This window comes from Streptomyces sp. NPDC090077 (genome assembly GCF_044747545.1).
Classification (GTDB): domain Bacteria; phylum Actinomycetota; class Actinomycetes; order Streptomycetales; family Streptomycetaceae; genus Streptomyces.
Genome location: NZ_JBIVEG010000034.1, coordinates 1 through 57,332, shown reverse-complemented (window position 1 = coordinate 57,332; position 57,332 = coordinate 1). Strand labels below are relative to the sequence as shown.

Annotated in this window: 45 protein-coding genes and 1 riboswitch (1 of these 46 running past the window's edge); of the genes, 14 read left to right on the top strand and 31 right to left on the bottom strand. The window is 72.7% G+C overall.

Annotated elements, in window-relative coordinates:
• The 4 genes in view from argC to ACIPW5_RS34570 are tightly spaced (at most 47 nt apart) and all read left to right on the top strand, a layout consistent with a single transcriptional unit that may run on beyond the window.
• A protein-coding gene (argC, locus tag ACIPW5_RS34585) for an N-acetyl-gamma-glutamyl-phosphate reductase (RefSeq protein WP_401253739.1) crosses the window boundary here: on the top strand, positions 1-303 show its 3' end. 732 nt of this gene lie to the left of the window's left edge; only the last 303 of its 1,035 coding nucleotides appear in the window; its start codon lies off the left edge, out of view; it ends in the stop codon at positions 301-303.
• On the top strand, positions 300-1,451 hold the full coding sequence (gene argJ / locus ACIPW5_RS34580) for a bifunctional glutamate N-acetyltransferase/amino-acid acetyltransferase ArgJ (RefSeq protein WP_401253736.1): 1,152 nt from the start codon (positions 300-302) through the stop codon (positions 1,449-1,451). Before argC ends, argJ begins: the two co-directional genes overlap by 4 nt.
• Positions 1,448-2,380: an acetylglutamate kinase gene (gene argB / locus ACIPW5_RS34575; protein WP_401253733.1), complete on the top strand. Its 933-nt coding sequence runs from the start codon at positions 1,448-1,450 to the stop codon at positions 2,378-2,380. Before argJ ends, argB begins: the two co-directional genes overlap by 4 nt.
• A gap of 47 nt (positions 2,381-2,427) precedes the next feature.
• A complete protein-coding gene (locus tag ACIPW5_RS34570) occupies positions 2,428-3,573 on the top strand; it encodes an acetylornithine transaminase (protein ID WP_401253774.1) in 1,146 nt (381 codons plus the stop codon).
• 97 nt (positions 3,574-3,670) lie between these two features.
• Here the strand turns inward: ACIPW5_RS34570 and ACIPW5_RS34565 are convergent, their stop codons facing one another.
• The 4 genes from ACIPW5_RS34565 to ACIPW5_RS34550 form a co-directional block, all read right to left on the bottom strand.
• The gene (locus tag ACIPW5_RS34565) at positions 3,671-4,195 is read right to left on the bottom strand and encodes a GNAT family N-acetyltransferase (RefSeq protein WP_401253730.1); all 525 of its coding nucleotides are present in this window, start codon (positions 4,193-4,195) and stop codon (positions 3,671-3,673) included.
• Positions 4,196-4,473: 278 nt separating this feature from the next.
• A complete protein-coding gene (locus ACIPW5_RS34560) occupies positions 4,474-4,704 on the bottom strand; it encodes a hypothetical protein (RefSeq protein ID WP_401253727.1) in 231 nt (76 codons plus the stop codon).
• On the bottom strand, positions 4,701-6,281 hold the full coding sequence (locus ACIPW5_RS34555) for an amidohydrolase (protein WP_401253724.1): 1,581 nt from the start codon (positions 6,279-6,281) through the stop codon (positions 4,701-4,703). The genes ACIPW5_RS34560 and ACIPW5_RS34555 overlap by 4 nt, the downstream gene beginning before the upstream one ends.
• Before the next feature lie 42 nt (positions 6,282-6,323).
• Positions 6,324-6,536 (bottom strand): MbtH family protein, encoded by a 213-nt coding sequence (locus tag ACIPW5_RS34550; RefSeq protein WP_401253721.1) that lies wholly within the window; start codon positions 6,534-6,536, stop codon positions 6,324-6,326.
• Positions 6,537-6,640: 104 nt separating this feature from the next.
• On the opposite strand from ACIPW5_RS34550, the gene ACIPW5_RS34545 reads away from it, so the two are divergent.
• A complete protein-coding gene (locus ACIPW5_RS34545; RefSeq protein WP_401253718.1) occupies positions 6,641-7,750 on the top strand; it encodes an alpha/beta hydrolase-fold protein in 1,110 nt (369 codons plus the stop codon).
• 106 nt (positions 7,751-7,856) lie between these two features.
• Here the strand turns inward: ACIPW5_RS34545 and ACIPW5_RS34540 are convergent, their stop codons facing one another.
• The 8 genes from ACIPW5_RS34540 to ACIPW5_RS34505 form a co-directional block, all read right to left on the bottom strand.
• A complete protein-coding gene (locus tag ACIPW5_RS34540) occupies positions 7,857-9,560 on the bottom strand; it encodes an ABC transporter ATP-binding protein (protein WP_401253715.1) in 1,704 nt (567 codons plus the stop codon).
• The gene (locus ACIPW5_RS34535; protein WP_401253712.1) at positions 9,547-20,460 is read right to left on the bottom strand and encodes an amino acid adenylation domain-containing protein; all 10,914 of its coding nucleotides are present in this window, start codon (positions 20,458-20,460) and stop codon (positions 9,547-9,549) included. Before ACIPW5_RS34535 ends, ACIPW5_RS34540 begins: the two co-directional genes overlap by 14 nt.
• 57 nt (positions 20,461-20,517) lie before the next feature.
• On the bottom strand, positions 20,518-22,308 hold the full coding sequence (locus ACIPW5_RS34530; RefSeq protein ID WP_401253709.1) for an ABC transporter ATP-binding protein: 1,791 nt from the start codon (positions 22,306-22,308) through the stop codon (positions 20,518-20,520).
• Between the two features lie 2 nt (positions 22,309-22,310).
• Positions 22,311-23,366 carry an iron-siderophore ABC transporter substrate-binding protein gene (locus tag ACIPW5_RS34525; RefSeq protein ID WP_401253707.1) on the bottom strand — a complete coding sequence of 352 codons (1,056 nt, stop codon included), beginning with the start codon at positions 23,364-23,366 and terminating at the stop codon, positions 22,311-22,313.
• Between the two features lie 101 nt (positions 23,367-23,467).
• Positions 23,468-24,334 (bottom strand): ABC transporter ATP-binding protein, encoded by an 867-nt coding sequence (locus ACIPW5_RS34520; protein WP_401253704.1) that lies wholly within the window; start codon positions 24,332-24,334, stop codon positions 23,468-23,470.
• Positions 24,335-24,375: 41 nt separating this feature from the next.
• Positions 24,376-25,437, bottom strand: a complete 1,062-nt coding sequence (locus ACIPW5_RS34515; RefSeq protein ID WP_401253701.1) for a FecCD family ABC transporter permease — start codon at positions 25,435-25,437, stop codon at positions 24,376-24,378.
• The gene (locus tag ACIPW5_RS34510; RefSeq protein ID WP_401253698.1) at positions 25,434-26,498 is read right to left on the bottom strand and encodes a FecCD family ABC transporter permease; all 1,065 of its coding nucleotides are present in this window, start codon (positions 26,496-26,498) and stop codon (positions 25,434-25,436) included. The genes ACIPW5_RS34515 and ACIPW5_RS34510 overlap by 4 nt, the downstream gene beginning before the upstream one ends.
• A gap of 184 nt (positions 26,499-26,682) precedes the next feature.
• Positions 26,683-28,032, bottom strand: coding sequence for a lysine N(6)-hydroxylase/L-ornithine N(5)-oxygenase family protein (locus ACIPW5_RS34505; RefSeq protein ID WP_401253695.1), 1,350 nt, complete (start codon positions 28,030-28,032; stop codon positions 26,683-26,685).
• Positions 28,033-28,293: 261 nt separating this feature from the next.
• Here ACIPW5_RS34505 and ACIPW5_RS34500 point away from each other — a divergent pair, with 261 nt between their 5' ends.
• A complete protein-coding gene (locus ACIPW5_RS34500; protein WP_401253692.1) occupies positions 28,294-29,241 on the top strand; it encodes a methionyl-tRNA formyltransferase in 948 nt (315 codons plus the stop codon).
• A gap of 219 nt (positions 29,242-29,460) precedes the next feature.
• Here ACIPW5_RS34500 and ACIPW5_RS34495 read toward each other — a convergent pair whose 3' ends face one another.
• Complete coding sequence (locus ACIPW5_RS34495) at positions 29,461-30,075, bottom strand: cysteine hydrolase (RefSeq protein WP_401253690.1); 615 nt, start codon at positions 30,073-30,075, stop codon at positions 29,461-29,463.
• Positions 30,076-30,151: 76 nt separating this feature from the next.
• Between ACIPW5_RS34495 and ACIPW5_RS34490 the strand changes: the two genes are divergently transcribed.
• Positions 30,152-30,625 (top strand): pyridoxamine 5'-phosphate oxidase family protein, encoded by a 474-nt coding sequence (locus ACIPW5_RS34490; RefSeq protein ID WP_401253687.1) that lies wholly within the window; start codon positions 30,152-30,154, stop codon positions 30,623-30,625.
• 39 nt (positions 30,626-30,664) lie between these two features.
• On the opposite strand, the gene ACIPW5_RS34485 is transcribed toward ACIPW5_RS34490, so the two are convergent.
• Positions 30,665-31,564, bottom strand: a complete 900-nt coding sequence (locus ACIPW5_RS34485; protein WP_401253684.1) for a LysR family transcriptional regulator — start codon at positions 31,562-31,564, stop codon at positions 30,665-30,667.
• A gap of 74 nt (positions 31,565-31,638) precedes the next feature.
• Here ACIPW5_RS34485 and ACIPW5_RS34480 point away from each other — a divergent pair, with 74 nt between their 5' ends.
• Positions 31,639-32,604, top strand: coding sequence for a DMT family transporter (locus ACIPW5_RS34480; RefSeq protein WP_401253681.1), 966 nt, complete (start codon positions 31,639-31,641; stop codon positions 32,602-32,604).
• A gap of 73 nt (positions 32,605-32,677) precedes the next feature.
• Here ACIPW5_RS34480 and ACIPW5_RS34475 read toward each other — a convergent pair whose 3' ends face one another.
• Positions 32,678-34,009, bottom strand: a complete 1,332-nt coding sequence (locus ACIPW5_RS34475; protein ID WP_401253678.1) for an aminotransferase class I/II-fold pyridoxal phosphate-dependent enzyme — start codon at positions 34,007-34,009, stop codon at positions 32,678-32,680.
• Between the two features lie 37 nt (positions 34,010-34,046).
• Between ACIPW5_RS34475 and ACIPW5_RS34470 the strand changes: the two genes are divergently transcribed.
• Positions 34,047-34,715: a pyridoxamine 5'-phosphate oxidase family protein gene (locus ACIPW5_RS34470; RefSeq protein WP_401253675.1), complete on the top strand. Its 669-nt coding sequence runs from the start codon at positions 34,047-34,049 to the stop codon at positions 34,713-34,715.
• Here the strand turns inward: ACIPW5_RS34470 and ACIPW5_RS34465 are convergent.
• Positions 34,697-35,686 (bottom strand): DMT family transporter, encoded by a 990-nt coding sequence (locus ACIPW5_RS34465; protein WP_401253673.1) that lies wholly within the window; start codon positions 35,684-35,686, stop codon positions 34,697-34,699. The genes ACIPW5_RS34470 and ACIPW5_RS34465 overlap by 19 nt on opposite strands.
• 225 nt (positions 35,687-35,911) lie before the next feature.
• Positions 35,912-36,874, bottom strand: a complete 963-nt coding sequence (locus tag ACIPW5_RS34460) for an EamA family transporter (protein ID WP_401253670.1) — start codon at positions 36,872-36,874, stop codon at positions 35,912-35,914.
• Between the two features lie 170 nt (positions 36,875-37,044).
• Between ACIPW5_RS34460 and ACIPW5_RS34455 the strand changes: the two genes are divergently transcribed.
• Entirely contained in the window at positions 37,045-37,473 is a 429-nt protein-coding gene (locus tag ACIPW5_RS34455) for an SRPBCC family protein (protein ID WP_401253668.1), read from the top strand.
• 102 nt (positions 37,474-37,575) lie between these two features.
• Here the strand turns inward: ACIPW5_RS34455 and ACIPW5_RS34450 are convergent, their stop codons facing one another.
• Entirely contained in the window at positions 37,576-38,190 is a 615-nt protein-coding gene (locus tag ACIPW5_RS34450) for a PadR family transcriptional regulator (RefSeq protein ID WP_125819218.1), read from the bottom strand.
• A gap of 201 nt (positions 38,191-38,391) precedes the next feature.
• Here ACIPW5_RS34450 and ACIPW5_RS34445 point away from each other — a divergent pair, with 201 nt between their 5' ends.
• Entirely contained in the window at positions 38,392-39,210 is an 819-nt protein-coding gene (locus ACIPW5_RS34445) for a PhzF family phenazine biosynthesis protein (protein WP_401253664.1), read from the top strand.
• 3 nt (positions 39,211-39,213) lie between these two features.
• Here ACIPW5_RS34445 and ACIPW5_RS34440 read toward each other — a convergent pair whose 3' ends face one another.
• Complete coding sequence (locus tag ACIPW5_RS34440; protein ID WP_401253662.1) at positions 39,214-40,011, bottom strand: CPBP family intramembrane glutamic endopeptidase; 798 nt, start codon at positions 40,009-40,011, stop codon at positions 39,214-39,216.
• Positions 40,012-40,134: 123 nt separating this feature from the next.
• On the bottom strand, positions 40,135-41,670 hold the full coding sequence (locus tag ACIPW5_RS34435) for a glutamate-cysteine ligase family protein (RefSeq protein WP_401253659.1): 1,536 nt from the start codon (positions 41,668-41,670) through the stop codon (positions 40,135-40,137).
• A gap of 494 nt (positions 41,671-42,164) precedes the next feature.
• On the opposite strand from ACIPW5_RS34435, the gene ACIPW5_RS34430 reads away from it, so the two are divergent.
• Both ACIPW5_RS34430 and ACIPW5_RS34425 read left to right on the top strand, forming a co-directional pair.
• Positions 42,165-42,785, top strand: coding sequence for a hypothetical protein (locus ACIPW5_RS34430; protein WP_401253656.1), 621 nt, complete (start codon positions 42,165-42,167; stop codon positions 42,783-42,785).
• 260 nt (positions 42,786-43,045) lie between these two features.
• Positions 43,046-43,234, top strand: a complete 189-nt coding sequence (locus tag ACIPW5_RS34425; protein ID WP_007262885.1) for a DUF5999 family protein — start codon at positions 43,046-43,048, stop codon at positions 43,232-43,234.
• A 128-nt stretch (positions 43,235-43,362) separates the two neighbouring features.
• Here the strand turns inward: ACIPW5_RS34425 and gcvP are convergent, their stop codons facing one another.
• Positions 43,363-46,248, bottom strand: coding sequence for an aminomethyl-transferring glycine dehydrogenase (gene gcvP, locus ACIPW5_RS34420; protein WP_401253653.1), 2,886 nt, complete (start codon positions 46,246-46,248; stop codon positions 43,363-43,365).
• 195 nt (positions 46,249-46,443) lie between these two features.
• Positions 46,444-46,542: riboswitch (glycine riboswitch) on the bottom strand.
• An 87-nt stretch (positions 46,543-46,629) separates the two neighbouring features.
• On the opposite strand from gcvP, the gene ACIPW5_RS34415 reads away from it, so the two are divergent.
• A complete protein-coding gene (locus tag ACIPW5_RS34415; RefSeq protein WP_401253650.1) occupies positions 46,630-47,019 on the top strand; it encodes a PRC-barrel domain-containing protein in 390 nt (129 codons plus the stop codon).
• Here ACIPW5_RS34415 and ACIPW5_RS34410 read toward each other — a convergent pair.
• From ACIPW5_RS34410 to ACIPW5_RS34365, 10 genes are all read right to left on the bottom strand, one after another.
• Positions 47,016-48,419, bottom strand: a complete 1,404-nt coding sequence (locus ACIPW5_RS34410) for a DNA polymerase IV (protein WP_401253647.1) — start codon at positions 48,417-48,419, stop codon at positions 47,016-47,018. The genes ACIPW5_RS34415 and ACIPW5_RS34410 overlap by 4 nt on opposite strands.
• Positions 48,420-48,486: 67 nt before the next feature.
• Positions 48,487-49,125: a MerR family transcriptional regulator gene (locus tag ACIPW5_RS34405; protein ID WP_401253644.1), complete on the bottom strand. Its 639-nt coding sequence runs from the start codon at positions 49,123-49,125 to the stop codon at positions 48,487-48,489.
• Positions 49,126-49,308: 183 nt separating this feature from the next.
• On the bottom strand, positions 49,309-49,782 hold the full coding sequence (locus ACIPW5_RS34400) for a bifunctional nuclease family protein (protein WP_007262890.1): 474 nt from the start codon (positions 49,780-49,782) through the stop codon (positions 49,309-49,311).
• A gap of 63 nt (positions 49,783-49,845) precedes the next feature.
• Positions 49,846-50,610, bottom strand: coding sequence for a MerR family transcriptional regulator (locus tag ACIPW5_RS34395; protein WP_401253641.1), 765 nt, complete (start codon positions 50,608-50,610; stop codon positions 49,846-49,848).
• 70 nt (positions 50,611-50,680) lie between these two features.
• Entirely contained in the window at positions 50,681-51,574 is an 894-nt protein-coding gene (locus ACIPW5_RS34390; RefSeq protein ID WP_401253638.1) for an FHA domain-containing protein, read from the bottom strand.
• Positions 51,575-51,704: 130 nt separating this feature from the next.
• A complete protein-coding gene (locus ACIPW5_RS34385) occupies positions 51,705-52,604 on the bottom strand; it encodes a DUF881 domain-containing protein (RefSeq protein WP_401253635.1) in 900 nt (299 codons plus the stop codon).
• A gap of 5 nt (positions 52,605-52,609) precedes the next feature.
• On the bottom strand, positions 52,610-52,942 hold the full coding sequence (locus ACIPW5_RS34380) for a small basic family protein (RefSeq protein WP_007262894.1): 333 nt from the start codon (positions 52,940-52,942) through the stop codon (positions 52,610-52,612).
• The gene (locus ACIPW5_RS34375; RefSeq protein ID WP_401253632.1) at positions 52,939-53,844 is read right to left on the bottom strand and encodes a DUF881 domain-containing protein; all 906 of its coding nucleotides are present in this window, start codon (positions 53,842-53,844) and stop codon (positions 52,939-52,941) included. The genes ACIPW5_RS34380 and ACIPW5_RS34375 overlap by 4 nt, the downstream gene beginning before the upstream one ends.
• Positions 53,845-53,954: 110 nt before the next feature.
• Positions 53,955-56,453, bottom strand: coding sequence for a sugar phosphate nucleotidyltransferase (locus tag ACIPW5_RS34370; protein ID WP_401253629.1), 2,499 nt, complete (start codon positions 56,451-56,453; stop codon positions 53,955-53,957).
• 101 nt (positions 56,454-56,554) lie between these two features.
• On the bottom strand, positions 56,555-57,142 hold the full coding sequence (locus tag ACIPW5_RS34365) for a CDP-alcohol phosphatidyltransferase family protein (protein WP_401253627.1): 588 nt from the start codon (positions 57,140-57,142) through the stop codon (positions 56,555-56,557).
• Positions 57,143-57,332 lie beyond the last annotated feature (190 nt).

Below are 57,332 nucleotides of genomic sequence, written 5' to 3'. Positions count from 1 at the left end.
CGGCTCCGCGCGGACACGTCCGCCGGGGAGGCCGAGGTGCGGGCCGTCTACCGGGCCGTGTACGCCGACGAGCCGTTCGTCCGGCTGCTGCCCCCCGGCCAGTGGCCCTCGACCGGCGCGGTCCTCGGCTCCAACACGGTCCAGGTGCAGATCGCCGTGGACCCGGACGCCCGCAGGATCGTCTGCGTGAGCGCCATCGACAACCTCACCAAGGGCACCGCGGGTGGCGCGGTGCAGAGCATGAACATCGCCCTCGGCCTGCCGGAACGGCAGGGCCTGCCCACGAATGGAGTGGCCCCGTGAGTGTGACCGCCGCCCTCGGATTCCTCGCCGCCGGAGTGACCGCCGGCATCAAGGAGTCCGGCACCCCGGACCTGGCCCTGGTCGTGAACCGGGGGCCCTCGCACGCCGCCGCCGGCGTGTTCACCTCGAACCGCGTGCAGGCCGCCCCGGTGCGCTGGTCCCGCGACGTCCTCGCCGACGGACGGGTCTCCGCCGTCGTCCTCAACTCCGGTGGCGCCAACGCCTGCACCGGCCCCGGCGGCGCCGAGGACACGCGGGTGACGGCCGAGCGCACGGCGCTGGCCCTGGACCTCGCGGCCGAGGAGGTCGCGGTGTGCTCCACGGGTCTGATCGGTGTCCGCCTGCCGATGGACCGGCTGTTGCCGGGCATCGAGGTGGCTGCCGCCGCGCTCTCCGCCGACGGGGGTGAGGACGCGGCCGTGGCGATCAAGACCACGGACACCGTGCACAAGACCGCCACCGTCTCCCAGGACGGCTGGACGGTGGGCGGGATGGCGAAGGGCGCGGGCATGCTCGCCCCGGGCCTGGCGACCATGCTCGTGGTGCTGACCACGGACGCCGACGTGGACTCCGCGACCCTGGACAAGGCGCTGCGGGACGCGACCCGCACCACCTTCGACCGGGTCGACTCCGACGGCTGCATGTCCACCAACGACACCGTGCTGCTCCTGGCCTCCGGCGCCTCCGGGCAGGTCCCCTCCTACGAGGCCTTCGGCGAAGCCGTCCGCACGGTCTGCGACGACCTGGCCCGCCAGCTGATCGGCGACGCCGAGGGCGCCAGCAAGGACATCCGCATCGAGGTGATCGGCGCGGCCAGCGAGCAGGACGCCGTCGAGGTCGGCCGGTCCATCGCCCGCAACAACCTCCTCAAGTGCGCCATCCACGGCGAGGACCCCAACTGGGGCCGTGTCCTGTCCGCGATCGGCACCACGAAGGCGGCCTTCGACCCGGACCGGCTCAACGTCGCCATCAACGGCGTCTGGGTCTGCAAGAACGGCTCCGTCGGCGAGGACCGCGACCTGGTCGGCATGAAGGACCGCGAGGTCCGCATCACCGCCGACCTCTCCACCGGCACCGAAACCGCCGTCATCTGGGCCAACGACCTCACCGCCGAGTACGTCCACGAGAACAGCGCGTACAGCTCATGAGCGGGACGGGCACCACGCAGACGAAGGCCGCCGCCGGGATACCGGCCGCGCAGGACCTGCCGTGGCTGGAGGAGCTCCAGGGCCGTACGGTCGTCGTCAAGTTCGGCGGCAACGCCATGGTCGACCCGTCGCTGCACCGGACCTTCGCCCAGGACGTGGTGGAGCTCTGGCACGCGGGCCTGCGGCCCGTCGTCGTGCACGGCGGCGGCCCCCAGATCAGCTCGCTGCTCGACCGGCTGGGCCTGGAGGTGCGCTTCGAGGCCGGGCTGCGGGTCACCACCCCGGAGACCATGGACGTCGTCCGCATGGTGCTCACCGGGCAGGTGCAGCGGGAGCTCGTGGGGGCCATCAACGCCCACGGACCCTTCGCCGTCGGCCTGTCGGGCGAGGACGCGCACACCATGACCGCCGTCCGGCGGCCGGCCTGGGTGGACGGCCGCCCGGTGGACATCGGCCTGGTCGGCAACGTCACGGACGTGGACACGGGCACCCTCGGCGCGCTGCTGGAGCAGGGCCGCATCCCCGTGGTCTCGCCCATCGCGCGCGGCGAGGACGGCCAGGTGTACAACGTCAACGCCGATCTGGCGGCTTCGGCCCTGGCCGTGGCCCTCGGGGCGGACCGGCTGGTGGTCATGACCGACGTCGAAGGACTGTACGCGGACTGGCCGCACAGCACCGAGGTGATCGAGCGCCTCACGGCCGCCGAGCTGGACGTGCTGCTGCCGGAGCTGGCGAGCGGCATGCTCCCCAAGATGGAGGGCTGCCTGCGGGCCGTCCGCGCCGGCGTCGGCCGGGCCCAGGTCATCGACGGCCGGGTCCCGCACGCGCTGCTGCGCGGCCTGTTCACCGAGGACGGACACGGCACCACGGTGGTGCCGGACGCGAAGGCCGGGTCCGAAGGCCCCGGCGCAAGGGAGGACGGCGCGTGACCGCCGACAGCACGACCCCGCTCGCCGACCGCTGGCGCGCGGTGGTGATGGACACGTACGGCACTCCCCCGCTGGCCCTCGTCAGGGGCGAGGGCAGCACCGTGTGGGACGAGGACGGCCGCGCCTACGCGGACTTCACCGGCGGCATCGCCGTGAACACCCTCGGGCACGCCCACCCGGCCCTGGTCGAGGCGGTACGCGAGCAGGCCTCCCGGCTCGGCCACGTGTCGAACCTGTTCGTGGCGGAGCCGCCCGTGGCGCTCGCGGAACGCCTGCTGGAACTCCTCGGCAGGCGGGGGCGGGTGTTCTTCGCGAACTCCGGCGCCGAGGCCGTCGAGGCCGCCTTCAAGATCGCCCGCCGGACCGGGCGGCCGCACCTCGTCGCCACCCGGGGCGGCTTCCACGGCCGCACCATGGGCGCCCTCGCCCTCACCGGCCAGCCGGCCAAGCAGGACCCCTTCCTGCCGCTCCCCGGCGACGTGACGCACGTCCCCTACGGCGACGTGGAGGCCCTGCGGGCCGCCGTCACCGAGCGCACGGCGGCGGTGTTCCTGGAACCGGTCCAGGGAGAGGCGGGCGTCGTCCCCGCGCCCGCCGGTTACCTGCGCGCCGCCCGCGACATCACCCGGGCCGCGGGGAGCCTGCTGGTCCTGGACGAGGTCCAGACCGGGATCGGCCGCACCGGCCACTGGTTCGCGCACCAGGCGGAACCGGACCTTGACCCCGACGTGATCACCCTGGCCAAGGGGCTGGGCGGCGGCCTGCCGATCGGCGCCGCGGTCGCCTTCGGCGATGCCGCCCGGCTGCTGACGCCCGGTCAGCACGGCTCCACCTTCGGCGGCAACCCGATCTCGTGCGCGGCCGGGCTGGCCGTGCTGGAGACCGTCGAGAAGGAGGGACTGCTCGCGCACGTGACCCGGATGGGCGAGCTGCTGCGCGGCGGCGTCGAGGCGCTGCGCCACCCCCTGGTCGGCGAGGTCCGGGGCGCGGGGCTGCTCGTGGGCGTGGCCCTGCGCGAGCCGGTGGCCGCGCGGGTCCAGCGGGCGGCGCAGGAGGCCGGCTTCCTGGTGAACGCGGCGGGGCCGGACGTCGTCCGGCTCGCTCCCGCGCTCAACGTGCCGCAGGAGCGGGTGGAGGCCCTCGTGGCGGCGCTGCCCGCGGTGCTCGACGCGGCGGCCGCGGACGCCTCGTGACCCGGGGCGCGTGACGGACCCCGGGGCGACCGGGTGACGGCGAAGGGGCGGTTCCCGTGGGGGGAACCGCCCCTTCCTGTTCTGCGGGCCGCGTGCCCTACAGGCTGCGGGCCAGGACGCGGGCGTTGCGGGCGGGGTCGAGGGAGCGTGCCCAGTCGCGCGGGGCCAGCTCCGGGTCGGCCGGGACGAAGCCGTGCCGGAGGAAGAGCCGGCCGCTCCCCGTCGTCGCGGTGAACAGGGTCGTCAGCGAGCGGCTGCGGGCCCTGGCGAACGCCGCGTACAGCAGCCGGCCGCCCATGCCCGAACCCTGCCGGTGGCCCGCCACGCAGAAGTTGAAGAGGACGCCCGCGTCGGGGTGCTCGCGCAGCCCGACGCACCCTTCGACGGTGCCGTCGGGGGCCTGGGCGACGAGGAAGTCGCGGGCCTCCGCGAGGTACTGGGAGACCGGGCGTTCGCGGAGCGCACCCGTGCGGACGAACGGCCGGGAGAGCGTGGCGAGCGCGGGGCCGTCGTCCTCGCGCGCCGGCCGCACCGAGAACTCGGCGGCGCGGTGCCACCGGGTGGCGGGCGCTCGGGGCGGCAGCGGGGCGAGGGCGACAGGGGGCAGCGTGGCCGTGGTCAAGGCGTTCCTTCCTCGGATGGCACCGTTCGCGGGCGCAGGGGATCTCCCGGACGGGGTCCGGAGGAAGGCGGGTTGCCGCGACGCCCCACAGGAACGGTCGAAGTAAGGTTAGCCTTACCTGCCCGATTCGGCCAAGCCGACGCGCGGAGGGCCGGGCACACCCAACACCGAGGGGCCGTCACGCCGGTGACGGCCCCTACGGAAGAGGGCCCCGGGAACGGCTCCCGGGGCCCTCGTACGGCCTGTGGGGCCCCGCGGGGCCCGTACCTCGGTCCTGCCTAGCCGCAGGGGCGGCCCGGGTAGTCGTCGCCCTCGGGGATCCCCGCCGCGCGCATCCGGCGCATGACCTCTCCGGCGACCTGATCGTCCACCTCGAACGGCATGTTGAACTCCCGGTCGAAGACGAGCGACTCGCCGTCACCCGTGTGCCAGATCACCCAGCGCGGCGGGGTGTCGGACGCCTCCCACAGCGGGGAGAACCGTTCGAGGACGTTCGTCTGAGTGGTCACAGCTTCCCTGCTCCTGTCGATTCGTGTCCGTCGACGACCGTCGCCACGACCTCGATGCCGCCGATCCGGGAAGGGTCGACCCGCCGCGGGTCGTCCCCCAGGACGACCAGGTCGGCGCGCTTCCCCGGGGAGAGGCTGCCGGCGCTGTCGTCCCAGTGGCAGGCGTACGCCCCCGCCACCGTGTAGGCCCGCAGGGCCTCTTCGACCGTGACCGCCTCGCCGGGGCCGACCGCCCGGCCGGACGCGGAGGCGCGCTCGACCATGAACTGGACGGCCCGCAGCGGCGCCCCGTCCGTCACGGGCCGGTCCGAGCTGCCCACGAGCGTCACCCCGTGGTCCAGGAATCCCCGGCCGCGGTACATCCACGGCGTCCGCTCCTCGCCCATCACCGCGGAGTAGTCGTCGCCGAAGGAGTGGAGGAACGTCGGCTGGACGACCGCACTGACACCGAGCCGCGCGAGGCGCGGGAGCTGGTCGGGCCGGATCAGTCCGGCGTGCTCGATCCGGTGCCGGGCGTCCGGCCGCGGGCGCAGCGCCTGCGCCCGCTCCAGGGCGTCGAGCGCCAGGTCGGCGGCACGGTCGCCGATGGCGTGGACGGCGAGCTGCCAGCCGGCGAGGTGGCCGTCCACGATGAGCCGGGTCAGGTTCTCCGGATCGTCCTGGAGTTCGCCGGTGTGGTCCATGCCCTCGTACGGGGCGGTGAGCGCGGCGGTGCGGGCCATCATCCCGCCGTCGGTGTAGATCTTGAGGGCGCCCAGCGAGAGCCAGTCGTCGCCGAATCCGGTGCGCATGCCCAGGTCCAGGGCGCGGGGCACCCCGTCCTCCCGGTGCGCCCCGCGCGGGCCGATCGTGTCGCCGGCCGCCATGAGCTGGACCCGCAGGGGCAGCCGCCCCTGGTCCCGCAGCAGTTGGTAGGCGCCCAGCTCGACCGGGCTGTGGCCGAGCAGGCCGCCCCCGATGCCCGCCTCGGCGACGGCGGTCACGCCCTCGGCGAGGCAGGTCCGGGCGGCCCGCTCGACCGCGTCGGCGATGTCGGCCTGCGCGTAGGGCAGCCGGAGCCTGCGCACCGCGGTCATGGCGCTCTCGGCCAGGAAGCCGTCCCGGTGCGGCACGCCGGCCGGGAGCAGGTCCAGGACGGCGCTGTTGACGACGCAGCCGTGGCCCGAGTCGTGCATCAGGAACACCTTGCGCCCGTGGCTGACGGTGTCCAGTTCGGCGGCCGTCAGGTGGCGCCCCAGGGCCCGCTGGTCGTAGCCCATGACGTCCACCCAGTCACCGGGGGCGCCGGTACGGGAGGCCGCCCGCGCGACGGCCGCCAGTACGTCCTCGGCCCGTTCGCAGGGGGCGACGCTCGGGGCGCTCTGCTTGAGCCCGGTCCAGGCGAGGTGGACGTGGCTGTCGATGAACCCGGGCAGCACGGTGGCGCCCTGGAGGTCGATGACCTCGCGGGCCGGGAGGGAGGCGACGGCCTCGTCCACGCCCACGATCCGGCCCCGCCAGATGCCCAGTTCGCGGGCGACCGGGCGGTCCGGGTCCATGGTGAGGATGTTCGCGTTCGTCAGCCTCGTGCAGAGCATGCGCGGTCCGTCCGTCGGAGGGGGTCTCGGGCCGTGGGCGCCTCAGGCGTCGACGGCCGCCGCGAGGGAGCGGGGGCGCAGGTCGGTCCAGTGGCTCTCGATGAAGTCCAGGCACGCGTCGCGGGTGTTCTCCGCGAAGGCCTCCGTCCACCCTCCGGGCACCTCGGCGAAGGACGGCCACAGGGAGTGCTGGCCCTCGTCGTTCACCAGGACCAGGAAACGGCCGTCTGCGTCGTCGAACGGGTTGGTGCTCATAATGCGGGGTTCCTCCTGGTGGCGGTTCACGAGCCTGATACTTAGGTTAGGCTCGCCTAATCGTAACCCTAACTCTTCCTCATCTCCCTCACAAGGAGGCCCAGATGCCCGCACCCCGACCCGCCTCCCCGGACGGACCGGAGAACCCCTTCGCCGCCTTCGGCCTGACCGCGGGGCCCGGCACCGACGACTTCTGGGCGGCGGCGGCACCCGTCTCCGTCCCCGCGGACGACGGCGGTTGGGTCACCCTGTTCGTACGGCGCGGCGGCCCTGCGGTCATCGAGTTCGAAAGCTGGTCGGAACCGGTGCCGCTGGCCCGCTGGGGCGACACCGACTGCTGGTACGCCGAGGTGCGCATGCCCGCCCGGCTCCGCGTGACCTACCGGTTCCTCACGGACGACGGCTCGTACGCCGACCCGCTCAACCCGGTCGGGGCCGGCGGTGACCGGTCCATCGCCGCCACGCCCGACGCGCCCCCGCAGCCCCACTGGCCGGCGGTCGGCGCCGACGACGTGCTGCCCCTGCCGCGCACCCGCATCCGCTGGGCCAGTGAGCGGCTCGGCGGGCGGCGCACCGTGCGCGTCCACCCCGCGGGCGGCGGCGGTCCGGTGGTCCTGCTGCTCGACGGGGACGACTGGCTGCACCTGCACCCCGCCATGACCGCCTTCGACAGCGCCGTCGCCGCCGGTGACGTGCCCCCGGTGACGCTGGTGTTCCTGCCGGCCAAGGACCGGCAGGCCGAGTTCGGCTGCCGGCCCGAGCTGTGGGAGGCGGTGCGGGACGAACTGCTGCCCCTGGTCGCGGAGAGCGGGGTGCCCGCGGACCTGGACCGCCTGGTGGTGGCCGGACAGAGCCTCGGCGGGCTGAGCGCGGTGTACGCGGCGCTGGAGTTCCCGGACCTGGTGTCCCGGGTGGCCTGCCAGTCGGGGTCGTTCTGGTGGACGCCGCAGGCCTCGTCCCTGCCCGACCCGCTCGGCGGTGCGGTGGGCGGCACCATCGCCGCACGGCTGCGGGAGCGCCCCGCCCCGGCCGGGCTGCGGATCGCGTTCGACCTCGGCGAGCACGAGACGCGGATGCGCCCCCACTGCGAACTGGTCGAGACCCTGGCCGAGAAGGCCGGGGCCACCGTACGCACGTCCAGGTCGGCGGCGGACCACGACCGGGCCGGCTGGCGCCAGGCCCTCCTCCGGGACGTCGCCTGGGCGCTCGGCTGACGGACGGGGTGAAGCAGGACGGGGCCCGGGGGCCCGGCGCATCGCCGGGCCCCCGGGCCCCTCTGCCGTCACCGGCCCGCCGGCCGGCGGGCCGCCCTCCGGAGGGTCAGCGGGTCACCGCGAGGCAGTACGCCTCGTCGGTGGCCAGCAGTTCGCGGTGGGTGCCCTCCGCCGCCACGACGCCCTCGTCCAGGACGAGGACCCGGTCGGCGGCGTCCAGCAGGGCCGGGCTGCTGGTGATCACGACGGTGGTGCGGCCGCGGCGCAGCTCCGCGATGTTGCGCGCGACGAGCTGCTCGGTGACCGCGTCGACGGCCGTCGTCGGATCGTGCAGGACGAGCACCTCGGTGTCGGCGGCGAGCGCCCGCGCCAGGGAGAGGCGCTGGCGCTGGCCGCCGGACAGGTTCGCACCGCGGTCGCGCACCTCGTAGTCGAGTCCCTCCCGGTGCAGGGCGACGACGTCGGTGAGCATGGACGCCTCCACCGCCTCGGGCACCATCCGGCTGCTCCCCGACGGGTCGATGTTCGAGCGCAGCGTGCCCGCGAAGATCTCCCCGTCGTAGGGGTTCACCAGCACGTGCTCGCGGACCGCTTCGACCGACAGCTCCGCGAGCTCCTGCCCGCCGAGCCGGACCGCCCCCTCGTAGCCGTCCGAGGGGACGTTCACCGCCAGGATCGACGCCAGGTCGGCCGCCGAACGCGGCTGGTAGGCCGCGATCGCCGTGAACTCACCGGCCGGCACCTGGAACTTGACCCCCTGCAGGGATCCGTACCGGACGCAGTCGACCTCGAGGTCCGTGCCCGGCTCCGGACGGGCCGTGCCCGGGGCCGCCACCGGCGGGGCGGACAGTACCAGGGCCATCCGCTCCGCCGAGGCCCGCGCCATCATCACGTACTTCGGCATGTCCGAGAACAGCCGGAGCGGCTCCATGATGAACTGCGCCAGGCCGACCGCCATGACCAGCTCGCCGATGCCGATCTGCCCGTCGAAGGCCAGCCAGCCGGCGGTCAGGGTCACCGAGGCGGCGAGCACCGCGTTCAGGGCCAGGGCGGTGCCCGCGTAGGCACCGTTGACCTTGGCCACCGTGACCGCCTGCTGCCGCGCCTCCGTGCTGACCTTCCGGTACGAGAGGAAGGCCGCGTGGTTGCCGCCGAAGCCGTGCAGCGGGCGCAGGCCGGTGATCAGGTCGGCGACCTTCGCACCCGCCCGCGCCACCCGGGCCTGCTGCTCCTTGGTGCTGGAGCCGATCTTCTTGGACAGCACGCTGAGGACGGAGAGGATCGCCACGGTGCCGGCGATGACGAGCAGGCCCAGCCGCAGGTCCGCCAGCCCCAGCGCCACCGCCGCGATCAGCACCGCGACCATGGAGCTGATCAGCATCGGCACCACTTCGACGATGTCGGCGGTCGAATCGGCGTCCTCGGTGGCGATGGTGAGCACCTCGCCGGACTTGAGGTCGACGTCCCGGGCCACCGGCTGGAGGCCGCAGGCCGCGACCTTCACCCTCCAGCGGTGGGCCTCGGTCGTGTTGGCCTTCTGCAGGATGCGCATCCCGAACCGCCACGACAGCGACACCGTCGTGATGATCACGGCGAGGGAGCCGATCGCCAGGGCCAGGGACCCCGCGCTGCGCTCCCGCAGCGTGTGCTCGACGATCAGGCCGAGCGCGATCGGGAAGGCGGTCTCGCCCGCCTGGTACAGGCCCATGAGGACGGTGCCCCAGGCCATGGCACCGCGGTTGCGGCGTATGGCGGTCCGCAGGATGTCGGATCCCGGGCGGCGGGATCCCTGGGCGTCAGGAGTTGTCATCGATGTGGCTGGCAATCGCTTCCGGGGTCAACAGGGTGAACAGATCGCGGATGGTGATCACGGGGCCGAATTCACGGCGCAGCAGTCCCACCAGACGTACGGCCAGCATGGAGTGTCCCCCGAGGGAAACGAAGTCACTCACGGCGCTCACCTCGTCGTCGTCCAGGTCCAGGGCCTCGGCGAAGTACTCGCACACCAAGGTCTCGGTCTCGGTCTCCGGGCGGCGCTCACCCGAAGTGGTGAGCGCACCGAGCGGCTTGGGCTCCGGCAGCGCCTTGGTGTCGGCCTTCCCGTTCACCGTGAGCGGGATGCCGTCGACCTGCGCGTAGTGCGTCGGGCGCAGGAAGTCCGGGAGGCCGGCGCCCACCTGGGCGGCGACGTCCGCGAGGTCGGCTCCGTCCAGGACCAGGTACGCGGCCAGCCGGTAGGCGCCGTCGACCTGCGGGTCGGGCTGCGCGACCGCGGCGGTGAACCGCACGGCAGGGTGGGCGGCGAACGCCGCCTCCACCTCGCCCAGTTCGACCCGGTGTCCGCGGATCTTGACCTGCTGGTCGGTGCGTCCGAGGTACATCAGGTTGCCGTCGGGCCGCCGGACCACCAGGTCGCCGGTGCGGTACATCCGCTCGCCGGGCTCGCCGAACGGGGAGGCGACGAAGCGGTGCGCGGTCTGGGCCGGCTGGCCCAGGTAGCCGCGGGCGATGCCGACGCCGGAGACGTAGAGCTCACCGGCGACGCCGTCCGGCAGCGGCCGCAGCCACGGGTCCAGGACGAACACGTCCGTGTTGTCGATCGGCACGCCCACCACCGGGTCCTGGCAGTCGAAGGTGCCGACGCCCAGGGTGTTGATGGTGTACTCGGTCGGGCCGTACAGGTTGTAGCCGACGGTCCCCTCGGTGTCGGTGAGCCGCTGCCACAGGGTCGGGGTGACCGCCTCGCCGCCCAGCAGCACCAGCGCGGGGCGCCGGGCCGGGTCGTCGAGCAGCCCCTCGGCCACCAGCTGCTGGGCGTAGGTCGGCGTCACGTTGACGACGTCGATCCCCTGCTCGGCGCAGTACTCCGTCAGGGCGGGCGCGTCGCGGCGCAGCTCCTCGTCGCAGATGTGCACCTCGTGGCCGTCGGCGAGCCAGAGCAGCTCCTCCCACGACATGTCGAACGCGAAGGACACGGTGTGCGCGATCCTGAACACACGGTTGCCGTGCTCCGCCAGCACCGGCTCGAAGATCCGCCGCTGGTGGTTGATCAGCATGTTGGTGAGGCCGGCGTACTCGGTGACGACGCCCTTGGGCTTCCCCGTCGAACCGGAGGTGTAGATCGTGTACGCGGGGTGGCGCAGGCGGTCCGGGTCGCCCGGTGCGAACGTCACGAACGGCTCGGCCTGCGGAAGCGGACGGTCCAGCTCGATCAGGTCGCCGGTCAGCCTCGGCGAGACGGCGCTGACGGTGAGGATCACCTCCGGGCGGGCGTCGTCCACGATCGTGGCGATCCGCTCGTCCGGGTGGTCCAGCTCCAGGGGCACGTACGCGGCTCCGGTGCGCAGCACCGCGAACAGCGCCACGATCCAGTCGAGGGAGCGCGGGATCGCGAGACCCACGGTCCGCTCGGGGCCGATGCCGCGCGCGGCGAGCACGCCCGCCAGTTCACGGCTGCGGTCGCGCAGTTCGGCGAAGGTCATGCTCCGGCCGTGCGAGACCAGTGCGGTCCGCTCCGGGGCGCGGTCGGCCGCCAGGTCGAACCGGTCGACCACGGTGTCCGTGCCGATCTCGGTGCGGACGCCCGGCTCGGGGACCGTGCCGAGGCCCGGCAGCGCGCCGACGGGTCCGGTGGCACCCGCGAGGTCGCCCAGCACCCGCACGTAGCCGTCGAGCAGGCGGCGGGCGTCGTCGCCGGAGCCGTGGCGGTGCTCCAGCTTCACGGTGAGCCGGTCGCCGGGGGTGACGACCCAGGTGAAGGGGTAGTGGGTGGAGTCGTCGGACTTCACCTCGGTGATCCCGTGGCGGGCGTTCATCTCGGCGAAGGCGTCCATGTCCAGGAAGTTCTGGAGCACGAACAGGTTGTCGAACAGGGCGTCGTGGCCGCTGGCCCGCTGGATCTCGCCGAGCCCCAGGTGCTCGTGCTCCATGGCCTCGACCCGGTCCGTCTGCACGGCCGTCAGGTACTCCCGGACCGTGTCCTGCGGACGGGCCTTCGTCCACATCGGCACGGTGTTGAGCAGCACGCCGACGACCTCGGACAGGCCCTCGCCCTCACGGCCGGAGACGGTCACGCCGAACACGGCGTCGCTGCGGCCGGTGTGGGCGCCGAGGAGGAGGCCGAACGCGCCGGTGAGGACGGAGTTCAGCGTGACGCCGTGCTCCTTCGCCGCGTTGCGCAGCGCGTCGGACTGCTCGACGGAGAGGGTGTGGAGCAGGGCGGGCGGCAGGTCGGCCGAGAGGACCGGTGCCGGTCCGGCCAGCAGGGTCGGGCCCGGGAGCCCGTCCAGGTGCCGCGCCCAGAAGCCCTCGGACTCCGCCTGGTCCTTCGCGGCGATGGCGCGGGCGTAGTCCTCGAAGCGGGGCTCCGCCGGGACGACGGCGGCCTGCTGCTCGCCGGCGAGCACGGACCGGTAGGCCTCGAACAGGTCCCGGAGCACGATCGCGCGGGACCAGCCGTCCCACAGCAGGAGGTGGTAGCTGAGGAGGAGGCCGTCCCGGCCGCCGGGCAGGCGGACGACGGTCAGCCGGACCAGCGGCGGCTCGGCCGGGTCGAAGCCGGTGTTGCGGTCCCGTACGCGCAGGGCCTCGACCTCGGCCTCGTCGGCCAGCTCGACGGTGTGGACGTCGACCGTGCGACCGCTCTTGAGGACCTGCACGGGGTGGCCGTCGTCGTCGGTGGTGAAGCCGGCGCCGACGACGGGGTGGCGGGCGATCACGCGGGCCATGGCCTCGGCCAGGGCGTCGGTGTCCAGGCGCCGGTCGAAGGCGAACCAGCTCTGCGCGACGTAGTGCCCCGCGGTGCCGGCCATCTGGGCCTGGAAGTACAGGCCCCGCTGGAGCGGGGTGACCGGTGCGGTGCGCTCCGCCGTGACGGAGGCGTCCGCGATGGCCTCCAGGGCGTTCAGCCAGTGCCCGGTGAGCTCGTCGGGGACCTCCTCCGCGAGGGTGAAGGCCGCGTGCAGGCTGCCGGTGGACGCGTCGGTCCAGGCGTTGACCTCCACGGCGTACGGGCTGCCCTGGTCGCCGCCGGTGATGTGCAGCGCCTCGGACTCGCTCCCCCGGCCCAGGTAGTTGAAGAGCACCTGCGGGCGGGCGGTGAGCAGCGGGGCGGTCTGCGGGTTGAGGTAGCGCAGCCGGCCGTAGGCCAGGTGTCCGGCCTCGTCGGGCTGCCGCTCGGCGAGCTCGCGGGCCGCCGCGACCGGGTCGGTGTGCGGGGTGAGCCGGACGGGCGCGATGGCGGTGAACCAGCCGACGGTACGGGTGTAGTCGTGGTGGTCCGGTGCCCCGGCCCGGCCGTGGCGCTCCAGCTCGATCGCGAGGTCCGCGGGCGAGGGCTGGACCCGGGTCAGCGCGGCGCGCAGGGCTCCGCACAGCAGTTCCGTGAGTGCGACGCCGAGGGCGGCGGGCGCGGTACGGGTCACCAGGTCGCTGACGGCGGGGTCGAGGACCACGGTGGTTTCCCGCAGCCGGCCCGGTGCGGCCACCAGCGGGGGCGCCTGGAGGGTCTCGATCCAGTGGCCGAGGCCGGCGGTGCCGGCGGCGGCGGCCAGGGTGAGCGCCTCGGCGTACTCGGCGTACGAGGTGGTCGGCGGCGCGAGGGTCTCCCCGCGCAGCGCGGCCGCCATGTCGTCCAGCAGGATCAGCCAGGACACCGCGTCCACGGCGAGGTGGTGCACGGTGACGACCACGGTGCGGGTGTCCGCGAGCCAGGTGAAGCCGATGACCTCCCCGGCTTCGGGGTCGAGCCGTCCGGCCGCCTCGTTGGCGGCGGCTTCGGCGTCGGCCGTGTCCGCGCGGACGACGGACGCCGCCCGGGCGGGCTCGGTGCGCAGGCTCCACACCCCGTGCCCGGTGTCCAGCCGCAGCCGCAGGACCGGGTGGGCGGCCAGCAGGGCGGCGGCGGCGCGCTCCACGTCGGCGATGCCGGTGCCCTCAGGCACCTCGAAGGCCCTGGCCTGGGCGAACCGGGCGAGGGAGCCGCCCAGTTCCCGCTGGCGCAGGATGATCGGCGTCGGGGCCACCGGGCCGTCCTCGCGGCGCGCCGGGACCGGGGCGGTCTGCGGGGTCCGGGGTGCCTGCGCGCCGAGGAGCTCGGCGAGGGCCCGGGGGGTCTTGCGCAGGAACACGTCGCGCGGGCTCACGGACAGGCCGAGGGCGCGGGCCCGGTTGACCACGGTGATGGCGACGATGCTGTCGCCGCCGGCCGCGAAGAAGTCCGTGTCGGCGTCGGCCGCCGGCTGGGAGAGCGTGTCGGCGAAGATGCCGACGAGGGAGTCGAGCACGGAGTCGGTGACGACCGCGGGCGCCTCTTCCCGGGCGGCCCGCGCGATCAGCGCCTTGCGGTCCAGCTTGCCGTTGACGGTCAGCGGCAGGGCGTCCACCGTCAGGACCCGTCCGGGCACCATGTGCACGGGCAGCTTCGCGGCGAGCAGGACGGACAGGTCGCCCGGCACCCGGCCGACGACGTGCGCGACCAGGTGGTCGCCGGTGTCGGCGACGGTGACGGCCACGTCGACCACTCCGTCGAGGTCGCGGACGGCGGACTCGACCTCGCCGAGCTCGATGCGGAAGCCCTTGAGCTGCACCTGGTCGTCGGCGCGGCCGGTGAACTCCAGCTCGCCGTCGAGGGTGCGGACCGCGAGGTCGCCCGTGTGGTACATGCGGGAGCCGTCGCCGGCGAAGGGGTCGGCCACGAACCGGCCCGCGGTGAGGCCCGGGCGGCCCAGGTAGCCGAGGGACACCTGGTCGCCGGCCACGTAGATGGCGCCCACCCGGCCCGGCGGGACCGGGCGCAGGTCGTCGTCGAGGAGGTAGGTCACCAGGCCGGGGATGGGTCCGCCGATCGGGCTGACGTCCTCGCCGGCGCCGAAGTCCTCGGCGGTCAGCACCCGGTGGGTGACGTGGACCGTGGTCTCGGTGATGCCGTACATGTTGACGAGCTCGGGCGTCGCGGCGCCGTACCGCTCCACCCAGCCGCGCATCCGGCCGAGGTCGAGGGCCTCGCCGCCGAAGATGACGCGGCGCAGGGCCGTGAGCGGCGCACCGGCGAGCCGGTCGGCCTCGATGAACTGGTAGAAGGCCGAGGGCGTCTGGTTCAGCACCGTGACCCCCCGCTCGCGGACCAGCCGGTGGAAGTCGACCGGGGACCGGGTGAGTCCGTAGTCGGGGACGAGCAGCTCGCCGCCGTGCACCAGGGCGCCCCACAGCTCCCAGACCGCGAAGTCGAAGGAGTAGGAGTGGAACTGGACCCAGACGTCGGCCGGGCCGAAGTCCATGTCGGGCTGGGTGTTGGCGAGGAGCGCCACCACGCTGGAGTGCGGGACGACGACGCCCTTGGGGCGGCCGGTGGAGCCGGACGTGTAGATCACGTAGGCCGGGTCGTGCCAGGTGACCTCGTCCGCCGGGGCCTGCGCGGCCTCCTCTGGGAGTTCGTCGCCCTGGACGAGGACGCGGGCGGCGACGCCGGCCCGCTCCAGCAGGGCCGTGAAGCGCTCCCGCTGGTCGGGGGAGACGAGGACGGCCTGCGGCGCGGCGTCCGCGAGGATGTACTCCAGGCGCTCGTCCGGGTAGGCCATGTCCAGCGGTACGTACGCGCCGCCCGCGGAGACGATCGCCACCAGGGCGACGACCTGCTCCAGGGAGCGGGGGACGGCCACGGCCACGCGCTGGCCCGGCCGGACGCCGGAGGCGCGGAGCGCGGCGGCCAGCTCGCCCTTGGCCGCGGCCAGTTCGCCGTAGGTCAGCGAACGGGTGGTGCCGTCGAGGGCGCACTGGGTGACGGCGGTGGCGGCGGGGTACCGGTCGGCGGCGGCGTCGAACAGGCCGCCGAGCGTGGTCGGGGCGATCCGCGCCGGGCTCCGGGTGCCCTGCGGCACGAGGTCGGCGACCGGGGCCTCCGGGCGGGTGAGGAGGCCGCCGAGGACGGCCGTGAACCTGCCCAGGATGTCGCGGGCGCTGCCCTCGCGGAGCAGGTCGCCGTCGTAGATCAGGTTGAAGCGCGGACGCCCGTCGAGGGACCGCTCCACGACCAGGGTCAGCGGGTAGTGCGGTGCTCCCTCGTTGACGAGCTCGCTGACGGACAGCGTGTCGCCGGGGCGGCGCAGGGCGGCCACGTCGGTCGCCACGTCGAAGACCACGAGGGTGTCGAAGAGGGAGCCGACGCCGGCCTGGCGGCCGATGCGGGCCAGGGAGACGTGCTGGTGGGGCAGGACGGCGCCCTGGTGTTCGCGCACCGAGGAGAGCAGCTCGCCGGCGGTGGTGCCGGCGGCCCACCGTGCGCGCAGCGGGACGGTGTTGATGAACAGGCCGACCATGTCCCCGATGCCGGGCACGTCCGCGTCGCGGCCGGAGACGGTGGAGCCGAAGACCACGTCGTCGGCGTGCAGGATGCCACCGAGGGTCAGGGCCCAGGCGCTGTGGACGGCGACGCTGAGGGTGACGCCGGCCGAGCGGACGGCGGCGTCCACGTCGTAGTCCGGCTCCACGGCGGTGTCGGCGAAGTTCTGCGAGGGAGTGTGCTCCACGGCGACCAGCGAGGCCCCCGGCAGGCCGTCGAGTTCGGCGCCCCAGACCCGGTCGCTCTCGTCCGCGTCGCGGGCGGCGAGCCAGCCGACGTAGTCCTCGAAGCCGCCCAGCGGGTAGACGGTGCCCGGCGCGTGGTACTCGGCGAGCAGCGAGCGCAGCATCGGCGGCACCGACCAGCCGTCGGCGATGATGTGGTGCACGGTCTGCACGAGGACGTTGCGGCCGGCTTCCGCGTCGCGCACCAGCGTGAACCGCATCAGCGGGCCGGTGGCCAGGTCGAATCCGGCGCGGCGGTCGTCCTCGGCGTACTCCCGCAGCTCCTCGTCGGAGATCCCGGGCCGGTCCAGCACGGTGAACGGGGCCTCGGCGCCGTTGTCGAGCACGGAGACGACGCGGCCGTCGGCGAGGGCGGTGAACCGGGCGGCCAGGTTCGGGTAGAGGGTGAGCAGGCGGGTGGCGGCGGCCGCGAGGCGGGCGGGGTCGAGCTCGCCCTCCAGTGTCAGCAGCTGCTGTTCGACGTAGCTGCCCGCGGAGTCGTCGTCGAAGACCGAGTGGAAGTAGAGGCCTTCCTGGAGCGGGGTCAGCGGCAGGACGGCGCGCAGCGCGGGGCCGTCCAGGGCGTCGACGTCGGCCTGGGTGAGGCGGACGAGGGGGAAGTCGCTCGGCGAGTGGCCGCCGCCGTCGAGGGCGGCCAGGCCGGTCAGCGCCGCCTGGAAGTAGCCGCCGATCGTGTCGATGTCGGCGTCGGTGAACAGCCCCGCGGGCCAGGAGATGGTGGTGACCAGCTCGAACTCGCCGGTGGCGGAGGGTTCGGCGATGGCGTTGAACTCCAGGGGGCGCTGCAGGCGCATCCGGGGGTCGCGCTTCTCGCCCAGCTGCCCGGTGGTGCCGGTCAGCTGCCAGTCGCCGGAGGCGCCCGCGTCGAAGCGGCCCAGGTAGTTGAAGAGGACCTGGGGGGCGGGGGCGGGGAAGTCGGCGCCGGCGAGGTAGCGCAGGGCTCCGTAGGACAGGCCGTTGCCGGGCACGCGGGCCAGGTCCTCCTTGACCGCCTTGAGGGCGGTGGAGAGGAACTCGGGCGCGGTGAGGTCCTGTGCCGTGCCGGGGTCGACGGTCACGGGGAAGAGGGTGGTGAACCAGCCGACGGTGCGCGACAGTTCCGGCTCGACGCCGGAGACGGCGGCGACGTGGCGGCCTTCGCGGCCGTGGCCTTCGAGCTCGATGTGCGCGAAGGTCTGCTCCTGGCCCCGGTCGCGGCGCCAGCGGGCGAGGGCGACGGCGAGCGCGGTGAGCAGCACGTCGTTGACGCCGGCGTGGAACTTCGCGGGGACCTCGCCGAGCAGGGCGGCGGTGACGTCGGCGGCGGTGGTGACGGTGACGTGCCGTTCCCGCTCGACGGTGTCGGCCTCCGCCAGGGGACGCCGCCCCAGCGGGGCGTCGGCGCCCGGGAGGGGACGCGCGTAGTAGGCGCGGTCCGCGTCGAAGGACGCGTTCTCCAGGTGCTGGGTCCAGCGGCGGAAGGAGGTGCCGACCGCGGGGAGCTCGATCGGGGCTCCGGCGGAGTGCCGGCGCCAGGCGGTGGCCAGGTCCTCCATCAGGACGCGCCAGGACACGCCGTCGATCACCACGTGGTGGACGACGACGACCAGCTGGCGCGCCTCACGGCGCCAGACGGCGCGCAGCATCACGCCGTTGTCGGGGTCGAGCCCATCGGTGGCGAGGGCCACGCAGGCGTCGAGCGGCAGGTCGCTCTCCTGCCAGTCGGCGGGGGTGCCGTCGGCCTCCGGGATGTCGAAGCTCCAGCGGTCGCCGCGCACGAGCCGGGCGCGCAGCATGTCGTGCCGCTCGACGACGGAGGTCAGGACGGCGGTGAGGCCGTCGGCGGTGAGGTCCGACGGCGTGTTGAGCACGACCGACTGGACGAAGCCGTCGACGGCGTCCGTGGCCTCGCCCAGCCACTGGACGATGGGCGATCCGGTGACCGCGCCGGTGGCGACGTCCTCGTGGTCCACGCCGGCCGCGTCCTCACGGCTCGCGACCGCCGCCAGGGCGCCGAAGACGCTGTTGGCGAAGATCTGCCCGGCGGTGACGTAGAGGCCTGCTTCGCGCAGGGCGCTCAGCAGCGAGATGGCGAGGATGCTGTCGCCGCCGAGCTGGAAGAAGTCCTGGTCGACGCCGACCTCTTCGAGCCGCAGCACGGACGCGGCGGCGGCGCACACCGCGCGCTCGTCGTCGGTGGTGGGCCGGACGAAGGAGCCGGTGGCGATCTCGGGCTCGGGGAGCGCGCGCCGGTCGAGCTTGCCGTTCGCGGTGAGCGGGAACTCCTCCATGACGACCAGGTGGGCGGGCACCATGTACTCGACCATGTGCTCCGTGGCCCAGGCCTTGACCTCGTCGGCCGTCAGGCCGGCGGCCTCGGCGGCCGGGATCACGTAGCCGACGAGGTAGGTGCCGCCCGCGCTGTTCTTCTTCGCGACGACGCAGGTGTGCCGCACGCCGGGGTGTTCCGCGAGGCCGGCCTCGACGTCCTCCAGTTCGAGGCGCATGCCGCGGACCTTGACCTGGTTGTCGACGCGGCCGAGGAAGTCCAGGGAGCCGTCCGGCGCGAACCGGGCGAGGTCGCCGGTCCGGTAGAGCCGGGAGCCGTCGGCCGCGAAGGGGTTGGCCACGAACCGGGAGGCGGTCAGGCCGGGGGCGTTGACGTAGCCGCGGCCCAGGAGGAAGCCGCCGACGTAGAGCTCGCCGCCGACCCCGACCGGGACCGGGCGCAGCTCGTCGTCCAGGACGTACAGCTGGGTGTTGGGGTTGGCCTTGCCGATGGAGGTCGACAGGCGCTCGGCCTCGCCCCGGTAGATGACGTGGGAGACGCCGATGGTGGTCTCGGCGGGGCCGTAGCCGTGGTACATCGGGATGTTGTCGAGCTTGGTGCGGAACCGCTCGTACAGCTCGGGGGTGAGCACCTCGCCGCCGCACCAGACGTGCCGGAGGCTGCCGAGCCGCCCGGAGTCCCCGGCCATCTCCAGCAGGACGTCCAGCATGGAGGAGACGAGGTAGGTGAAGGTGACGCGCTGCTCGGCGATGACGCTCAGCAGGTGGTGCGGGTCGCGTTCGCCGCCGGGGCGCAGGACGACGAGTCTGCCGCCGCACACCAGCGGCAGGAAGACCTCGTTGATGGATATGTCGAAGGACAGCGGCGCCTTGAACAGCGACGCGTCGTCGTGGCCGAAGCCGAGGATCTCGTTGACCTGCCACAGCAGGCGCTCGCTGATGGCCTCGTGGCGGATCATGGCGCCCTTGGGGCGGCCGGTGGATCCGGAGGTGAAGATGACGTATGCCAGGGCGTTGCCCCGGACGTCGACCTCGGGGGCCTCGACGGGCGCGGTGCCGTGGGCCCAGTCGGCGAGGTCGACGGCGATGGCGGCCGGTTCGGCGGGGTCGTGTGCGCCGGAGTCGTTGAGCTGGACCGCGACCCGCGCGTCGTCGATGACGACGGCGCGGCGGGCCGCGGGCCACTGCGGGTCGAGCGGTACGAAGGCGCAGCCGGCCTGGAGCACGCCCAGCAGGCCGATGACCATGTCCGCGGAGCGGCCGAGGGAGATGCCGACGACCTGCTCGGCGGTGAGGCCGCGACCGATCAGGTGGTGGGCGAGCTGGGCCGAACGCTCGGCCGCTTCGCGGTAGGTGAGGGAACGGTGTTCGTCCACGATGGCGACCGCGTCGGGCCTCAGCCGTGCCTGTTCGAGGAACATCTCCACGATGGTCGGCCGGACCCGGTCGGCCCCGTTGTCGTTCCACCGGGCGAGCGTTTCGAGCCGCTGCGCGGTGCTGGAGGGGCTGATGGTTCCGATGGGCCGGTCCGGGAAGTCCGCCAGGTCGTCCAGCGCGAGCTGCGCCTCGGACGTGGCGACGCCGTCGGGAACGGTGATCCACAGACCGTTCGCGCCGGCCTCCCGCACCTCCCAGCCGCCGGGTGCGCCGCCGCCGTTGCCGGCCCACGCGAGCAGGTCCGCGAACAGCGTGCCCGGGGTGAGGTCCAGGCCGTCGGGGCCCAGGCCGGTCGCCCAGTACGACAGTCCGATGGCACACGCCTCGGCGATGGTCCGGTCGGAGTGGTCACCGGTGCGCCGGCGCACGTCGGCCAGGCGCGTAGGAGAGATCAGCACGAGACGAGCGCTCGGTTCCATCATTGAAGACTCAACACCCTTCCAAGGTACAAAGGTCAGCCTAACCTAAGTTAGGTTCGCCTAACTACCATCTCGCCAGGCACGCCAGAGCCGCGCGTAGCGGCCGCCGAGGGCGACCAACTCCTCGTGCGTTCCCTGCTCCACGACGCGCCCCGCGTCCAGCACGGCGATCCGGTCCGCGGCGACCGCCTGGGTCAGCCGGTGGGCCACGAACAACGTGGTCCGCCCGGCGCAGGCGGCCAGCACAGCCCTCTCCAGCTCCGCGGCGCCCTCACTGCCCGCTTCCGCGGTCGACTCGTCGAGCACGACCACGGGGGCCCTGCCCAGCACCAGCCGGGCGAGGGCGATGGAGGCGACCTTGGCGCCGTCCAGGCGCTCACCGCCTTCACCGACCGCGGTGTACAGCCCGCCGGGCAGCGCCTCCACCCACTCGTGGGCGCCCACGACGCGCAGCGCGTCCATGAGTTCGGCGTCCGTCGCCTGCGGCGCGGCCAGCCTCAGGTCCTCGGCGAGCGGCCCGGAGAACACGTGCGTCTCCTGGGTCAGGATGCTCACCAGGGCCCTCGCCCCGGCCTCGTCCAGGTCCGCGAGGTCGGTGGTCCCGACGCGCACCGAACCGGACTGCGGCGTGCCGACACCGGCCATCAGCGCGGCCAGGGTGGTCTTGCCCGCGCCCGTCGCACCCACGAGCGCCAGCGAACCGCCCGCGGGGATCGTCAGGCTGACGTCCCGCAGGACGGGGTCCTCCGCGCCGGGGTAGGTGAACGTCAGGTTCTCCACCGTGACCGCCCGGGGGGCGTCGTCCGCGCGTACGGCGGTGGAGTCGCCCACCAGGCGCTCCTGCGCGGACTCCGACAGCACCCCGACGAGCCGGGTCAGGCTCGCGCCGGACTTCTGCGCCTCGTCGAAGGTGAACATGATGGCGCCCAGCGGGGTGAACAGGCGGTGGAAGACCAGCGGGGCCGCGGACACCGCGCCCAGGGTCGCGGAACCCGTCTCCAGCAGGACGTAGCCCACCACGAGGATCAGGACCAGGCCGATGAACTCCGCCCGGTTCTCGCGGCCGACGAACCGGCCGAAGAAGCGGAAGACCTCGATGCCGATGTCCCGCACCCGCTGGGAGTCGGCGGTGACCTTGTCGCGGACCGACTCCTCCAGGCGGTACGCCCGCACCGTGTCGATGCCGTTCAGGCCGCTGATCAGCGCCTGGGCGCGTTCGGCCTGGGCGACGGCGCGCTTGCGGTAGAGCGGGGCGGACCGGGGGAGGTACCAGCGCAGGGCCAGCGCGTAGGCGGGCAGCGCGCAGGCGCCGGCCAGGCCGAGCCGCCAGTCGAGGCCGAACATGCCGATCGTGGCGATGGCCACCAGCACCCCGGCGGAGAACACGGTGGGGATGGCGGACCGGATGCCCTTGGACAGGACGGCCACGTCGTCGCCGACCCGGGAGAGGACGTCACCCCGGCCCACCTGTTCGATCCGGGCGCTGGGCATGCCCAGGACGGCCCGGACGGCGCCTTCGCGCAGCTCCGCGAGCAGGTCCGCGCCCAGCCGTCCGATCAGGTACGTGGACACCGCGGTGGCCGCCGCGCCGAGGAGCGCGGCGGCCACCATCACGGCACCGATCGGGACCAGGTCCGAGAGCGGTCCGCCCCCGGCCACCCCGTCGACCACACGCTCGAAGAGGAGGAGCGGGAGCATCTGCAGCGCCGCCCCGGCCACCGTGCTGAGGACGGTGGCCGCGGTCAGCCAGGGCATCTCGCGGCAGCGCGCCGCGACCCACCCCGCTGCCTCGCGTCCGGTCGTCGTGTGCAGGGTTGCCGGGGCGACGCGCTGTTCCGTTTCGGTGCTCACACCTAGCCGACCGACTTGACGAGCTCGTCGATGGCGTACGGCATGGACAGCAGGGTGGCCTGGGAGATGGCCGCGCCGGCCGCCGGGCCCTCGCTGTCGAGGAGGTACGAGACCTTGTTGTTCTTGGTGACCTTCAGGTTGGCGAAGAGGTCGAACTTCTTCAGCGCGTCCGTGTCGGCCTTGTCGTTGATGACGAAGACGCGGTCCACGTCGACCAGGTCCATGCGCTCCGGGGAGAGCTGGGTGTAGAACTTGTCACCGGCGATCTTGTCGATCTCGGTCTGGCCCTTGAAGCCCATGCCCGTCAGGAGCTGGCCGCGCACGTCGGTCGTGGTGAACGGGGCGACCGAGTCCTTGTACCAGGACAGGGCGACGGCCGTCTGGTTGGCGAACTCGGGGTGCGCCTTCTTGACCGCGGCGAGCTTGTCGTCGATGCCCTGGACCATCTTCTGGCCCTCTTCGGCCTTGCCCAGCGCCTTGGCGATGTGCAGGGCGTTGTCCTGCCACTTGGCGCTGAAGGGCTCCTTCTCGGCCTTGGTGCGGCCGACGGTCGGGGCGATCTTCGACAGCTTGTCGTAGGCGGCCTGGTCGATCTCGGAGTAGACCGCGATGATCAGGTCGGGGCGCAGGGCCGCGATCTTCTCGAAGTTGGGGCCGGCGTCACCGTTGTTCATGATGACCTCGGGCTTGGCGTCCCCCCACTTGTCCTTCACCCAGGGCCACTGGGTGTTGATGTCGGGGCTCGTACCCGCCGGGTTGGGGTACTGGTCGACCATGCCGACCGGCTTGATGCCGAAGGCCAGGATGGACTGGTCGTCGGTGTAGCCCACGGAGACGACCCGCTTCGGGGCGGCCTTGACCGTGGTGGAGCCGAACGCGTGCTCAACGGTGACGGGGAACGCACCGGCGGCGGCCGGGGAGTTGGCGCTGTCGTCCTTCTTGTCCTTCGTGGACTCGGAACCGCACCCGGTCAGGAGGCCTACGCCGAGGGCCGCTGCGGACACGGTCGCCGCCAGCCGCCGCCAGGACTTGTTGCGTGTCGTTCGATCGAGGAGCATCCGGGTTCCCTTGCTTTCGTGCTAACTGACGCGGCCCCATGTAAGGGCAGGCAAACCTTAGCGCCAGGTGATGAGGTAAGCCTAGCCTAAGTTGCAGGCCTTCAGTCCTGAGTGCCCGCACTCTGGACGTGCGTGCGGCCGATCGGCACGATGAGCGGCCTGTCCCCCACCGGGTCGTCGATCACCTTGGCACGCAACCCGAAGGCCTCGCCCAGGAGTTCGGGGGTCACGACGTCGCGCGGGTGGCCCTGGGCCAGTACCGAACCCGACTTCATAACGATCAGGTTGTCGCTGTACCGGGCGGCCAGATTGAGGTCGTGCAGCACCATGACCACGGTGCATCCCGACTCGTGCAGGTCGTCGACCAGGTCCAGGACGTCGATGGCGTGCGCCAGGTCCAGGTACGTGGTCGGCTCGTCGAGCAGCAGCAGATCGGTGCCCTGGGCGAGGGTCATCGAGATCCACACGCGTTGACGCTGGCCCCCGGAGAGGGTGTCGACGGGACGGTCGGCCAGATCGGCCACGCCCGTCATCTCCAGGGCCCGCTCCACGACGGAGGCGTCGTCCGAGGACCACTGCTTCAGCCAGCTCTGGTGCGGGTGCCGGCCCCGGGCCACCAGGTCGGACACCGTGAGGCCCTCCGGGGCGACCGGCGACTGCGGCAACAGGCCCAGCTTCTTCGCCACGTCGCGGGTCTTGAGCTTGGCGATGTCGTCGCCGTCCAGCACGACGGACCCCTTCGTCGGCTTGAGCAGCCGCGAAAGGGTCCGCAGGAGGGTGGACTTGCCACAGCCGTTGGGGCCGATGATCGTGGTGACGACCCCCTGGGGGATCGTCACGTCCAGCGCGTCTATGACGGTCCGGTCCGCGTAGCCGACGGTGACGCCCTTGGCCGCCAGCCGCGGGACGTCACCGGTCCTTCCCGCTTCGATGCCGGTACCGATCTCGGTGGTGTACTGAGCGGCCAAGGCTCCCCCTTGAATTTAGGCTTGCCTAACCTTTCTACCACCTAGCGGCGGTTCGCCCGCACCAGGAGGTAGACGAGGAAGGGGCCGCCGACCGCGGCGGTGACCACGCCGACCGGCAGGGAGGCCGGCAGCACCACGCGCACGAGCAGGTCGGCCCCGATCAACAGCAGCGCGCCCACCGCGGCGGAGGCCGGCAACGGCGGGGTCGGGGACTTCGTCAGACGCATCGCCACCTGCGGGGCCACCATGGCCACGAACGGCACCGGTCCGGCCGCGCTCACCGCCATTCCGGCCAGCAGCACCGCGCACAGCAGCATGACCGCGCGTACCCGGGTGTACCGGACGCCCAGCCCCGCGGCCACGTCGTCACCGAAGTGCAGCGGCTTGAACTGGAAGGCGACGCAGGCCACGACGGCCATGAGGATCAGCGTGCCCCAGAGCGCGACCCGGACCTCGTCCCAGGACCGGCTGTCCAGCGAGCCCACGAGCCACGCCTGGGCCCGCGCCACGTCCCGGATGTCGGCGGTGACCAGCAGCCAGGTCGTGACGGCCTCCATCACGGCGCTCACCGCGAGGCCGATGAGGATGAGCCGGAAGCCGTCCACCCCCCGCCGCCAGGCCAGGAAGTACACCAGCAGGCCCGTGCCCAGGCCGCCCAGGAGCGCCGCGACGGGCAGCCCGACGGAGCTGACGGTCGCGGCGGCGGCACCGCCCGAGACCGTCACCAGGAACACGGCGACCGCGCTGGCGCCGCCGGTGATCCCCAGGATGTCCGGGCTGGCCAGCGGATTGCGGGCCACGGACTGCGTGATGGCACCGGAGAGGCCCAGCGCGACGCCCACGACGAGCCCCGCCAGGGCCCTCGGCAGGCGCAGGTCCATGATGACGAACTGGTCCACCTGCTCGCCCGCGCCGAAGAGCGTCGCGATCACCTGCGGCAGGCCGATGGGGAACTCCCCCACGCCGATGGACAGGCAGAACACGAGGAAGGCCGCCGCCGCCAGCAGCAGCGTCACCAGCACGATCCTCGGCCGCCACACGAAGGACAGGCCGCCGAGCCTGACGCCCGGCGCCACCGACCGCTTCACCAATGTCTCGTTCATGCGCTCTTGAACTTTCCCCGCCACACCATGACCGCGAAGAAGGGGGCGCCCAGGAGAGCGACGAGGACACCCGCGTCCAGCTCGCCCGGCCGCACCACGACGCGCCCCACGATGTCGCAGACCAGAAGGACGACCGCGCCCAGCAGCCCCGCGTACGGCACCAGCCAGCGGTAGTCGGGCCCGGCCAGGTAACGGGCCACGTGCGCCACCATCAGTCCGAGGAACGCGATGGGGCCGCACGCCGCCGTGGCCGCGCCCGCCAGCAGGGTGATCGCGACGATGCCGACCGTTCGGATCAGCGTGATGTTGACGCCCAGTCCCCTCGCCACGTCGTCACCCAGGTTGAGCAGGTTGACGGACGGCAGGGTGGCCAGGGCCAGGACCAGCCCGGCGACGATGAAGCCGGTCACCGGCCAGATGACGTCGAAGCCGACGCCCGCCACCGAACCCGCGTTCCAGAACCGCAGGGCGTTCAGCGCGGCCTTGTCGGACAGGGCCACCGCCGTCGTCATCGCCGCGAGGAACACCGTCACGCCCTGCCCGGCCAGGGCGAGCGTCAGCGGATTGCCGGCGCCCCGGCCGATGCTCGACAGACCGAACACGACCACCCCGGCCAGGGCCGCGCCCAGGAAGGCGAACCAGACGTACTGGAACGGGTTCGTGAACCCGAACAGGGAGATCGCCGTCACCACGGCGAAGGAGGCTCCGGTGTTCACCCCGAGCAGGCCGGTGTCCGCGATGGGGTTGCGCGTGTACCCCTGGATCAGCGCCCCGCCGACGCCCAGGGCGATGCCCGCCACGACCGCGAGGACCGTCCGGGGCACCCGGACGGTCTGGACGATGAGCCGGATGTCGGTGAGCTTCTGGTCGGCCTCGGGCCCCGCGAAGAGCCCGTGCCACACCTCGGCGGGGGTCAGCGCCCGCGCGCCGACGGCGAGGGAGGCCACCGCGGCGATCACCAGGACCGCCGTCACGGCGGCCAGCCCCCTGGTCCGCCGCCGCCGGGCGTCCGCGGCCGGCGCCCGGGCCGGCGAAGGGCGTTCAACTGTAGACGTGCGCATGTCGACCTACGCTATCCCTCGCTGACGCCGCGCCACCCGGCCGCCCCGGCGGCCGGACGGACCGGCGGCGCGGCGGGGGGACCGTGGGGGCACGGACGTTCCTCTCTCGTGGACCTGCTGCAAGCACGGCTGTGCCCGCAGCGCGTGAACGCGCTGCGGGCAGACCGTGCGGACCGGGGTGGCGCTACGCCTGGGTGGCGTGGCCGGCGACCGGCCGGACCTCGTCGGGCACGGCCTTCACCGCGCGGGCGAGGACCGAGTCGAGGATCTCGCCGACCCGTATCGCGGTGTTGGACAGCAGGGAGGACGTGATGCCGTGCGTGTGCTCGGTACCGCCCTGGAGGTAGATGCCGCAGCGCAGTTCGGGGTCGGTCGTCACGCGGTAGTCGCGCTCGACGCGGACGCGGCCCTGCTCGTCGCGGTGGCACTGCTCGGCGACCTCGCCGAGCAGGCCCAGCCCGTCGGCCTGGAGGTAGCCGGTGGCGCACACGACGACGTCGGCCTCCAACCGGCTCTCCTCGCCGGTGACGAGGGACTTGATGGTGGCGCGCACCCCGTCGGCGGTCTCCTCGACGCCGGTGAGGCGGGAGACGTTCAGGAAGCGCAGCCGCTCGGTGCCGAGCACCTTCTCCTGGTAGGACTGGCGGTACAGGTCGTCGATCAGGTCGATGTCCACCACGGAGTAGTTGGTGTTGCCGTGGTAGTCCATCAGACGCCGCTTGACGTCCTCGGGGGCGGTGAAGTACTCGTCGACCGCCTGGGGGTCGAAGATGCGGTTGGCGAAGGCGCTGTCGTCCGCGGGGCTGTAGCCGTAGCGCGAGAAGACCGCGCAGATCTCGGCCTCCGGGAAGCGGCGGTGCAGGTAGGCGACGTTCTCCGCGGCGCTCTGACCGGCGCCGACGACGACGAAGCGCTTCGGGGCGGTGCCCTCCAGCCCGTCGACCTTCTTCAGGAGGTCGGAGTTGTGCCAGACGCGGTCGGTCCGCTCGACGCCCTCCGGCATGACCGCGCGCAGCCCGGTGCCGATGACGAGGTTGCGGGCGCGGTGCACGACGACCTCGTCGCCCGAGCGGGCGGTCACGTCGAGGTACTCCACCACGCCGTCGCGCACGACCGGTTCGACCGCGATGACCTGGTGGCCGTACGAGACCATGTCGTCGACCTTCGCCGCGGCCCACTCGAAGTAGTCGTGGAACTCGACCCGGAGCGGGAAGAGGTTCTTGTGGTTGACGAAGTCGATCAGGCGGTCCTTGCTCTGCAGGTACCGCAGGAAGCTGTACTCACTGGACGGGTTCCGCAGCGTCACCAGGTCCTTCAGGAAGGACACCTGCATCGTCGCGTCGTCGATGAGCATGCCGCGGTGCCACCCGAAGCTCGGCTGCTGCTCGAAGAAGTGAGCGGTGACCGCCTCCTGCCTTCCGACGCGCGCGTTGTGCTCGGTGAGCGCGATCGCCATGGCCACGTTCGACGGCCCGAAGCCGATACCGATCAGGTCGTGGATCAGCGGTGCGTCGCCAGGAAGAGCCTGTGACATGTCACTCCCATTTGTACGGGACAGCCGCCTGCCAAGGGCGTCCTGTCGGGGTGGGGATAGGGGGGAGTCCAGGCACGCCGGTGACCGGCAGCCAAGTGGAACTTAGGTAAAGCTAACCTGATCCAGCCGGACTGTCGACCAGGCAAATGGGACAATCCGCAACCTTCGGGTCAATTGGAGCGGGAAACGCGCTCATTGCATCGTTAGGTAAGGCTTGCTTTACTTGGTGCTGCTTATTCGCTCTTCTGAGGAGGAACCCCGATGCGGGTCGTCATGTTCGGTTATCAGACCTGGGGTCACCGCACCCTGAAGGCGCTTCTGGAGTCCGCGCACGAGGTCGTGATGGTCGTGACGCACCCCAAGAGCGAGCACGCCTACGAGAAGATCTGGAGCGACTCGGTCGCCGAACTGGCCGAGGAGAACGGCGTTCCCGTCGTCATCCGCAACCGCCCCGACGACGAGGAGCTGTTCCAGCTGCTCAAGGAGGCGGACCCGGACATCATCGTCGCCAACAACTGGCGCACCTGGATCCCGCCGCGCGTCTACGGCCTCCCCCGCCACGGCACGCTCAACATCCACGACTCGCTGCTGCCCAAGTACGCCGGTTTCTCGCCGCTGATCTGGGCCCTCATCAACGGCGAGCCCGAAGTGGGCGTCACCGCGCACATGATGGACGAGGTGCTCGACGCGGGTGACATCGTGGACCAGCGCGCCGTCCCCGTGGGTCCGACGGACACCGCGACCGACCTCTTCCACAAGACCGTCGACCTGATCGCCCCGGTGACCGTCGGCGCGCTCGACCGGATCGCCGCCGGGGAGACCGAGTTCACCAAGCAGGACCGCTCCCAGGCCAGCTTCTTCCACAAGCGCGCCGAAGAGGACATCCGGATCAACTGGGAGTGGCCCGCCGAGGTCCTGGAGCGCCTGGTCCGCGCCCAGTCCGCGCCGTACCCGGCCGCCTTCACCTTCCACAAGGGCAAGCGCCTGGAGGTCCTCGGCGCCGTCGTGTCCGAGGGCGTCTACGGCGGCACCCCCGGCCGCATCTTCTACCGCGAGGGCGACGGCGTGGTGGTCGTCGCCGGTGCCGACGCGCGCACGGGCCGCAACCACGGCCTGGCCATCACCCGCGTCCGCACCGAGGACGGCCGCGAACTGCCCGCGTCCGAGTACTTCACCTCCATGGGCGGCTACCTGACCGGCCGCCCCTGACCCCCTCCGGCGCCCATGGCGCCGCCTGATCCCCGACCCGCTCCGGACGGTCCCCGGCGGGTCGGCCCGCGCCGCCGCGCGAACCCTTCGGTTCGCGCGGCGGCGCCGTCGTGCGGGCCGGTCACGCAGGCGGTGCGGGAAGGGTCAGCCGGGTGGCGGGGCCGGCGGCCGGCAGGTCGACGCGGCCCGCGCCGTGCGCTCGCGCAGGCCCGTGCCGGGTCAGCGGAGCGCGGCCCACCGTTCGACCAGGGCTTCGGCCGTGGTGACGGCCGCCACCAGGGCGAGGGAGTTGCGGATCACCTCGGCGGTGCAGGAGGCGGGCACCCCGGCGATGGCGTCGGACGGCACCACGACCTCGTAGCCGAGGTTGACGGCGTCGAAGACGGTGTTCGGGATCGCGATGTTCGAGGAGACCCCGGTGACGACGAGGGTGCGCACCCCGAGGTTGCGCAGCAGGGCGTCCAGGTCGGTGCCGGCCATCGGGGAGAGCCCGTGCAGCCGGCGGACCACGAGGTCCCGCCCGTCCACGGTGATGGGGGCGGCGACGCGCACGGCTTCGCTGCCGGTGAGCTGCCGTACGGGCAGCCTCCCGGCGGCCCGGAAGAGCCGTGCGTTGGTGTTGGCCCCCAGCCCGTCGGGCCGCCGTTCGGCGACCGCGTGCACCACCTGTACGCCGGCCCCGCGCGCGGCGTCGACGAGCGCGGCCACCCGGTCGAGCATCCCGGAGTCCCGGGCCTCCTTCGCCAGTTCGGGCAGGGCGCTCACCTCGCCCACCACACCGTTCTGGCACTCCACGGTGAGCAGCGCGGTGGTGGCCGGATCGAGTTCGGGCATGACTCCCCCTGGCGTGGCGACGGAAGAGCACGCATGATTCCTGACACACAGTCAGATGTGAAGGGGTGCGGGGCCGATGGACGGGACGGGCGCACGGACGGCGCAGCGACGGGGCCGGCGGATCATGATGAGCGACGAGGAGGTGGACGCGTTCCTGCGGGAGCGGCGCACCTGCCGGGTGGCCACGGTCTCCCCGGACGGGCGCCCGCACGTCGGCGCCCTGTGGTTCGTCTGGGACGGCGCCTCGCTGTGGCTGTACTCCCTCACCCGCAGCCGCCGCTGGGCCGACCTGCGGGCCGACCCGCGGATCTCGGTCGTGGTGGACGCCGGGGAGGAGTACGGGGAGCTGCGCGGGGTCGAGCTGTCCGGCCGGGCGGTCTTCGTGGGCGAGGCGCCGCGCACCGGCGAGCCCTGTCCGGAGCTGCTGGAGCCGGAGCGGCTGTTCCCCGTCAAGAACTTCGGGATCGAGCAGATGCCGCACGACGGCCGCCACGCCTGGATCCGGCTCACCCCGGAATCGGTGGTGTCCTGGGACTTCCGCAAGCTGTGACGCGGCACCGCGGGCCGGGCAGGATCCGGAAGGGACGGCCTACACCGCGGCGGCCGCCTCCTGGAGGGCCTCGACGGCGGCCCTGATGGAGGGGCGGCGGCCCGCGTCGGTCCGCCAGACCACGTACACGTGGCGGCGTACGGTGTCGACCGCCGGCAGCAGCCGCACCCCGGGCGGCACCGGTCCGCGGCCCAGCCGGGGCGTCACGCACACGCCCAGCCCGGCCTCCACGAAGGCCAGCTGGGTGTGGTGCTCCTCGGCGATGTGCGCGATGCGCGGCTCGACCCCCATGCCGCGCAGGGTGAACACCAGCCACTCGTGGCAGAACTGCCCCTCGTTCCACGAGATCCAGTCGTCGTCGGCCAGGTCCCCGAGGGCGATCTCGGCGCGCCCGGCCTGCGGGTGCCCCGCCGGGACCGCGATGTCGGCGGCGTCGTCCAGCAGGTGGGCGCGGGACAGCTCGGCCGGCACCGGCATCCGCTTGTTGTGCCAGTCGATCGCCAGCGCCATGTCCAGGTCGCCGCGCACGACGGCGGCCATGCTCTCCTCGGGCTCCCGCTCCCGCACCAGGGCCCGCAGTTCGGGATGGCCGGCCCGCAGGGCGTTGAGGGCCCGGGGCAGCAGCCCCCGCATGGCGGTGGGGAAGGCACCGATCCGCAGCTCCCCCACCGCACAGCCCCGCCGGGCCTCCACGTCGGCCTGCGCGAGCTCGACCTGGGAGATGATCCGGGCGGCGTGGTCGGCGAGCAGCCGCCCGGCGTCCGTGAGCCGGACCCCGCGCCCGTTCTTCGCCAGCAGCGGCTGGCCGACCTCCCGTTCCAGCTTGGCCATCTGCTGGGAGACGGCCGACGTGGTCACATGGAGGCCGCCCGCGGCACCGCTGACCGAGCCGTGGCGGGCGAGGGCGTCGAGGGTGCGCAGGCGCTCCAGGTTCAACATGTAAGCGATGCTACGCCTTCCGGCCAAGGAACTCTCGCTTGTCCTACGAGGTCGGGCACAGCAGAGTGAACCGCATGAGCGCACCGGCCACCTCCCGCCCCACCTCCCACTCCCCCGCACGGCGGACGACCCGACCCGGCACCGCCCGCGCGCCCCGCCTGGACTGGCGCCTGCGGTTCGGCCTCCTCTCGGTGGTGTGGGGGTTCAGCTTCCTCCTGATCAAGGTGGGCACGGAGGCGTTCGCGCCCTTCCAGGTCGCCCTCGGCCGGGTGCTCTTCGGGGCGCTCGCCCTGCTGGCGGTCCTGCTGGTGCGGCGCGAGCCGCTCCCGCGCGGCCGCCGCACCTGGGCCCACCTCACGGTGGCGGCGCTCCTGCTGAACACCGTCCCGTTCTCGCTCTTCGCGTACGCCGAGCAGACCATCCCCTCCAGCCTGGCGGGCATCTGCAACGCCACCTCCCCGCTGTGGGGCATGGCGCTCTCGCTGGTCGCGCTGTCCGAGGACCGCCCCACGCGCCGCCGGTTCGCGGGACTGGGCATCGGCTTCCTGGGCGTGCTGACGGTGCTCGGCGCCTGGCAGGGCTTCGCGGGCATCGACGCCAGGGGCACCGCGCTGGCCCTGCTGGCCTCGCTCAGCTACCCGATCGGCTGGATCTACGTCCGCCGCACCCTGGCCGGCACCCCCGGCTCCCCGGTGGCGCTCACCGGGGCGCAGCTGATGGTCTCCACCGTCCAGCTGGCCGCCGTCAGCGCGCTCTTCACCTCGGCCCCGGCCGGCTTCCCGCTGTGGCCGACGCTCGCGGTGGTCGCGCTGGGCGCCCTGGGCACCGGGATGGCGCTGCAGATGCAGTACGGGCTGGTGTCGGAGATCGGGCCGACCACCGCGCAGATGGTCACGTACTTCATCCCGGTGATCGCCACCACCGCCGGCGTCCTTGTCCTGGGCGAGCAACTGCACTGGAACACGCCGGTCGGGGCGGCGGTGGTCCTGGCGGGCGCGGCCCTGACCCAGGCCCGGTCCGCACCGCGCAGGACCGCCTGACCGGCCCGGACGCCCGTAGCCCCGTCGCCCCGCCCCGCCCCCGTCGCGCTCCGCGGCGGGGGCGGGGCGCGTATCAGTCGAAGCGGCCCCCGGCCGCCGGGCGGACCGCCGCGGCCACCGCTTCGGCCAGGCCCCCGACCTCGGCCGGGTCCAGCCCGGAGACGGTGATCCGCACCCCGGGGCCCGCCTGGACCCGGTAGCCGGCGCCGGGGCGTACGGCCCAGCCGGCCGTCAGCAGCCGGGTGACCGCCGCCGTCTCGTCGGCGACCGGCACCCACACGTTCATCCCGCTCCGCCCGTGCGCCCGCACCCCCCGCTGCGCGAGCGCGGCGACCAGGCCGTCCCGCCGCCGCCCGTACGAGCGCGCCACGGCCGGCCGGTCCACGGCGCCGGAGGTCCACAGCTCGACCACCGCGTACTGGAGCAGCCTGCTCACCCACCCGGGCCCCAGCCGCTGGCGCCCCCGGACCCGGTCCATGGTCACCGCGTCGCCGGTGAGCACCGCGAGCCGCAGGTCCGGGCCGTACGCCTTCGCCGTCGAGCGGATCAGCGCCCAGTGCCGGGTGGCCCCGGCCAGCGGGCACAGCGGCAGGTCGACGAACCCGTGGCCGTGGTCGTCCTCGATGACCAGCACCTCGGGGCGGCCGGCCAGCAGTTCCCGGAGCTCCGCGGCCCGGGTGGCGGAGACGGCGGCGCCGGTCGGGTTCTGCGCCCGGGCCGTCACCACCATCGCCCGTGCGCCCTCGGCCAGCGCCCGGGCCGCCGACTCCGGTACCGGCCCCTCGTCGTCGACGGCCACCGGGAGCACCCGCAGGCCCAGGGCGGGGGCCAGGTCCAGGACACTCCCCCAGCCCGGGTCCTCGACGGCCACCGCGTCCCCGGCCCGCAGGTGGGCGGCCAGTACGCGCTCGATGCCGTCCAGCGCCCCCGAGCTGAGGGCCAGGGCCCCGGCCGGGACCCCGTCGGCCTCGAAGTCGGCGCGGGCGAGCCGGGCGAGGTCCGGCGCCACCGGATCCTCCCCGTACAGGGTCGGGGAGGCGGCGTACCGCCGGGCGGCCGCGGCCAGCGGCCCGTCCAGCGGGGGCAGCAGCGCCAGGTCGGGATTGCCCTGCGCGACGTCGCGCACGCCCGCGGGCACCGGCATGCGCAGCACGTCGCGCGGCGCGGTCGCGGGGCGCGCCCGCACCCGGCTGCCGCGCCGCCCGTCGGTCTCGATGACCCCGCGTTCGCGCAGGGTGCGGTAGGCGGCCGCCACGGTGTTGGGGTTGACCCCCAGCGCGGCCGCGAGCTCCCGCATCGGCGGGAGCAGCGCCCCCGGGGCGAGCGCGCCCGATCCGACGCCGGTTTCGACACTGGCCGCGATTTCCGATGCGCGACGCCCACTGATCAGATACTCTCCTAGCACAAACGACATTATGCACTAGTGCAATGGAGTCCGCATCATGAGCGCCACCACCACCGCCGACTACGAGCCCACCGGCCGCACCGTCCCGAGCCGCGCCCGCGAGCGGGCTCGCTACGACCGCGAGACGGTGCACTCGATACTCGACCAGGCCTACCTGTGCCACCTCGGCTTCGTCCGCGACGGCGCGCCGGTGGTCCTCCCCACGCTGTACGGCCGGGTGGGCGAGACCCTCTACGTGCACGGCTCCACCGGCTCGCGCCCGCTGCTGGCCGCCGGGAAGGCCGACCCTGGCCTCCCGGTCTGCCTCACGGTGACGCACGTCGACGGGCTGGTGCTGGCCAAGTCCGCCTTCCACCACTCGATGAACTACCGCTCGGTGGTCGTGCACGGCACCGCCTACCAGGTCACGGACGAGGAGGAGTGCCGGATCGCGCTGGACGCCCTGCTCGACCAGGTCGTCCCCGGCCGCTCGGCCGACTCCCGGCCCGCCAACGCCAAGGAACTGGCGGCCACGGCGGTGATCCGGCTCGACCTGAACGAGGTGTCCGCGAAGGTCCGCACGGGCGGCCCGAACGACGACGCCGCGGACCTCGGCCTGCCCCACTGGTCGGGCGTGGTCCCGGTGGCGCCGGCGTACGGGACCCCCGTCCCGGCCGCCGACCTGGCCCCCGGCATCGCCCTCCCGGACTACATCAGCGCGCTCTGAGGCTCCTGGGCGGGCCGCCCCTCCGGCCCGCCGCCGGCCCCGGCACGCACCCGGCCCGAGGGCCGGCGCGCCTCGGCCGCGATCAGCGCCCCGACCGCCGCCAGCAGCAGTACGGTGCCCAGCACCACCGCGCCGGTCAGCCGCTCCCCGAGCACCGCGACGGCGATCACCGCCGCGCTGACCGGCTCGATCAGCATGACCACCGACACCGTCGCGGCGCGCACCGCCGCCGCCCCGGTGAAGTACAGCGCGTACGCGAGGGCCGTCGGCACCACGGCCACGTACACCAGCAGCCAGAGCACCCGTGCCGGCTCCGCGGTGTGCGGCAGCAGCCCCTCCACCGCGGCGAGCGGCAGCAGGCACACCGCGCCCACCGCCACCGACCACGCGGTGGTGACCAGCGGGTCCCCGCCCGCCCCGCGCCGCCCGAGCCACCGCGCCCGCAGCGTCATCGCCGCGTACCCCGCGGCCGACAGCAGCGCCCAGCCGACCCCGAGCGGCCGCACCTCACCGCCCCCGGAGCCCAGGACCAGTACGGCCAGCCCCGCCAGGGCACCGCCGACGGCGGCCACCCCGCCCCGGCCCAGCCGCTCGCCCATCCAGTGGCGCCCGCCCAGCGCGATCAGCACGGGCCCCGCCCCGAGGGTGACCACGGTGCCGACCGCCAGGCCGGTCTCGCGCACGGCCCCGAAGTAGGCGGCCTGGAACAGGGTGAACATCAGCCCGGTGGCGATCAGCGAGCCCGCCGAGGGCCGGGCGGTCCGGGCCGCCCGCGCGGGACGGCGGCGTACGGCGAGCACCGCGAGCAGCACCGCCAGCCCGCCGGCGCAGCGCCAGAAGGACAGGGCGAGCGGACCGAGGTCACTGGCCAGGAAGAGGAGGGAGGCCGCCGCCCCGGCGGTGCCCCAGGCGGCTCCGGCGACGACGAGGTACAGCAGGCTGCGCCCGGCGGCGGGCGAGTGGTTCGACACGTGTTTCTCCGCGCATGCGTGAAGGACGAGGACAGGAGGTCATCGCTTCGCGGGCAGCGCGTACCGGCCCGGGAACTCCCCGGGCGGGTCCTGCGTTCTGGTCGCAGCCGCCCGCGCTAGGCGGCGGGAGGCGGAAGCACGGTCATCGGCATGTCCAGCACCCTACGCGGCCTCCGGCCCCCGGACCAGCCCGAACCGGAAGCAGCACGGCCGCCGCCCCCGCGCTCAGGCGCTGGTCGGCTCCCGGTCCTGCACGGGCAGCGGCGCGTCCACGGCGACGGCCGGCGCGGGCCGTGAGGACTGCGCGATGAAGGCGCCGCCCAGCACCAGCGCACCGCCCAGCACCTGCGGGCCGGAGAGCTGCTCCCCGAGCAGCACCCAGGCCAGGACGGTGGCGACGACGGCTTCGAGGCAGGCGACCACGCCCGCGACCTGCGGCGAGAGCTTGCGGACCGAGACCACGCCGGTGAGGTAGGCGAACACGGTGGCGACCAGCACCACCCAGCCCAGCAGCGCCAGGGCCGGCACCCGGAGGTCGCCCATGGCCGCGTCCCCGCCCAGCACCTGCCAGTCCATCTGCCAGGGGCGGGCGATCACGGTCATCACCAGGGTGCCGACGATCATGCCGTGCGCGATCACGCCGAGCGGGTCCGGCGCGTCCTCCGCGTCGGCGCCCTGGTCCGCGAAGACGAAGTAGAAGGCCTGGCAGCAGGCGGCCGCGAGGCCGAGGAGCACCCCGAAGAGGTCCAGGCGCAGCCCGGCCCAGATCTCGACCACGCAGGCCAGCCCCACGACGGCCACCGCCGCCCCGGCGGCGGCCGCGCGGGTCACGGGCTTGCGCTGCACGAAGCGTATGTAGCCGAGGAGCAGGGCGGGGCCCAGGTACTCCAGCAGCAGGGCCACGCCCACCGGGATCCGCGACAGGGAGGCGAAGTAGAAGGCCTGCACGCCCGCGACGGCGACCAGCCCGAAGCCGGCCAGCAGCAGGGGCTTGCGCCGGACCAGGGCCCGGTGCCGCCAGGCCAGCGGGGACAGCACCAGGGCCGCCCCGGCCACCCGCAGCCACACCATGTGCAGCGGGTCCAGACCCGCTTCGATCAGCGGCTTCGCCGCGACACCCGAACCGCCGAACGCACATGCCGAGACGAGGGCGAGGCCCAGTCCGGCGTTCTTCCCTGACGCTTGCATCCGGCCATCATGGCAGGGCCGGACAGGAGCGTCATCCGTGAGACACCTGTTGAGACACACCCGAGATCATCCCGCCCGGAACCCCCGGATCTGACAGGTCGTCAGTCTTGTATGTTCCGCCCGCCGGGACTACCTTCCGCCGCACGTACCCGACGAGAAGGGGTGGACGCATGGCTGAAGTCACCGCGGAATCACGCATCGAGGCGCCCGCCGCGAAGCTCTGGGCCCAGCTGACCGACTGGGACGCGTACGGACAGTGGAGCATGACGCACACCGACTTCCCGAAGGGCGGCCCCGAGACCCTCGCGGTCGGCTCCACCTTCAGCGAGAACATGAAGATGATGGGCTTCCCCGCCGAGGTCCTGTGGACGGTCTCGGAGCTGGAGGAGCAGCGCGTCTTCGCCATCACCGGCAAGGGCCCGATGGGCGTCGCCGTGCTCACCCGCTACACCCTGACCGCCGACGGCGCGGCCACGAAGGTCCGCATCGACGGCGAGTTCACGGGCGCCGCCGTCTCGCTGATGGCGGGCAAGCTCAAGGACTCCGCGACGGCCGCGCTGAACGAGTCCCTGCGCAAGCTGGCCGCCCTGGTCGCCTGACCCGGCCCGGACGCACGACGAGGCGCGCCCCGCGGGTGGATCCGCGGGGCGCGCCTGCACGTGCCCGGCCGGTACGCGTCCCGGCCGGGCACGCGACCTGCCTCAGTGTTCGTCGGCCAGGATCAGGTACAGCTTCTTGCGGGCGTCGTTGATGACCGCGAGGGCCTTCTCCCGCTGCTCGGGCGAGCCGGTCTTGAAGACCTGCCCGAAGGCCTCCATCAGACCGCCGGCGGCGGCACGGACCTCGTGCATCGCCTCGAAGTCGAAGCCGCGCCCGGCGTCCGCCCAGGGGGCGTCCGGGCCCGACTCGGCCTCGGTGCGGCCGGCGTCGGTGAGCGTGAACAGCTTCTTGCCGCCCTCGCTCGCGCTGGTGATCAGCCCCTCGTCCTCCAGCAGCTGCAGGGTCGGGTAGACCGAGCCGGGGCTGGGCTTCCAGGCCCCGCCGCTGCGCTCGCCGATCTCCTGGATCATCTCGTAGCCGTGCATCGGCCGGTCGGCGAGCAGCGCCAGGATCGAGGCGCGTACGTCGCCCCGCCTGGCCCGCCCGCGCGGTCCGCCGCGTCCGCCCCGCCCGCCGAAGGGCCCGCCCCCGAAGGGCGGCCCGAACGGCCCGAAGGCGGCGCGCAGCCCCCTGAACTCCTCCCGACGGTCCGGCCCGCAGTGGCCGTGGCCCCGTCCGTGGTCATGTCCGTGGTCGTGCTGTCCGCGTGAACGCATCACTGCGCTCCTTTCGTCATCTCTGCCATGTCCGTCATGCCAGTCGTCGTTTCGACTTCTTCACTATCGCTGATCCATCGCGATGCGTCAACGATATATCGGAAACTGTCGCCGACAGTCGGCGTCCGATCGGCCGCAACCAGTCCAGTCACCCGGAATTGGCCTTTGTCCGTCATCGCCGAAGCCCCCTACGGTCGGCCCATGCGCATCCGAATCGTCGACGCCTTCACCGACCGCCCCTTCCAGGGGAACCCCGCCGGAGTACTCCTCCTCGACGGCGGATTCCCTCCGGACACCTGGCTCCGGCAGGTCGCCGCCGAGGTGAACCTCTCCGAGACGGCCTTCGCCCACCCCCTGCCGGCCGGGAGCGACGCCGACTGGGCCCTGCGCTGGTTCACCCCGGCCGCCGAAGTGGACATGTGCGGGCACGCGACCCTCGCGACCGCGCACGTCATCGCCGCCGCCGGGCTCGCCCGGGGCTCGGTCCGCTTCCGCGCACGCTGCGGGATCCTCACCACCGAGGTCGCCGCGGACGGCACCGTCACGATGGACTTCCCGACCTCGTCCCTGACCCCGCTGGAGCCGGTCCCCGAGGTGGACCGCGCGCTGGGCGCCCGGGCCAGGTCGGTCCACGACACCGCCGCCCACATCGGGGACCTGGTGGTGGAGCTGGCCGACGAGCGGACCGTGCGCGAACTCGCGCCCGACCACGCGGCCCTGCGCGCCTACGCCCGGCGCGGGGTGGTCGTCACCGCACCGGCCGAGGACCCCGCGCGCGGCTACGACTTCGTCTCGCGCGGCTTCTTCCCCGCCGTCGGCATCGACGAGGACCCGGTGACGGGCAGCGCGCACACCGCCCTGGCCCCCTTCTGGGCGGCGCGCCTGGGACGCACCGAGCTGACCGGCCTCCAGGGCGGGAGGCGCCAGGGCCTGGTCCGCGTCCGGCTCGTGGGCGACCGCACCCTCCTGACCGGCCGCGCCGTCACCGTCGTCGACGGCGAACTGCTCACCGCCCCGTAGACGTCAGGGGGTCGGGAGCCAGCCGACCTTGCCGGCGAGCAGGGCGTACCCGCCGAAGGCCACGATGTCGAGCAGGGCGTGCGCGACGACCAGGGGCCCGACCCGGCCCCAGCGCCGGTAGACGAGGACGAAGACCACGCCCATCACCACGTTGCCGATGAACCCGCCGATGCCCTGGTAGAGGTGGTACGAGCCGCGCAGCAGGGAGCTGGCGAGCAGCGCGGCCGTCGGCGACCAGCCCAGCTGGCCGAGCCGGCGCAGCAGGTACGCCAGCACGATGACCTCCTCCACCACGGAGTTCTGCACCGCGGAGAGGATCAGCACGGGGAACTTCCACCACACGTCGGGCAGGGCCTCCGGCACCACCGTCAGGTTGAAGCCGGTGGCCCGGGCCGCCAGGTAGAAGGCCAGCCCGGCGCTCCCGATGCCGGCGGCCACCAGGGCTCCCCGGGCCAGGTCGAAGCCGGGCCGGGTGCGGTCGAAGCCCAGGGCCCGCAGCCCCGGTGCGCCCTCGCGGGTGAGCAGGTGCGCGACGAGCAGGACGGGGACCAGCGCGCTGGCGATCCCGAACAGCTGCCAGGCCAGGTCCAGCCAGGGCCGTCCGGGCGCGTAGGAGCCGTTGAGGGTGGCGGCCTGGTCCTTGAGGCCGCCCGGCTTGGTGAGCGAGCCGATGAAGCTGATCAGCGCGGAGACCCCGCTCGCGCCCAGCGACAGCGCGAGCACGAGCAGGGTCTCGTCGCGCAGGACCCGGCGCCCGTCCTCGCGCAGTTCCACGACCACCGGTTCCGGCTCGACCCGCACGCCTGACTCCCGTCCCGTTCCGACCACCACCCCATACTGCCCCCTCGGCGGCGGGAGCGGTCCGGCGGGACGGGATCGGGGTGACGGGCCCGGGGTGACGGGCGCGGCCGTGCGGGGCGGCCCTCAGCGGCGGACCGCCCGCCTGGAGTCCACCTCCTGCTCCTCCAGGCCCACGGGCCAGGTGTGCACGGGGTCGCCCTTGTGCATCAGCTCGCTGTAGCGCCGGGTGGTCGCCGCGAGGGCGGCGTCGCGTTCCAGACCGCCCGCGAGCGCGCGGTGGTACGTGTCCACCTGCCAGGTCGCCCCGTTCACCCGGCGCCGGCACCGCTCCTCGATGATCCCCAGGTAGTGGTCCCGGTCGGCGGGTTCGATGCCCCAGGCGTCCAGCCCGGCCGCGGCCATCGGCAGCAGCTCGTCCAGCACCAGCCGCACCGCGGGCACGCTCACCAGTCCCCCGGCCCGGCCCTTGCGCGGCCACCGGATCCGCGCGTCGATCCCGTACCGGCAGGCCGCGTCGAAGTTGGCCTCCGCCTCCGCGAAGGACATCCGCGTCCACACGGGGCGCGGCTCGTCCGCGAGGGTCCGTACGAGTCCGTAGTAGAAGGCGGCGTTGGCGACGACGTCGGCCACGGTGGGCCCGGCGGGCAGGACCCGGTTCTCCACCCTGAGGTGCGGCACCCCGTCGGCGACCCCGTAGACGGGCCGGTTCCACCGGTAGACCGTGCCGTTGTGCAGCACGAGCTCCTGGAGGCTCGGCACCCCTCCCTCGGCGAGCACCCGCAGCGGCTCCTCCTCGTCGCATATCGGCAGCAGGGAGGGGAAGAAGCGGACGTTCTCGGCGAAGAGCTCGTACACCGAGTCCACCCAGCGCTCGCCGAACCAGGTCCGCGGCCGCACCCCCTGGGCCTGGAGTTCGGGCGGACGGGTGTCCGTGGCCTGCGTGAACAGCGGCGGACGCGACTCGCGCCACAGCTCGCGCCCGAACAGGAAGGGCGAGTTGGCCCCCACCGCTATCTGTACGGCGGTCACCGCCTGCGCCGCGTTCCACACGTCGGAGAACCGGGCGGGGGTGACCTGGAGGTGCAGCTGCACGGAGGTGCAGGCGGCTTCCGGCACGATCGAGCCGGTGCTCCAGGTCAGCCGCTCCACCCCCTCGATGTCGAGCCGGAAGTCCTCCCCGCGCATCATCAGGATCTGCTCGTTGAGCAGGGAGTAGCGGTCCACCGCCGACAGGTTGGCCAGGGCCAGGTCCGCGCGGGAGATCGTGGGCAGGATCCCTATCATCACGACGCCCGCGTCGATCTCCGCGGCCTGCCGGTGGGCGTAGTGCAGTCCCGCGCTCAGTTCTTCCGAGAGCTGGTCGAATACCCTCCCGTCGAGCCGGTGCGGGAGTACGTTCACCTCCAGGTTGAACATTCCGAGTTCGGTCTGGAAATCAGGGCTCGCAATCCGCTCCAGCACCTGCGCATTCACCATGCGCGGCATTCCGTCGGCACCCGCGAGATTCAGCTCGATCTCCAGTCCCATCATGTTCTTGGGGCGATCGAACCTCTTCTCCGCCAGAAGGCGCTCCAGCCCCTCCAGACACTCGTGGAGCTTCCTCCGGTACCGATGCCGATCGGACAGGTCGAATCCGCCTGCCACGACCTTCTCCCCCATCGAAGCGTCCCTCCTCGAGCGGGCCAGGCCCGGTCCACCCGGGCGCGCGTAACCTCGATGATGCCCAGACGCCGCGATCCGTAACGCCGCTCCGGGGCCCTTGGCGGGGAGCGCGCGCCGGTATGGCCCGATGGGCGCTCCGGCACATTCACCTGGCAACCCGCGGAACGCAATTTTCCGCTGGACTTTGCCGATTCCTCATTGCCGAAGGTTTCCAGCCGAGCACCCTTGGGGTAACCTCCCAGGTCAGCGCGGCATGTCCGCGCACAGGCGGCATGAATACCATGACAGCGGGACCGGAAGGCGCCTTGCCGGCAATAGGCGGGACGGCTAGCCGAAACACTGCGTGAACACATGTCGTATAAACTCCGCAAACGAGGCAGAGAGTTGGCGCGCGGCCATTGCCCCAAAGCCCACCTCTGACCCCAGAATGCGACAGCGCCGTCCGCACCTTCCCCCGCACCACAGGTCTCCCAAGTGAGAGGCGACCCACCATGCCGCTGCATGTTCCCCCGGCTCCCGCGCCCGCCCTGCGCAGCGTTCTCGCGGCACTCGGTTCTCCCACCGCCGTCCACGAGGCACACACCCCCGCCCTGCGCGCGTGCCAGGGCCCGCTGACCGCCGAACTCCCGCTTCCCGTCCACGTGCTCGACCGCCTGAGCGTGTCCGGACACGCGGCCGGCGGCCGCCCGCCCCGCACCCGGCTCACCGGCTGGCGGTTCCTGATCCGCAACGGCGACCGCTTCGTGGCAGCGGCCGACACCCGGCTGACCCCGGACGGCTGGGCCTTCTCCCACTTCTTCGAGGGCCCCTACGTCGCCGCGACCGAACGCGCCCTGCGCCAGGCGGAGTCGCTCGGCAAGGGCTACCAGCCGAGGCTGCTGTCCGTACCTGAGCTGTACATGCTGACCCTGTGGCTGCACGGGGCGGTCGGCGCCGACGCCGCCGCGGGCCTCCCCGCCGCATCGGACCTGCTGGTGCCCCTGGCCCCGGCCCCGCCCGGGATCGCGCCTTTCCGGCCGCACCCCGTCGCGGAGCTGCTGCCCGTGCTGACCCACCGGCTGACCCCGGCCGCCCCACCGGTCCCGCCCAGCCTCGCCGCCCCGGCGGCTTGACCCGAGTGGCCCATTCGGCCTAGTCCGCTCGGGTCAATGCGAACCACCCGAAATGACGGGGGAGTTGGCCTGAACCGCCCGCACGGGTGATGCGTCCTCATTCCCAGAGGACAGCTGCCGGGAAATACCTGCGAAGCAGCCGTCCTGGGGGAACACTGAGGACATCCTCCCCGCAGGTGCGGGGACGACCCAGGGGGACGGCCATGAATCACGCATCGAGCCGTAGCGAACAGACCACACCGCAGCGAAAGAACCCATCCATGTGCCAGCACCAGCCCGCCTGCCCGTCATCAGAATCCGCCGACCGGGAGGCCGCGCGCCCGGTGGCCAACCACCCGGAACAGGGCTGGAGCCTGCTGTGCAACGGCGTCCTGCTCTTCGAGGACACCGGTGAGCTGCTGCCGGACGGACAGATCATCGCCCCGCACCGCCCGCTCGCGGCGGCGTAACGGGCACCCGGAGACACCGCACGGACGCGGAAGGGGCCGGTCCAGGAGCTCCACGCTCCCGGACCGGCCCCTTCACCGTGTCCTCACCGTGCCGGCGGGCCCGTCACCGACGGGCCCGCCGACGCGGCTCAGTTGTCGTACTCGTCCAGCGGCGGGCAGGAGCAGACCAGGTTCCGGTCGCCGAAGGCACCGTCGATGCGGCGCACCGGCGGCCAGTACTTCTCCGCGGCGGTGACCCCGGCCGGGAAGACGGCCTCGTCGCGGCCGTACGGGTGGTTCCACTCGCCGCCGAGCGCCGCGGCGGTGTGCGGGGCGTTGGCCAGCGGGTTGTCGTCCACCGGCCACTCGCCGGCGGCGACCCGCTCGATCTCGGCGCGGATGGCGATCATCGCGTCGCAGAAGCGGTCGATCTCGACGAGGTCCTCGGACTCGGTCGGCTCGATCATCAGCGTGCCGGCCACCGGGAAGGACATGGTCGGCGCGTGGAAGCCGTAGTCGATCAGGCGCTTGGCGATGTCGTCGACGCTCACGCCCGTGGCCTTCGACAGCGGGCGCAGGTCGATGATGCACTCGTGCGCGACCAGGTTGCCCGGACCGGTGTAGAGGACCGGGTAGTGGGGCTCCAGGCGCTTGGCGATGTAGTTGGCACCGAGCACCGCGACCTGGGTGGCGCGCTTGAGGCCCTCGCCGCCCATCAGGCGGACGTACGACCAGGAGATCGGCAGGATGCCCGCCGAGCCCCACGGCGCGGCGGAGATCGGGCCGACGCCCGTCTCGGGGCCGGCGGTCGGCTGGAGCGGGTGGTTCGGCAGGTACGGGGCCAGGTGCGCCCGGACACCGACCGGGCCGACGCCCGGGCCGCCGCCGCCGTGCGGGATGCAGAAGGTCTTGTGCAGGTTCAGGTGCGAGACGTCGCCGCCGAAGTGGCCCGGCTTGGCCAGACCCACCAGGGCGTTCAGGTTGGCGCCGTCCACGTACACCTGGCCGCCGGCCTCGTGCACCTGGGCGCAGATGTCGGCGACGTGCTCCTCGAACACGCCGTGCGTCGACGGGTAGGTGATCATGAGGACGGCGAGCTCGTTGCGGTACTGCTCGATCTTGGCGCGCAGGTCGTCCGCGTCCACCTCGCCGTCGTCGGCGGTCTTGACGACGACGACCTTCATGCCGGCCATCACGGCGCTCGCGGCGTTGGTGCCGTGCGCGGAGGACGGGATGAGACAGATGGTGCGCTGCTCGTCGCCGTTCGCGCGGTGGTAGGCGCGGACGGCCAGCAGACCGGCGAGCTCGCCCTGGGAGCCGGCGTTCGGCTGGATGGAGACCTTGTCGTAGCCGGTGACCTCGGAGAGACGTTCCTCCAGCTCGTTGATGAGCGTGAGGTAGCCCCCGGCCTGCTCGACCGGCGCGAACGGGTGCAGCTGGCCGAACTCGGGCCAGGTCACCGGCTCCATCTCGGTGGTCGCGTTCAGCTTCATGGTGCAGGAGCCCAGCGGGATCATGCCGCGGTCCAGCGCGTAGTCCTTGTCCGAGAGCTTGCGCAGGTAGCGCAGCATCGCGGTCTCGGAGCGGTGCTGGTGGAAGACCGGGTGGGTCAGGTACGCGTCCGAGCGCAGCAGGCCCTCGGGCAGCGCGTCGGCGGTGACCCCGTCCAGGGCCTCGACGTCGGCGGTGACGCCGAAGGCCGCCCAGACCGCTTCGAGGTCGGCACGCGTGGTGGTCTCGTCACAGGACGCCGAGACGTGGTCGGCGTCGGCCTGGTACAGGTTGACCCCGCCCCGGCGGGCGGCGGCGACGACCTCGGCGGCCTTGCCGGGCACGTGGGCGGTGACGGTGTCGAAGAAGGAGCCGTGCACGAGCTCGACCCCGCCGGCCGTCAGGCCCGCGGCGAGCAGGGCGGCGTAGCGGTGGGTGCGGCCGGCGATCGTCTTCAGGCCGTCCGGGCCGTGGTAGACGGCGTACATGCCGGCCATGACGGCGAGCAGCACCTGCGCGGTGCAGATGTTGCTGGTGGCCTTCTCGCGGCGGATGTGCTGCTCGCGGGTCTGCAGGGCCAGGCGGTAGGCCTTGTTGCCGTCCGCGTCCACGGAGACGCCGACGAGGCGGCCGGGCAGCGAGCGGGCGTGCTTGGCCTGGACGGCCATGTAGCCGGCGTGCGGGCCGCCGAAGCCCATCGGGACGCCGAAGCGCTGGGTGGTGCCGACGGCGATGTCCGCGCCCAGCTCGCCCGGGGAGGTCAGCAGGGTCAGGGCGAGCAGGTCGGCGGAGACGGTGACGACCGCGCCGAGCTCGTGCGCCTGGTCGATGACCGGCTTGATCGCGCGGACCGCGCCGGAGGCGCCGGGGTACTGCAGGAGCACGCCGTAGACGCCGCGCTCGGCGATCTCGGCGGGGATGCCCTCGGACAGGTCGGCGACGACGACCTCGATGCCGATCGGCTCGGCGCGGGTCTCGATCACGGCGATGGTCTGCGGCAGCGCGTCGGCGTCGACGAGGAAGACGTTGCCCTTGACCTTGCCCACGCGGCGGGCCAGGGTCATCGCCTCGGCGGCGGCGGTGCCCTCGTCCAGCAGCGAGGCGCCGGAGGTCGGCAGGCCGGTCAGCTCGGCGACGACCGTCTGGAAGTTCAGCAGCGCCTCCAGGCGGCCCTGCGAGATCTCCGGCTGGTACGGGGTGTACGCCGTGTACCAGGCCGGGTTCTCCATGACGTTGCGGAGGATCACCGGCGGGGTGAAGGTCCCGTAGTAGCCGAGACCGATCATCGAGGAGAGCACCTGGTTGCGGTCGGCGAGCGAGCGCAGCTCGGCGAGCACCTCGGCTTCGGTGCGCGCCTCGGGCAGGTTCAGCGCGTCAGCGGTCTTGATCACATCCGGTACCGCGGCGGCGGTCAGCTCGTCGAGGGAGCCGTAGCCCACCTGGGCGAGCATCTTGGCCTGCGCTTCGGCGTCCGGGCCGATGTGACGCTGTTCGAAGGGGATGCCCCGCTCGAGCTGGGAGAGCGGAATGCGGTTGGCGGTCATAACGGAGGCCTCCTGGTCGTATGACCTGCGAGGGGCACCACGGCGCGGGCACCCGGACGGCCTCCCCCTCTGTCATCTCAACCTGAGAGCTTCACCGGAGCCGCGGGGTTCGCCCGAGAGCTCCGGCTTTCACCGTCGGTGAGGGGTAGGACCGGTACTGCGGGCCCGGTACTGCCCCTGCTTTCCAGAGTGGCCTCTTCACGTGCGGTACGTATGCCTGAGAGATTCCGGGGAGGATTTGCTCCTTCGGCGCCTCCGTCGAACTCACTCGGAGGACTCTCCCGCACAGGGTCAACAGCCGTCACCCAGCCTACCAGCGAGGTTCTCGACCCTCCCTCGAGTGGCCCCCTCTTGAAATATGCACTTCTGTAGTCATTACGGATGAGCTGTGCACCACCGCGACCGTACGGAGGGACCGTGCAGACCGACATCGATCCCCGCAGCCTGATCGGCCGCAAGGCGTTCGACCGCAACGGCACCAAGATCGGCACCGTGGACGAGGTCTACCTCGACGACGCCACCGGCGTCCCGGAGTGGGCCGCAGTCCGGACGGGCCTCTTCGGCCGTGACGCCTTCGTCCCCCTGGAGCCCAGCGAAGTGGTGGACGACGCCCTGCGCGTGCCCTTCGAACGCTCCCTGATCAAGGGCGCCCCCGACTTCGGGGTCGGCCGCCACCTCTCCCCCGAGCAGGAGCTCCAGCTCTACCACCACTACGGCCTGGACGTGGCCCTGCCCTCGGACTTCCGCCCCCACCCGCAGGACACCCCCTAGGAGGGGTCTTCCCTCCCCACCAGCGGCAGCGGGTCGGAGGGCTCCAGCTCCGGGTCGTCCAGCAGGAAGGTGCGGACCCGGCCCGGGGGCGATCCGGGCTGCTCGAACCGTACGGTCACCCGGCCGAGCCCGCTGCCCTGCACCCACCCCGGTCCGTACACCGCGTGGTGCACGTCGGTGCCCGCCGACCAGTGCCGCGCGGGAGCCGTCCCGGCGCCCTCCGGGGCGGGCGCGGGCGGCTGCCCGGGCGCGCCTTCCCCGGCGGGCCCGGCGGGGCCCTCCTCGAGCCCCTGCGCCCCGGGCCCGGCCCCCTCCGCCCCGGCGGTGGCCAGCGCCTGGGCGAAGAGGTCCTCCTGGGTGTAGTCCGCGAGCCCCGTCACGCCCACCCCCAGCAGCCGCACCCCGCCCGTGGTGTCCACGCCCTCCAGCAGCCGCGCGGCCGCCTCCCGCACCACCGCCGGGTCGTCCGTGGGGCCCCGCAGCGTCTCGGAGCGGGTCAGCGTCGAGAAGTCGTACCGGCGCACCTTCAGGACGATGGTCCGTCCCGAGTGCCCCGAGGCGCGCAGCCGGCCCGTGCAGCGGTCGGCGAGCCGCTGCACCTCATACCGGATCCGCACCCGGTCGTGCAGGTCCACGTCGAAGGTGTCCTCCACCGAGACGGACTTCGCGTCCCGCTCGGCGACCACCGGCCGGTCGTCCAGCCCCAGCGCCATCCGGTGGAGCCCCACGCCGTGCGCCCGGCCCACCATCCGCACCAGTTCGTCCTCGCCGGCCTCGGCCAGCTCCCCCACGGTGGTGATCCCGGCCCGGCGCAGGTGCTCCCCGGTGGCCGGCCCCACCCCGGGCAGGGTGCGCACCGGCATGGGCGCGAGGAGCGCGCGCTCGGTGCCCGGTGCGATCAGCAGCAGCCCGTCGGGCTTGGCCTCCTCGGAGGCGATCTTGGCCAGCATCTTGGAGCCGGCCAGGCCCACCGAGCCGCTGAGTCCCGTGAGGGCGGTGATGTCGGCCCGCAGCCGCTCCCCCGCGGCGCGGGCGCCCGCGGAGTCGAAGGCCGCCCCGCCCGCCTCCAGGTCCACGAAGGCCTCGTCCAGGCTGAGCGGCTCCACCAGCGGCGACAGGTCCCGCAGCAGGCCCATGACCAGCTCGCTGACCTCGCGGTAGAGGCTGAAGCGCGGAATCAGGTAGGCGCCGTTCGGGCAGAGCCGGCGGGCCTGCGCGGTCGGCATCGCCGAGTGCACCCCGAACCGGCGGGCCTCGTACGAGGCGGTGGCCACGACCCCGCGCGGCCCGAGCCCGCCGACGATCACGGCCTTCCCGCGCAGGCTGGGCTTCGACGCCTGCTCCACGGAGGCGTAGAAGGCGTCCATGTCCAGGTGCAGGATGGTCGGCGCGGCTCTCACGCCCCCGATGCTGCCCTACGCCACTGACAACACGGTGGTCACCGGCCCGCGGGGCGCCGCAAGGGCGTCAGACGGCCCGGTTCCGGCGGGCCGCCAGCTCATCGGCCGGGTTGTGGCCGACCAGGGTCTCCCCGGTGTCCACGCGCTCCCCGTGCAGCTGCGACAGCGCGTTCTCGACGTCGCGCCAGACGACGCCCACCGCGATGCCGAAGACGCCCTGGCCGCCCTGGAGCAGGCTGACCACCTGGTCCGGGGAGGTGCACTCGTAGACGGTCGCACCGTCGCTCATCAGCGTCATGCGGTCCAGGTCGGAGAAGCCCCGGTCCCGCAGGTGCTGCACGGCGGTGCGGATGTTCTGCAACGCCACCCCGGTGTCCAGGAAGCGCTTGACGATCTTCAGGACGACCACGTCGCGGAAGCTGTACAGCCGCTGGGTGCCCGAACCGTACGCGGGCCGCACGCTCGGCTCCACGAGTCCGGTGCGCGCCCAGTAGTCGAGCTGCCGGTAGGTGATCCCCGCGGCGGCGCACGCCGTCGGTCCGCGGTAGCCGACCTGCTCGGGCGCGGGGCCTTCGCTCACCGGTCCGACCGGCGCGGCCGCCGGCTGACGGTGCGCGGAACCCACCGCGCCGCCGTGCACCGGGTACGGCCCGCCGTCGCTCCGCGCGGGGGTGCCCCCGGTCGTACCGTCGCCCGTGATCCTCACGCCGACCCTCCGTCCTTGACCTGCCACCTTGAAGGTAGGCAGTGACCAGGGGTGCGTCAACGATCGCCACACTCGGCACGCCGAGTGATAATCACCCTGAGAGTGGTTTCCCGTACCCCGCTGCGGGGAAAGGCTACTCGAATGGGCTGACGTTCCCGGTGGACGGCACGGCCGCCCGCCCGGCTACTGGGGGCCCGTGCCGAAGTCCTCGGGAGAGATCTGGTCGAGGAACTCGCGGAACTTCTCCACCTCGTCCTCCTGCTCGTCGGGAATCGCGATTCCGGCGTCGTCCAGCACACCGTCACTGCCGTAGATCGGCGTTCCCGTGCGCAGGGCGAGCGCTATGGCGTCCGACGGCCGCGCGCTCACCTCGACCCCGCTGGCGAAGACCAGCTCCGCGTAGAAGACGCCCTCCCGCAGATCCGTGATCCGGACCTCGGTGAGCTCCTCGCCGACCGCCTCCAACACGTCCTTGAACAGGTCGTGCGTCAGCGGCCGGGCAGGGGCCATGCCCTGCTGCGCGAAGGCAATGGCGGTCGCCTCCCCAGGACCGATCCAGATGGGGAGGTACCGGTCGCCTCCCACTTCACGCAGGAGCACGATCGGTTGGTTGGAGGGCATTTCCACCCGGACACCCACAACGTCGAGCTCGTTCACACAGCAACCCTAGGACCTGCCCGGCAGGTTTGGGTAGTCGGGGCCCCACTGGGAACCGTCCGGTCAGTGCGGACGGAGCCCGAGAGCGGTCTGCACCAAGGCCTCGTGGAGCTTTACGGAGAGCCCCGCGAGCTCCCTCGACGTGGCCTCGGCGTGCGCCCTGGTCTGCGGGTTGCGGTGCCTGCGCAGCGGGGCGACGAGCTGCTCCACCAGACCGGCCTCCCGGTCCGCCGCCGCCTTCATCCCCCGCAGGTGGCGGGGTTCGAGGCCGAAGCGGCCGAGATCGGCGATCAGCCGGGCCACGACGACCGTCCCGGCGTCGAACCCGCCGTCCGGCGCCTCGGAGACGAGCCCGTAGGACTCCCACTCGACCAGCTGGGCCTCGTCCACCTCGGCGGCCGCGATCAGCTCGGCCCGCCCCACCCGGGCCACCGGCGGCGGCTCACCGCCCGTGTCCGCGAACCCGCCGCCGGACGGGCCGCCGTCCACGGACTCACCGTGCGCGGCGGGCCCGGGGATGCGGATCTGCTCACCGCGGTCGAGCGCGTCGAGCTGCTCGCGGATGACCTTCAGCGGGAGGTAGTGGTCGCGCTGCAGGCGCAGGATGCGCGCGAGCCGTTCCACGTCGTCCGTGCTGAACTTGCGGTATCCGGAAGGCGTGCGCCGGGGCTCGACCAAGCCCTCCGCCTCCAGGAAGCGGATCTTCGAGATGGTGACTTCGGGGAACTCGTCCCGCAGCGTGGTCAGCACCGTTCCGATGCTGACCAGCTGCCCGGCCGAGCCGGCGGTGCCGTTCTTCGGGGCACCGCCCGTCGGGGTACGCAGCATGGAACCCTTCCCTGGGGTCCCCCGGAGGGTGTCCGGGGGTGGGGTTCCCCCCGGACGGTGTCCGAGGGGGTCAGACGCCCCGCAGGCTCGCGTAGAAGACCAGCCGGTACTTGCCGATCTGCACCTCGTCGCCGTTGTGCAGGGCGACGGACTCGATCGGCTCGCGGTTCACGTACGTGCCGTTGAGGCTGCCCACGTCGGCGACGGTGAAGCCGCCCTCCGGGCTCCGGCGGAATTCGACATGCAGGCGGGACACGGTGATGTCGTCCAGGAAGATGTCGCTCTGCGGGTGCCGGCCCGCAGTCGTCAGTTCGCCGTCCAGCAGGAACCGGCTGCCCGAGTTGGGCCCGCGCCGGACGATCAGCAGGGCGGAGCCGGGCGGCAGCGCCTCCACCGCGGCCTGCGCCTCGGGAGAGAGCGAGGACGGCGCGTGCTGGCCCGACCCCTCGGCCTCGTAGGCCTCCAGACCCGAGATCGAGATCGTGGAGGTGGTCTCCGAAGCGCGCTCCGGCGTCAGACCCGGCCGCAGCGGCGCCCCGCAGTTGGAGCAGAAACGGCTCGCCGCATCGCTGCGGTGACCGCACCTGCCGCACGTCTGCTCGGCCGACATGGACGGCTCCTCGCGCCGCGGCTGCCCCGCGGAGGCACTGGTGGCATACGGGTCGGAGGCGAACCCTCCACCCGCACTAGAGGTTGACGGTTCACCGAAACCTATGCGTCCGGAACCGGCGGGGTCAACGGACGACGCGCCCTGCCCGCCCGCATTGCCACCCGGGCCGGCCACCTCGTCGCGGAAGAGCGGCCTGTCGCCCTGCCCTTCCCCTTCCGGCTGGCCCGCGCGATGCCGCGTCGCACCGCTTTCCTCGTTCTTCTTCTTGCCGAACAACTTCTCAAACAACTTCACGGGCGATTCCCCTTGACCGAAACAGACCCGCCCGTGGGGCAGGACGAACTCTGCATGCACACACCTGCCGACCCGGACATTCTGACAACGTCCGTAACCACCAGACAGTTTCCACCACGCACGGCGACTTCCGTGCGTCGACCCCCCGCAGGCATCGGCCCGCGTGAGCCTGTCCACGTTCCGCTGCGCATCACGGCGATGACGACCGAGCGTAGTCAGGCTGCTTCGCAGCCCGCAAGGCATCCACAACGATCTTCGCCGACCGTGTGACGGCGACCGTGGCCTGTTCCTTCTCCATGGTCTGCACCACACCTCCCGGGATGTTCAGCGCGGGCTCCAGATCCTGCGGCTTGCCGATCACCTTGAACTCGTAGGGCTGTGTGATCTTCTTACCGTCGATCCCGACCCCGCCGCCCTCGTCGGAGAAGTACGAGCCCGCCACGACGCGCACGCCGTTGATCTGGATCGCCTCCGCCCCGGCCGCCCGCAGCTCCTGGAGGGTGTCCAGCAGCTGGTCGGACCGCACTTGGCCCTTGGTGTCGGTGATCCGCAGTGTGATCCCCGGGCCCTGTGCGGCCACCGTACCGGCCAGGATGCCCAGTTGGCGTTCCTTCTCAACCGTCTGACGGCGGGCCTCTTCGGCCTGGTTGGAACTGCTCTGCAGCTCCTTGCGCTGATCGTCCAGCCGCTGCTTCTCGTCCTCCAGGCGCTGGGTCCGCCCGTCCAGCTCATCGAGGATCCGTACGAGGTCCTCCTGCCGGGCACCGCGCAGCGGGGCGCTGGAGTCGCTGTTGGACCGGACCTGGATCGCGAGCCCGAGGCCCAGGACGAACAGCAGCAGCGCGACGATCAGTTGGGCCCGGCTGAGCCTGGGCGGCCACAGCCCGGCGGCCAGGCGCTGGCGCCCGGTCTCCTGCGGCTCGGCGGGCACGGCCGGTGCGGACTGCTGCTGCGGGGGCTCCTGGGCCCCTGGGGGCTCGGGCTGCGGCTCGCGCTGCGGCTCCGGCCGGGACGGCGGCTGGGACGACGGCCGGGACTCGGACCGCCCGGGGGCGTCCGGCTCCTCCGGCGGGGTGTTCTCCGTGCTCATCGGCCTCACGCCCGGAAGACGTGCCGGCGGATGGCCGCGGCGTTGGAGAAGATCCGGATGCCGAGGACGACGACCACGCCCGTCGACAGCTGTGAGCCGACGCCCAGCTTGTCACCGAGGAAGACGATCAGCGCGGCCACGACCACGTTCGACAGGAACGACACCACGAAGACCTTGTCGACGAAGATCCCGTCCAGCATCGCGCGCAGACCGCCGAACACCGCGTCGAGCGCGGCGACCACGGCGATCGGCAGATAAGGCTCCACCACGGCCGGCACCTCGGGCCGGACCAGAAGCCCGACCACCACTCCGGCCAAGAGGCCCAGTACCGCGATCACGATGCACCCTTCTTCGGCTCTGCTGCTGTGGCTGTGCGGACGGTCAGGCTCGACGCCGCCGGCAGCCGCACCTCGTCCATCGGGGTCAGGCTGTAGCGGATCCCGTAGCTCTCCTGGAGGACGTGCAGGTACTGACCGTCCACGGAGTCCTGGAACGTGGTCCCGAGCCGCTTCTTGTCGCCCACCGCGAGGACCTCGTAGGGCGGCACCAGCGGCTTGTTGTCGACCAGTATCGCGTCACCCGCGGCCCTGATCGCCGACAGCGCCGTCAGCCGCTGCCCGTTGATCGAGACGGCCTCCGCACCCGACTGCCAGAGCCCGTTCACGATCCGCTGCATGTCCCGGTCGCGCACCCGGCCGGTGTTCGAGAACCCGGCGCTCTCGCGCGGACCGCCACCGCCGCCCGACGAGGCCCCCTTGGCATCGTCCACCACCAGCTTGACGCCGGGACCGTGCACCTCGGTTGCACCCGCCAGCAGTTCCACCAGCCGGCCCTGCTGCCCGACCTGCTGCTTCAGCGCCGCGCGCTGCCGGTCGGCGACCTCGGTCCGCAGCCGCTCGGTGTCCCGCTCCAGGGCGTCGGCGTGCTCGTTCGCCCGCTGCACCCGGTCGATCAGCTCCTGGCGCTCCTTGGCCAGCACCGGCGCCGCCACGCGCGCCTGCGCGGCACCCAGCGTCACCACCATCGCGGCGAGCACCAGCCCCGCGGCGAGCCCCAGCTTGGCCTTGAGGGTACGGGGCAGCCCCGCCGTACCGTCCGCCTTGCGCCGCGCGGAGGCTTCCGCATAGCCCTCGTCGAGGCTGTGGTCCATCACGTGGGTCAGCAGCGACATGGACGCGTCCGGGCGCGCGGGCGGCGTGGCCGAACTCCGGTTGTTGGGCGGCTGCGACATGCCGCACATCGTTGCATGTCGCCGCCGCCAACACCCAATGCGCCCGTCCGGCGGGCCGGGCCGGGTCACTGCCCGCACCCGGCACGCCGGAACACCCGTCCCCGGGCGGCGGGCGCCGGTCAGTGCTGCCCGGCTCCGTCCACGACCGCGCCCCACTCGTCGAGGAGCGCCTGTGCGGAGGCGTCGTCGGGTCCTTCGGCCCACAGGTGGGTGACCGCCTCCGCCGGGTCCGGCAGCACCAGCGCCCACCGCCCGTCGGCCTCGACCACGCGCACCCCGTCGGTGGTGTCCACCTGCCGGTCGCCGGCCGCCTCCACGACCCGCCGCATCACCAGCCCCTTGGCCGCCCACGGCGTGGGCACGTCCCGCTTGAGCACGTGCGCCCGCGGGATGCGGGCGTCGATCTGGCTCAGGGTGAGCTGCGTCCGCGCCACCAGCCCGATCAGCTGCACGAAGGCCGCCGACCCGTCGAAGACGCTGCTGAACTCCGGGACGATGAACCCGCCCCGGCCGTCCCCGCCGAAGATCGTGGTCTCCTCACGGCCGACGCGGGTCAGGTCGTCGGGCGAGGTCGTCGTCCACTCCACCTGGGTCCCGTGGTACGCCGCCACCTGCTCGGCGACGCGGGTCGTGGTCACCGGCAGGGCCACCTTGCCGCTGCGCTTCTCGGCGGCGACCAGGTCGAGGAGCACGAGCAGCGCCCGGTCGTCCTCGATGATCCGGCCCCGCTCGTCCACCAGGGAGATCCGCTCGCCCACCGGGTCGAACCGCACCCCGAACGCCGCCCGCGCCGAGGCCACGATCTCCCCGAGGCGCACCAGCCCGGCCCGCCGCGACTCCCGGGTCTCGGTCGGCCTGGACTCGTCGAGACCGGGGTTGATCGTCAGCGCGTCGACGCCGAGCCGGCCGAGGAGGCTCGGGAGCACGAGGCCGGCACTGCCGTTCGAGGCGTCCACGACCACCTTGAGCCCTGCATCGGCGATCCCGGTGGTGTCCACCCGCCGGAGCAGCGAGCCCGTGTACGAGTCGAACACGCTCGACGGGAACTGCAGGTCGCCGATCTCCCCGGGGAAGGCGCGCCGGTACTCCTGGCGTGCGTACACCCGGTCCAGCTTGCGCTGCTGCGCCTGCGAGAGGTCGGCTCCGCGTTCGTCGAGGAACATGATGTCCACCGAGTCGGGCACCCCGGGCGAGGTTCTGATCATGATGCCGCCCGCGGCGCCCCTGGCCGTCTGCTGACGGGCCACCGGCAGCGGTACGTTCTCCAGGTCCCGCACGTCGATCGCACTGGCCTGGAGCGCGGAGATCACCGCGCGCTTGAGCGCACGGGCACCGCGGGAGTGGTCGCGGGCCGTGGTGACGATCGCGCCCTTCTTGAGCATGGTCGCGTAGGCGCCCGCCAGCTTGACCACCAGCTCGGGGGTGATCTCCACGTTCAGGATCCCGGAGACGCCCCGGGCGCCGAACAGGTGTGCCTGGCCGCGGGACTCCCAGATCACCGAGGTGTTGACGAAGGCGCCGGCCTCGATGGTCTTGAACGGGTAGACGCGGACGTTGCCCTGGACAATGGATTCTTCACCCACGAGGCACTCGTCGCCGATGACGGCCCCGTCCTCGATGCGGGCGGCCCGCATGATGTCGGTGTTCTTGCCGATGACGCAGCCGCGCAGGTTGCTGTGCGGGCCGATGTAGACGTTGTCGTGGACGACGGCCTTGTGGAGGAAGGCCCCGCTCTTCACGACCACGTTCGACCCGACGACGGTGTGCTCGCGGAGCTCCACCCCGGCCTCGACCTTGGCGTAGTCGCCGACGTACAGCGGCCCGCGCAGCACGGCGTCCGGGCTGACCTCCGCCCCTTCGGCGATCCAGACCCCGGGCGAGATCTCGAAGCCGTCCATATCGACCTGGACCTTGCCCTCGAGCACGTCGGCCTGGGCCTTCACGTAGCTCTCGTGGGTGCCCACGTCCTCCCAGTAGCCCTCGGCCACGTAGCCGAAGATCGGCCGGCCTTCCTTCATCAGCTGCGGGAAGACGTCGCCGGACCAGTCGACCGAGACGTCCGGGTCCACGTAGTCGAAGATCTCCGGCTCCATCACGTAGATGCCGGTGTTGATGGTGTCCGAGAACACCTGTCCCCAGGTCGGCTTCTCGAGGAAGCGCTCGACCTTCCCTTCCTCGTCCACGATGGTGATGCCGAACTCCAGCGGGTTCGGCACCCGGGTGAGGCACACCGTGACCAGTGCGCCCTTCTCCTTGTGGAAGTTGATCAGGTCGGTGAGGTCGAAGTCGGTCAGCGCGTCGCCGGAAATGACGAGGAAGGTGTCGTCCTTCAGGGCCTCCTCGGCGTTCTTGACGCTGCCGGCGGTGCCGAGGGGCTTCTCCTCGTTGGCGTAGGTGAGCTCCATCCCGAGCTCCTCGCCGTCACCGAAGTAGTTCTTGACCAGTGAGGCCAGGAACTGCACCGTGACCACGGTCTCGCTGAGCCCATGCCGCTTGAGCAGCCTCAGCACGTGCTCCATGATCGGCCGGTTGGCGACCGGCAGGAGCGGCTTGGGCATGCTTGAGGTCATGGGGCGAAGCCGCGTTCCTTCGCCACCGGCCATCACGACGGCCTTCATGTCGGAAGAGTCCTCCTAGAGAGATGACGGTCCAGCCGACCTCACCCGTCCGGGACGGATACTCCGCAACTCCTCCGCGTCAGTACCTGCGCCGAGCGAGCTCAATCGGCCGTGGCAGCCCTGACCAGTCGGCGGACTTGCACCACGTAAAGGATTCCTGCCCACCAATAGAGCGTTGTACCCCATCCCGCGAACGCCCATCCGAAAACGGACGCCATCCAGGCCAACCAGCCGTCTCCGTCACTGAGCAGGAGGAGGGGGAAGGCGTACATGAGGTTGAAGGTCGCGGCCTTGCCGAGGAAGTTGACCTGCGGGGGCGGATAGCCGTGTCGGCGCAGGATCCACACCATGACCAGCAGCATTGCCTCGCGGGCGAGGAGCGCCGCGGTGAGCCACAGGGGGAGAATCTCCCGCCAGGTGAGACCGAAGAGCGTGGTCAGGACGTAGAGGCGGTCCGCGGCGGGGTCCAGCAGGCGGCCCAGATTGCTGATCTGATTCCAGCGGCGCGCGAGTTTTCCGTCGAGGTAGTCGCTGATCCCGCTGAGCATGAGGACGGCCAGCGCCCACCCGTCGTGGCCCTCCAGGATGAGCCAGAGGAACAGCGGTACGCCGACGAGACGAGCCATGCTCAGGATGTTCGGAATGGTGAAAATTCGGTCCGTCTGAACCCGAGTCTCCTGGACCTCCACCCGGGGGCCTCCACTGTGACGCTAGAAATGGTCGAATCGATGCCCCCTGACCCTACAGGAGTCCCCGACGGGGCCGGCCGGGCGTCGCCCCGGGTCCTGAACGCAGAAAAGCCCCGCACCAGAAGGTGCGGGGCTTTCCCACAATGATTGTTCGGCGGCGTCCTACTCTCCCACAGGGTCCCCCCTGCAG

Bases quoted from the DNA above. Each gene is read 5' to 3' on its own strand.
- argB (WP_401253733.1), top strand. From the start codon at position 1,448: ATGAGCGGGACGGGCACCACGCAGACGAAGGCCGCCGCCGGGATACCG.
- ACIPW5_RS34570 (WP_401253774.1), top strand. From the start codon at position 2,428: ATGGACACGTACGGCACTCCCCCGCTGGCCCTCGTCAGGGGCGAGGGC.
- ACIPW5_RS34555 (WP_401253724.1), bottom strand. From the start codon at position 6,281: ATGCTCTGCACGAGGCTGACGAACGCGAACATCCTCACCATGGACCCG.
- ACIPW5_RS34550 (WP_401253721.1), bottom strand. From the start codon at position 6,536: ATGAGCACCAACCCGTTCGACGACGCAGACGGCCGTTTCCTGGTCCTG.
- ACIPW5_RS34545 (WP_401253718.1), top strand. From the start codon at position 6,641: ATGCCCGCACCCCGACCCGCCTCCCCGGACGGACCGGAGAACCCCTTC.
- ACIPW5_RS34540 (WP_401253715.1), bottom strand. From the start codon at position 9,560: ATGACAACTCCTGACGCCCAGGGATCCCGCCGCCCGGGATCCGACATC.
- ACIPW5_RS34535 (WP_401253712.1), bottom strand. From the start codon at position 20,460: ATGATGGAACCGAGCGCTCGTCTCGTGCTGATCTCTCCTACGCGCCTG.
- ACIPW5_RS34525 (WP_401253707.1), bottom strand. From the start codon at position 23,366: ATGCTCCTCGATCGAACGACACGCAACAAGTCCTGGCGGCGGCTGGCG.
- ACIPW5_RS34515 (WP_401253701.1), bottom strand. From the start codon at position 25,437: ATGAACGAGACATTGGTGAAGCGGTCGGTGGCGCCGGGCGTCAGGCTC.
- ACIPW5_RS34510 (WP_401253698.1), bottom strand. From the start codon at position 26,498: ATGCGCACGTCTACAGTTGAACGCCCTTCGCCGGCCCGGGCGCCGGCC.
- ACIPW5_RS34505 (WP_401253695.1), bottom strand. From the start codon at position 28,032: ATGTCACAGGCTCTTCCTGGCGACGCACCGCTGATCCACGACCTGATC.
- ACIPW5_RS34500 (WP_401253692.1), top strand. From the start codon at position 28,294: ATGCGGGTCGTCATGTTCGGTTATCAGACCTGGGGTCACCGCACCCTG.
- ACIPW5_RS34495 (WP_401253690.1), bottom strand. From the start codon at position 30,075: ATGCCCGAACTCGATCCGGCCACCACCGCGCTGCTCACCGTGGAGTGC.
- ACIPW5_RS34490 (WP_401253687.1), top strand. From the start codon at position 30,152: ATGGACGGGACGGGCGCACGGACGGCGCAGCGACGGGGCCGGCGGATC.
- ACIPW5_RS34485 (WP_401253684.1), bottom strand. From the start codon at position 31,564: ATGTTGAACCTGGAGCGCCTGCGCACCCTCGACGCCCTCGCCCGCCAC.
- ACIPW5_RS34480 (WP_401253681.1), top strand. From the start codon at position 31,639: ATGAGCGCACCGGCCACCTCCCGCCCCACCTCCCACTCCCCCGCACGG.
- ACIPW5_RS34470 (WP_401253675.1), top strand. From the start codon at position 34,047: ATGAGCGCCACCACCACCGCCGACTACGAGCCCACCGGCCGCACCGTC.
- ACIPW5_RS34460 (WP_401253670.1), bottom strand. From the start codon at position 36,874: ATGCAAGCGTCAGGGAAGAACGCCGGACTGGGCCTCGCCCTCGTCTCG.
- ACIPW5_RS34455 (WP_401253668.1), top strand. From the start codon at position 37,045: ATGGCTGAAGTCACCGCGGAATCACGCATCGAGGCGCCCGCCGCGAAG.
- ACIPW5_RS34450 (WP_125819218.1), bottom strand. From the start codon at position 38,190: ATGCGTTCACGCGGACAGCACGACCACGGACATGACCACGGACGGGGC.
- ACIPW5_RS34445 (WP_401253664.1), top strand. From the start codon at position 38,392: ATGCGCATCCGAATCGTCGACGCCTTCACCGACCGCCCCTTCCAGGGG.
- ACIPW5_RS34435 (WP_401253659.1), bottom strand. From the start codon at position 41,670: ATGGGGGAGAAGGTCGTGGCAGGCGGATTCGACCTGTCCGATCGGCAT.
- ACIPW5_RS34430 (WP_401253656.1), top strand. From the start codon at position 42,165: ATGCCGCTGCATGTTCCCCCGGCTCCCGCGCCCGCCCTGCGCAGCGTT.
- ACIPW5_RS34425 (WP_007262885.1), top strand. From the start codon at position 43,046: ATGTGCCAGCACCAGCCCGCCTGCCCGTCATCAGAATCCGCCGACCGG.
- gcvP (WP_401253653.1), bottom strand. From the start codon at position 46,248: ATGACCGCCAACCGCATTCCGCTCTCCCAGCTCGAGCGGGGCATCCCC.
- ACIPW5_RS34415 (WP_401253650.1), top strand. From the start codon at position 46,630: ATGAGCTGTGCACCACCGCGACCGTACGGAGGGACCGTGCAGACCGAC.
- ACIPW5_RS34395 (WP_401253641.1), bottom strand. From the start codon at position 50,610: ATGCTGCGTACCCCGACGGGCGGTGCCCCGAAGAACGGCACCGCCGGC.
- ACIPW5_RS34385 (WP_401253635.1), bottom strand. From the start codon at position 52,604: ATGAGCACGGAGAACACCCCGCCGGAGGAGCCGGACGCCCCCGGGCGG.
- ACIPW5_RS34375 (WP_401253632.1), bottom strand. From the start codon at position 53,844: ATGTGCGGCATGTCGCAGCCGCCCAACAACCGGAGTTCGGCCACGCCG.
- ACIPW5_RS34370 (WP_401253629.1), bottom strand. From the start codon at position 56,453: ATGAAGGCCGTCGTGATGGCCGGTGGCGAAGGAACGCGGCTTCGCCCC.